54 protein-coding genes and 1 pseudogene are annotated in these 56,583 nt (G+C 32.7%); 27 read left to right on the top strand and 28 right to left on the bottom strand.

Going from position 1 to position 56,583, the window contains the following annotated elements; genetic code table 11:
* On the top strand, positions 1 to 3,796 hold a 3,796-nt coding region (locus tag LAV82_RS27275), incomplete at its 5' end, for an Ig-like domain-containing protein (protein ID WP_499717346.1).
* Between the two features lie 446 nt (positions 3,797 to 4,242).
* Here the strand turns inward: LAV82_RS27275 and LAV82_RS27270 are convergent.
* Complete coding sequence (locus LAV82_RS27270) at positions 4,243 to 4,767, bottom strand: AAA family ATPase (protein WP_098196963.1); 525 nt, start codon at positions 4,765 to 4,767, stop codon at positions 4,243 to 4,245.
* 916 nt (positions 4,768 to 5,683) lie between these two features.
* Between LAV82_RS27270 and LAV82_RS27265 the strand changes: the two genes are divergently transcribed.
* From LAV82_RS27265 to LAV82_RS27240, 6 genes are all read left to right on the top strand, one after another.
* Complete coding sequence (locus LAV82_RS27265; RefSeq protein ID WP_029319888.1) at positions 5,684 to 5,899, top strand: hypothetical protein; 216 nt, start codon at positions 5,684 to 5,686, stop codon at positions 5,897 to 5,899.
* 118 nt (positions 5,900 to 6,017) lie between these two features.
* Positions 6,018 to 6,323: a hypothetical protein gene (locus LAV82_RS27260; RefSeq protein ID WP_047933833.1), complete on the top strand. Its 306-nt coding sequence runs from the start codon at positions 6,018 to 6,020 to the stop codon at positions 6,321 to 6,323.
* A 617-nt stretch (positions 6,324 to 6,940) separates the two neighbouring features.
* Entirely contained in the window at positions 6,941 to 7,315 is a 375-nt protein-coding gene (locus LAV82_RS27255) for a spore coat protein (protein WP_116299326.1), read from the top strand.
* 514 nt (positions 7,316 to 7,829) lie between these two features.
* Positions 7,830 to 8,042: a hypothetical protein gene (locus tag LAV82_RS27250; protein WP_074684415.1), complete on the top strand. Its 213-nt coding sequence runs from the start codon at positions 7,830 to 7,832 to the stop codon at positions 8,040 to 8,042.
* A 304-nt stretch (positions 8,043 to 8,346) separates the two neighbouring features.
* Positions 8,347 to 8,553: a hypothetical protein gene (locus LAV82_RS27245; RefSeq protein WP_499717345.1), complete on the top strand. Its 207-nt coding sequence runs from the start codon at positions 8,347 to 8,349 to the stop codon at positions 8,551 to 8,553.
* 416 nt (positions 8,554 to 8,969) lie between these two features.
* Positions 8,970 to 9,443 (top strand): hypothetical protein, encoded by a 474-nt coding sequence (locus LAV82_RS27240; RefSeq protein ID WP_499717344.1) that lies wholly within the window; start codon positions 8,970 to 8,972, stop codon positions 9,441 to 9,443.
* A gap of 327 nt (positions 9,444 to 9,770) precedes the next feature.
* On the opposite strand, the gene LAV82_RS27235 is transcribed toward LAV82_RS27240, so the two are convergent.
* The 3 genes from LAV82_RS27235 to LAV82_RS27225 form a co-directional block, all read right to left on the bottom strand.
* Positions 9,771 to 11,267, bottom strand: a complete 1,497-nt coding sequence (locus tag LAV82_RS27235) for a multicopper oxidase family protein (RefSeq protein ID WP_029319876.1) — start codon at positions 11,265 to 11,267, stop codon at positions 9,771 to 9,773.
* A gap of 133 nt (positions 11,268 to 11,400) precedes the next feature.
* Positions 11,401 to 11,859: a hypothetical protein gene (locus LAV82_RS27230; protein ID WP_029319874.1), complete on the bottom strand. Its 459-nt coding sequence runs from the start codon at positions 11,857 to 11,859 to the stop codon at positions 11,401 to 11,403.
* Between the two features lie 713 nt (positions 11,860 to 12,572).
* Complete coding sequence (locus LAV82_RS27225; RefSeq protein WP_499717343.1) at positions 12,573 to 13,448, bottom strand: DUF1259 domain-containing protein; 876 nt, start codon at positions 13,446 to 13,448, stop codon at positions 12,573 to 12,575.
* Positions 13,449 to 13,737: 289 nt separating this feature from the next.
* On the opposite strand from LAV82_RS27225, the gene LAV82_RS27220 reads away from it, so the two are divergent.
* Together LAV82_RS27220 and LAV82_RS27215 are read left to right on the top strand one after the other, a co-directional pair.
* A complete protein-coding gene (locus LAV82_RS27220; RefSeq protein WP_116299317.1) occupies positions 13,738 to 14,475 on the top strand; it encodes a hypothetical protein in 738 nt (245 codons plus the stop codon).
* 185 nt (positions 14,476 to 14,660) lie between these two features.
* Positions 14,661 to 14,834 (top strand): hypothetical protein, encoded by a 174-nt coding sequence (locus LAV82_RS27215; protein WP_211079778.1) that lies wholly within the window; start codon positions 14,661 to 14,663, stop codon positions 14,832 to 14,834.
* A 736-nt stretch (positions 14,835 to 15,570) separates the two neighbouring features.
* Here LAV82_RS27215 and LAV82_RS27210 read toward each other — a convergent pair.
* Both LAV82_RS27210 and LAV82_RS27205 read right to left on the bottom strand, forming a co-directional pair.
* Positions 15,571 to 16,500: a DUF3298 and DUF4163 domain-containing protein gene (locus tag LAV82_RS27210; RefSeq protein ID WP_029319868.1), complete on the bottom strand. Its 930-nt coding sequence runs from the start codon at positions 16,498 to 16,500 to the stop codon at positions 15,571 to 15,573.
* 272 nt (positions 16,501 to 16,772) lie between these two features.
* Positions 16,773 to 16,934, bottom strand: coding sequence for a YjcZ family sporulation protein (locus LAV82_RS27205; RefSeq protein ID WP_029319866.1), 162 nt, complete (start codon positions 16,932 to 16,934; stop codon positions 16,773 to 16,775).
* Positions 16,935 to 17,881: 947 nt separating this feature from the next.
* Here LAV82_RS27205 and LAV82_RS27200 point away from each other — a divergent pair.
* Positions 17,882 to 18,034 carry a ribbon-helix-helix domain-containing protein gene (locus LAV82_RS27200; protein ID WP_170960126.1) on the top strand — a complete coding sequence of 51 codons (153 nt, stop codon included), beginning with the start codon at positions 17,882 to 17,884 and terminating at the stop codon, positions 18,032 to 18,034.
* Positions 18,035 to 18,628: 594 nt separating this feature from the next.
* Positions 18,629 to 18,997, top strand: coding sequence for a transporter (locus tag LAV82_RS27195; protein ID WP_499717348.1), 369 nt, complete (start codon positions 18,629 to 18,631; stop codon positions 18,995 to 18,997).
* A 620-nt stretch (positions 18,998 to 19,617) separates the two neighbouring features.
* Here the strand turns inward: LAV82_RS27195 and LAV82_RS27190 are convergent.
* On the bottom strand, positions 19,618 to 20,046 hold the full coding sequence (locus tag LAV82_RS27190) for a cell wall hydrolase (RefSeq protein WP_097812776.1): 429 nt from the start codon (positions 20,044 to 20,046) through the stop codon (positions 19,618 to 19,620).
* A gap of 189 nt (positions 20,047 to 20,235) precedes the next feature.
* Here LAV82_RS27190 and LAV82_RS27185 point away from each other — a divergent pair, with 189 nt between their 5' ends.
* Entirely contained in the window at positions 20,236 to 20,499 is a 264-nt protein-coding gene (locus LAV82_RS27185) for a hypothetical protein (protein ID WP_176543553.1), read from the top strand.
* Between the two features lie 537 nt (positions 20,500 to 21,036).
* On the opposite strand, the gene LAV82_RS27180 is transcribed toward LAV82_RS27185, so the two are convergent.
* Together LAV82_RS27180 and yjcZ (LAV82_RS27175) are read right to left on the bottom strand one after the other, a co-directional pair.
* Positions 21,037 to 21,183 (bottom strand): YjcZ family sporulation protein, encoded by a 147-nt coding sequence (locus tag LAV82_RS27180; protein WP_074684460.1) that lies wholly within the window; start codon positions 21,181 to 21,183, stop codon positions 21,037 to 21,039.
* 744 nt (positions 21,184 to 21,927) lie between these two features.
* Positions 21,928 to 22,044, bottom strand: a complete 117-nt coding sequence (gene yjcZ, locus LAV82_RS27175) for a sporulation protein YjcZ (RefSeq protein WP_074684461.1) — start codon at positions 22,042 to 22,044, stop codon at positions 21,928 to 21,930.
* 378 nt (positions 22,045 to 22,422) lie between these two features.
* Between yjcZ (LAV82_RS27175) and LAV82_RS27170 the strand changes: the two genes are divergently transcribed.
* Positions 22,423 to 23,043 (top strand): polysaccharide deacetylase family protein, encoded by a 621-nt coding sequence (locus LAV82_RS27170; RefSeq protein WP_098278596.1) that lies wholly within the window; start codon positions 22,423 to 22,425, stop codon positions 23,041 to 23,043.
* 273 nt (positions 23,044 to 23,316) lie between these two features.
* Here the strand turns inward: LAV82_RS27170 and LAV82_RS27165 are convergent, their stop codons facing one another.
* On the bottom strand, positions 23,317 to 23,475 hold the full coding sequence (locus LAV82_RS27165) for a hypothetical protein (RefSeq protein WP_340429876.1): 159 nt from the start codon (positions 23,473 to 23,475) through the stop codon (positions 23,317 to 23,319).
* A gap of 171 nt (positions 23,476 to 23,646) precedes the next feature.
* On the opposite strand from LAV82_RS27165, the gene LAV82_RS27160 reads away from it, so the two are divergent.
* Complete coding sequence (locus LAV82_RS27160) at positions 23,647 to 24,189, top strand: hypothetical protein (RefSeq protein ID WP_499717342.1); 543 nt, start codon at positions 23,647 to 23,649, stop codon at positions 24,187 to 24,189.
* A gap of 489 nt (positions 24,190 to 24,678) precedes the next feature.
* On the opposite strand, the gene LAV82_RS27155 is transcribed toward LAV82_RS27160, so the two are convergent.
* The 6 genes from LAV82_RS27155 to LAV82_RS27130 form a co-directional block, all read right to left on the bottom strand.
* Positions 24,679 to 24,759, bottom strand: coding sequence for a YjcZ family sporulation protein (locus LAV82_RS27155; protein ID WP_098278595.1), 81 nt, complete (start codon positions 24,757 to 24,759; stop codon positions 24,679 to 24,681).
* Between the two features lie 38 nt (positions 24,760 to 24,797).
* Positions 24,798 to 24,941 carry a sporulation protein YjcZ gene (gene yjcZ, locus LAV82_RS27150; protein ID WP_098278594.1) on the bottom strand — a complete coding sequence of 48 codons (144 nt, stop codon included), beginning with the start codon at positions 24,939 to 24,941 and terminating at the stop codon, positions 24,798 to 24,800.
* Between the two features lie 2,366 nt (positions 24,942 to 27,307).
* On the bottom strand, positions 27,308 to 27,535 hold the full coding sequence (locus tag LAV82_RS27145; protein WP_029319826.1) for a spore germination protein: 228 nt from the start codon (positions 27,533 to 27,535) through the stop codon (positions 27,308 to 27,310).
* 21 nt (positions 27,536 to 27,556) lie between these two features.
* Positions 27,557 to 27,799: a spore germination protein gene (locus LAV82_RS27140; protein ID WP_029319824.1), complete on the bottom strand. Its 243-nt coding sequence runs from the start codon at positions 27,797 to 27,799 to the stop codon at positions 27,557 to 27,559.
* A gap of 1,408 nt (positions 27,800 to 29,207) precedes the next feature.
* Positions 29,208 to 29,465, bottom strand: coding sequence for a hypothetical protein (locus tag LAV82_RS27135; RefSeq protein ID WP_097812780.1), 258 nt, complete (start codon positions 29,463 to 29,465; stop codon positions 29,208 to 29,210).
* 72 nt (positions 29,466 to 29,537) lie between these two features.
* Complete coding sequence (locus tag LAV82_RS27130) at positions 29,538 to 30,254, bottom strand: class I SAM-dependent methyltransferase (RefSeq protein ID WP_211079298.1); 717 nt, start codon at positions 30,252 to 30,254, stop codon at positions 29,538 to 29,540.
* A 275-nt stretch (positions 30,255 to 30,529) separates the two neighbouring features.
* Here LAV82_RS27130 and LAV82_RS27125 point away from each other — a divergent pair, with 275 nt between their 5' ends.
* Together LAV82_RS27125 and LAV82_RS27120 are read left to right on the top strand one after the other, a co-directional pair.
* Positions 30,530 to 30,739 carry a YppG family protein gene (locus tag LAV82_RS27125; RefSeq protein ID WP_098526713.1) on the top strand — a complete coding sequence of 70 codons (210 nt, stop codon included), beginning with the start codon at positions 30,530 to 30,532 and terminating at the stop codon, positions 30,737 to 30,739.
* Positions 30,740 to 31,066: 327 nt separating this feature from the next.
* Positions 31,067 to 31,171, top strand: coding sequence for a YjcZ family sporulation protein (locus LAV82_RS27120; protein WP_081715117.1), 105 nt, complete (start codon positions 31,067 to 31,069; stop codon positions 31,169 to 31,171).
* Positions 31,172 to 31,612: 441 nt separating this feature from the next.
* Here the strand turns inward: LAV82_RS27120 and LAV82_RS27115 are convergent, their stop codons facing one another.
* Complete coding sequence (locus LAV82_RS27115) at positions 31,613 to 31,705, bottom strand: YjcZ family sporulation protein (RefSeq protein WP_074684410.1); 93 nt, start codon at positions 31,703 to 31,705, stop codon at positions 31,613 to 31,615.
* 631 nt (positions 31,706 to 32,336) lie between these two features.
* Positions 32,337 to 32,492, bottom strand: a complete 156-nt coding sequence (locus tag LAV82_RS27110; RefSeq protein ID WP_176524227.1) for a DUF3967 domain-containing protein — start codon at positions 32,490 to 32,492, stop codon at positions 32,337 to 32,339.
* Between the two features lie 1,541 nt (positions 32,493 to 34,033).
* On the opposite strand from LAV82_RS27110, the gene LAV82_RS27105 reads away from it, so the two are divergent.
* The 3 genes from LAV82_RS27105 to LAV82_RS27095 all read left to right on the top strand — a co-directional run bounded on the left by LAV82_RS27105 (position 34,034) and on the right by LAV82_RS27095 (position 36,057).
* Complete coding sequence (locus LAV82_RS27105) at positions 34,034 to 34,246, top strand: hypothetical protein (RefSeq protein WP_029319813.1); 213 nt, start codon at positions 34,034 to 34,036, stop codon at positions 34,244 to 34,246.
* 147 nt (positions 34,247 to 34,393) lie between these two features.
* Positions 34,394 to 35,143: a hypothetical protein gene (locus LAV82_RS27100; protein WP_098526712.1), complete on the top strand. Its 750-nt coding sequence runs from the start codon at positions 34,394 to 34,396 to the stop codon at positions 35,141 to 35,143.
* A gap of 560 nt (positions 35,144 to 35,703) precedes the next feature.
* Positions 35,704 to 36,057, top strand: a complete 354-nt coding sequence (locus LAV82_RS27095; RefSeq protein ID WP_499717341.1) for a hypothetical protein — start codon at positions 35,704 to 35,706, stop codon at positions 36,055 to 36,057.
* Between the two features lie 216 nt (positions 36,058 to 36,273).
* Here the strand turns inward: LAV82_RS27095 and LAV82_RS27090 are convergent, their stop codons facing one another.
* The gene (locus tag LAV82_RS27090) at positions 36,274 to 37,503 is read right to left on the bottom strand and encodes an ATP-grasp domain-containing protein (RefSeq protein WP_098526710.1); all 1,230 of its coding nucleotides are present in this window, start codon (positions 37,501 to 37,503) and stop codon (positions 36,274 to 36,276) included.
* Between the two features lie 145 nt (positions 37,504 to 37,648).
* Between LAV82_RS27090 and LAV82_RS27085 the strand changes: the two genes are divergently transcribed.
* Positions 37,649 to 38,680 carry a YheC/YheD family endospore coat-associated protein gene (locus LAV82_RS27085; RefSeq protein WP_116299306.1) on the top strand — a complete coding sequence of 344 codons (1,032 nt, stop codon included), beginning with the start codon at positions 37,649 to 37,651 and terminating at the stop codon, positions 38,678 to 38,680.
* Positions 38,681 to 39,667: 987 nt separating this feature from the next.
* Here LAV82_RS27085 and LAV82_RS27080 read toward each other — a convergent pair.
* Positions 39,668 to 39,934 carry a hypothetical protein gene (locus LAV82_RS27080; protein WP_223269039.1) on the bottom strand — a complete coding sequence of 89 codons (267 nt, stop codon included), beginning with the start codon at positions 39,932 to 39,934 and terminating at the stop codon, positions 39,668 to 39,670.
* 292 nt (positions 39,935 to 40,226) lie between these two features.
* On the opposite strand from LAV82_RS27080, the gene LAV82_RS27075 reads away from it, so the two are divergent.
* On the top strand, positions 40,227 to 40,919 hold the full coding sequence (locus tag LAV82_RS27075) for a DUF1796 family putative cysteine peptidase (protein WP_098526707.1): 693 nt from the start codon (positions 40,227 to 40,229) through the stop codon (positions 40,917 to 40,919).
* A gap of 628 nt (positions 40,920 to 41,547) precedes the next feature.
* Here the strand turns inward: LAV82_RS27075 and LAV82_RS27070 are convergent.
* Both LAV82_RS27070 and LAV82_RS27065 read right to left on the bottom strand, forming a co-directional pair.
* Positions 41,548 to 41,904 (bottom strand): YlbF/YmcA family competence regulator, encoded by a 357-nt coding sequence (locus LAV82_RS27070; RefSeq protein ID WP_098400054.1) that lies wholly within the window; start codon positions 41,902 to 41,904, stop codon positions 41,548 to 41,550.
* Positions 41,905 to 42,485: 581 nt separating this feature from the next.
* Positions 42,486 to 42,644 carry a YjcZ family sporulation protein gene (locus LAV82_RS27065; protein ID WP_098622537.1) on the bottom strand — a complete coding sequence of 53 codons (159 nt, stop codon included), beginning with the start codon at positions 42,642 to 42,644 and terminating at the stop codon, positions 42,486 to 42,488.
* 544 nt (positions 42,645 to 43,188) lie between these two features.
* Between LAV82_RS27065 and LAV82_RS27060 the strand changes: the two genes are divergently transcribed.
* On the top strand, positions 43,189 to 43,878 hold the full coding sequence (locus tag LAV82_RS27060; protein ID WP_255285997.1) for a DUF1796 family putative cysteine peptidase: 690 nt from the start codon (positions 43,189 to 43,191) through the stop codon (positions 43,876 to 43,878).
* Between the two features lie 109 nt (positions 43,879 to 43,987).
* Here the strand turns inward: LAV82_RS27060 and LAV82_RS27055 are convergent, their stop codons facing one another.
* Positions 43,988 to 44,317, bottom strand: a complete 330-nt coding sequence (locus tag LAV82_RS27055) for a DUF4183 domain-containing protein (RefSeq protein ID WP_255285998.1) — start codon at positions 44,315 to 44,317, stop codon at positions 43,988 to 43,990.
* 702 nt (positions 44,318 to 45,019) lie between these two features.
* On the opposite strand from LAV82_RS27055, the gene LAV82_RS27050 reads away from it, so the two are divergent.
* Positions 45,020 to 45,586 (top strand): DUF3967 domain-containing protein, encoded by a 567-nt coding sequence (locus LAV82_RS27050; protein ID WP_223272405.1) that lies wholly within the window; start codon positions 45,020 to 45,022, stop codon positions 45,584 to 45,586.
* A 275-nt stretch (positions 45,587 to 45,861) separates the two neighbouring features.
* Here the strand turns inward: LAV82_RS27050 and LAV82_RS27045 are convergent.
* Positions 45,862 to 46,185, bottom strand: a pseudogene (locus LAV82_RS27045) (MarR family transcriptional regulator); the annotation flags it as partial.
* Positions 46,186 to 47,010: 825 nt separating this feature from the next.
* On the opposite strand from LAV82_RS27045, the gene LAV82_RS27040 reads away from it, so the two are divergent.
* Positions 47,011 to 47,562, top strand: coding sequence for a hypothetical protein (locus LAV82_RS27040; RefSeq protein ID WP_098526702.1), 552 nt, complete (start codon positions 47,011 to 47,013; stop codon positions 47,560 to 47,562).
* A 306-nt stretch (positions 47,563 to 47,868) separates the two neighbouring features.
* Here LAV82_RS27040 and LAV82_RS27035 read toward each other — a convergent pair whose 3' ends face one another.
* The 3 genes from LAV82_RS27035 to LAV82_RS27025 form a co-directional block, all read right to left on the bottom strand.
* Positions 47,869 to 48,588 carry a hypothetical protein gene (locus LAV82_RS27035; RefSeq protein WP_472977762.1) on the bottom strand — a complete coding sequence of 240 codons (720 nt, stop codon included), beginning with the start codon at positions 48,586 to 48,588 and terminating at the stop codon, positions 47,869 to 47,871.
* 563 nt (positions 48,589 to 49,151) lie between these two features.
* On the bottom strand, positions 49,152 to 49,442 hold the full coding sequence (locus LAV82_RS27030; RefSeq protein WP_097813199.1) for a hypothetical protein: 291 nt from the start codon (positions 49,440 to 49,442) through the stop codon (positions 49,152 to 49,154).
* Positions 49,443 to 49,645: 203 nt separating this feature from the next.
* Complete coding sequence (locus LAV82_RS27025; RefSeq protein WP_499717340.1) at positions 49,646 to 50,542, bottom strand: transcriptional regulator; 897 nt, start codon at positions 50,540 to 50,542, stop codon at positions 49,646 to 49,648.
* 973 nt (positions 50,543 to 51,515) lie between these two features.
* Between LAV82_RS27025 and LAV82_RS27020 the strand changes: the two genes are divergently transcribed.
* From LAV82_RS27020 to LAV82_RS27010, 3 genes are all read left to right on the top strand, one after another.
* Positions 51,516 to 52,898, top strand: coding sequence for a replication initiation protein (locus LAV82_RS27020; RefSeq protein WP_116299300.1), 1,383 nt, complete (start codon positions 51,516 to 51,518; stop codon positions 52,896 to 52,898).
* A gap of 182 nt (positions 52,899 to 53,080) precedes the next feature.
* Positions 53,081 to 54,013, top strand: a complete 933-nt coding sequence (locus tag LAV82_RS27015) for a tyrosine-type recombinase/integrase (RefSeq protein WP_116299299.1) — start codon at positions 53,081 to 53,083, stop codon at positions 54,011 to 54,013.
* A gap of 1,068 nt (positions 54,014 to 55,081) precedes the next feature.
* Positions 55,082 to 55,657, top strand: coding sequence for a DUF3967 domain-containing protein (locus tag LAV82_RS27010; protein WP_029319782.1), 576 nt, complete (start codon positions 55,082 to 55,084; stop codon positions 55,655 to 55,657).
* A gap of 597 nt (positions 55,658 to 56,254) precedes the next feature.
* Here LAV82_RS27010 and LAV82_RS27005 read toward each other — a convergent pair.
* The gene (locus LAV82_RS27005; RefSeq protein WP_029319780.1) at positions 56,255 to 56,536 is read right to left on the bottom strand and encodes a hypothetical protein; all 282 of its coding nucleotides are present in this window, start codon (positions 56,534 to 56,536) and stop codon (positions 56,255 to 56,257) included.
* Between the last annotated feature and the right edge of the window lie 47 nt (positions 56,537 to 56,583).

The raw sequence follows: 56,583 nt of genomic DNA, 5'->3' as shown, positions 1-56,583 counted from the left end.
CGACGGCCAGGGAGGAACGGCAGTTTCTACCATCACGATTACGATTCTGCCAGTAAATGATCCACCAGTAGGGCCAGATGTTATTACAGTTACTACATTGGAAGAAATCCCGGTTACAGGCCAAATCGTAGCAACTGATCCAGATGGAGACCCTCTAATATACACCTTACAAGATCTACCGACTAATGGAACAGCGATAATTAATCAAGAAGGATTATTCACTTATATACCAAATGAAAATTTTGCTGGAAACGATACGTTCACTGTACGTATAGCTGATTCAACTGGACAATTTATTATTACTAATGTATTTGTTGTTGTTATACCAGTTGAACAGCCACCTACTGTACGGAATTATTCAATTACTACTCCTGAAAACCAATCCGTAACCAGCCAGGTAGTAGGAACCGATCCGAATGGGGACCCACTCACTTATCGTTTAGGAAGCTCTCCATTAAATGGGAACGTTATAGTAAATGCAGATGGAAGTTTTGTATATTTACCAAATTCTAATTATGTAGGTCCAGATTTATTTACAGTTATTGTAGAAGATTCAACAGGTCTTACAGCAGTGTCTATTGTAAATGTTACAGTTATTGATATGAATGATTCGCCAGTTACGAGTGATGTTATTCTTCAGACTATAGAAAACGTAGCAATCAATGGGCAAGTGTTCGCTACAGATCCAGATGATAATTTACTCACTTTCAGTTTATCTGGTACTCCTTTTAACGGCACAGCTGTGGTAAATGCAGATGGAACATTTTTATATACACCAAACTTTAATTTTATTGGCTTGGATTCTTTTACAGTAGAGGTAAGGGATAGTCGCGGAGCTAGTGCACAATCTCTTGTGACTATAAGTGTAATTCGAGTAAATCAACCACCTCTCGTTATAGATTTATCAATTTCGACTGTACAGGGACAGTTTGTAACAGGGCAAATTCCTGCCTTTGATCCTGAAGGTGATCCACTAGTATATGGGCTGAGTTTAGCGCCACTTAATGGTACCGCCATTATTAATGCAGATGGCACCTTTACCTATACGCCGAACCCAAGTTTTGTAGGAACAGATTCATTCTCTGTTTTTGCCAGAGATACTCTTGGAAACCAAGGTTTTGGAACTATTACCGTGGAAGTGCAGTCTCAAGATTTACCGATTAGTGCTGAAGGGCTCACTTTAACTACTTTAGCAAATCAACCTGTAAGTGGATCTATTGCCACTGTGAATCCAGCGGGCTTTCCGTTAAGTTATGCTGTAGCCATTTCCCCATCAAATGGAACCGTTGTGTTAAATCAAGATGGTGCTTTAGTTTACACACCAAATCCTGGATTCACCGGAGAAGATGTCTTTAGTATCGTTGTCAGAGATTCAGCTGGAAACCAAAGTATCGCTAACGCTGTTGTGACAGTAGTAGTAGGAGACAGAATTTCAGTTGTTAATAGTGAAATAACTACTTTATTCAATGCACCAGTTTCTGGGCAAGTAAGTGCTACAAATTTGAGTGGAAATCAGTTGTTTTATACACTTACGTCTAATCCTATTAATGGATCTGTCTTAGTTAACCCAGATGGCACATTTAGTTATACCCCAAATGCTGGATTCTTTGGAACAGATCAATTCCAAGTGCTTGTAAGTGATGTTCTCGGTAATACAGCTGTTGCAACTGTTTCCATTATTACGGAAGGACCGGTAGAAAGGGCACCCATTGTGTCTGATCAAACCTTGACTACAATTGAAGAACAGCCAGTGTCAGGGGCAGTGCAGGCAGTTGACCCTCAAGGTGAAGCATTAACCTATACGTTACTTGGCACACCACCAAATGGAATAGTCGTATTAAATCCGGATGGCACCTTTACGTATACACCAAATTCAGGATTTGTGGGAACTGAGTCATTTACAGTGGCTGTTCAGAACCAAACTGGTTTAAACGCCACAGCTACCATACAAGTGACTGTTAACCCACTAGTAAATCAAATTATAGTGACAAATACGACGGTTCGAACAGAGGAAAATCAGTCAGTAAACGATCAAGTATCAGCTCGCGATCAGTTAAACAGGCCGTTAACCTACACGCTTAACACTCCTCCATTATACGGAACAGCAATTGTGAACCAGGATGGAACTTTTATCTATACACCAACTCCAGGTGTAAGCGGTATTGATCAGTTTGATGTGCTTATTCAGAATGATCAGGGAGGCCAAGCAATTGCACCGGTTATTATAATAATAAATCCAGCCCAGAGCACTATTACACTAGAGGATGTAACAGTGCAAACCCAACAAAATGTGAGTGTCTCAGGGACAGTAATAGCTACCGATTCTCTTGGAAGACCTCTTCGCTTTTCATTGAACCTGCCACCTTTAAATGGAACAGTTAGAATAAATCCGGATGGCACATTCACATACACGCCGAACCCTCAGTTTTTTGGAATAGACTCTTTTACCGTACTTGTCCAAAACGATCGAGGAAATTCAGCCATTGGAATTGTTCGAGTAGTGGTTCAAGAAAATCAAGATATTATTACAGTTACTCCTCTTACAGTGAGAGGGCAAGCAAACCAACCGGTTACAGGGCAAGTTACAGCAACCGACACACTAGGAAGGCCGTTAACATATCAAGTAAATAATTTACCTTCAAATGGAACAATTGTTTTTAATGCGAATGGTACATTTATTTATACACCCAATATGGGTTTTACCGGTATTGACTCCTTTACCGTACTTGTTCAAAATGATTTGGGTCAGTTTGCAACGAGCAGTGTGAACGTTGTAGTTGAAGGAATAAATAATACGATTAGTACACAGGATCAGGAATTGACAATTCCAACAGGTCAAATTATTGAAAGTCAAATTATTGCGGTTGATGCATTAGGAAGACCCCTCACCTACACAGTGGTAACACCGCCTGCAAACGGTGTAGTGATTTTAAATACAGACGGCACATTCACCTATAATTCAAACTTAGGGTTTGTCGGTCAAGATCAGTTTGTTGTAGTTGTAAGGAATGACACTGGGCAAGAGGCATTCTCAGTTGTGACTGTTAATTCAACTCCAAGTAATAATATCATTACACCAGGCAGTAATACGTTTACTACTCTTCAGGGGATACAGGTGATTGACAGCGTGCAAGCAACGAATCTATTACAAAGACCATTAAATTACACACTGACTACTGAACCGGCTAATGGCAATGTAACCCTTGATGCTTCTGGGAGGTTTGTATATCAACCAAACTCCGGATTTATAGGAACAGATTCCTTTACAGTATTAGTAAGAGACGATTTAGGCACAGACTCTATTGTGCTAGTTACAATTATAGTAGGTAGGTTACCTCAGCCTCCTATCATAGCAGCCCAAATGTTTAGATTGTTGGTTAATACTATTGCAACAGGACGAATTATCGCCACAGATCCAAATTCTCTACAATTGTTTTATCAAGTGACTCAAAATCCACAAAACGGGCAGTTGCTGGTTGATCGAATAACAGGTGAATTTATTTATGTTCCTAACCCTAATTTTGTAGGAACGGACACAGCTGTCGTGCGTGTAACAAATACGGATGGGGTATCAAGTGAAGCTACGGTTACATTTACTGTAGAAAGGGCGCCTACACCTACACCCCAAATTAGCCGTCCAGTCAACAATCTAAGGAAAAGAAAACGTCTTAAAAAGAAAAAACGCAAACAAAAAAATGACTGCTCTAAAACGAAAAAAGAGAAATCACAGGATGATTGTTCTGAAACAAAAAAAGAGAAATCTCGGGATGATTGTTCTAAAAAGAGAAAAAAATAAGATATAGAAACTGATCCTTTGGTTGCCAATAAAGTAATTCACGGTTCTCTAATTTCACAAAATAAAAACACCTTCACATTTAATAACTAACATTGAATGTAAAGGTGTTTTTTAGTGAAAAAGAAGAAATGAAGGCTTAAAAATATTAGCAAAAATAAATACAAAAATACATTTAGAAAAAGAAATTAGTATGTAAACAATAATGTAGAACTCTAGAATGTAATGCATTATTAATCATTTGGAATATTTAAGCGTTCTTTTGTAACTTTGCTTTATATGAGTAAATATTAAATTGTAAGTTCGTACTTGCTAAAACTAAAAAGATTATAGTTCTTGCTAAATTTAGGTTTTAAACATTATAAAATACAAATTTCAGAAAAAGAAAACATTATTTGATATTTTGTGTATAAGAGGTAACAATAATTTTTATTTATAAAGAAAATTTGCTACGATACTATATTTTTAAGAGCAGTCATCAGCTGATCATAATTGAATTTTTTCACAATAGGAAATAAGGTTTTCTCATATGTCCCTTCATATTTCTGAAACAACTCTAATATAAGAAGACGGTTTGTTTGATGAAATTTATCAATTTTGTGTAAATGATTATTCAAGGTTCTCTTATCAACCGTTCCATCTTTTTTTCTATAATTCTCTCTATTCATTAAACGTTTCTTACACTCTTCCGGTGAAAGGTCTAAAAAAATAATTACATCAGCCTTCTCAAAACGTATATCGTAAGTTTCAAAATACCCCCATCCCTCAATAATCCATTCTTTTTGCTCTACTACCTTGTCTAATTGCCTTCTGAATTTGCGCCTTCGGCGACGAAGCTGTTTAATCCTTTGCATGTTTTTATCACGAAACCATAAGTCCAAATGATAAACAGGTATCATTAGGTCCTTTCCGAGAGAGGTAGCCAATGTTGTTTTACCCGCACAACTATTCCCAAAGATTACAATTCTACACATAGAGCTTCCATCACTCCATTTATAAAATTAAAGGCCGCTTATAGAATTTAGTATAGGCTATGAGATTATATTAATAAGCCGTAAAATGGGTCGGCTACTTTAAAATATAACTCTTTCTGCTTACATAATAAGAAGCTACTTTAAAAGATCGATAGCATTTTTTCTGTTATATAATTAAATTTTATGATCATGTTAACTGTATATATGTTTGCAGATACAATAAAGGAGACTTATTACTATATAGAATATATACATAATATTTTTCAATAGTAGGCAATTATCTTTTTAGCATCGTAAAACTCTGATAACCACAAAGGTGTGGATAAGTTTTCTTATTAATTCTATATTTCATGCTTGATCTAAATTGCTTCCATAAAGTGAGCGACTAATAGCCTGATTCACTTATTCTATGCCATAATAACTATATATAACCTTATATAACTTAGAGCACAGACTTAAACCTGCCCTTTTAGTAATCTATTCCTATCTGTAGAAACCGTTATATCGATATTGGTAAGGTAAATAATACAGAAAATATGAGCTTAGATGTAGATTTTAATACGATGTGGAATATTTGAGGGGTGAAAATTGAGCAACGATTTAAACAAGAGTTAGAAGATCTACAAGCTTTACTGTAATTGTAAACGAATAAAATTAAAAGGGTTGAGCCTCGTACGATAAAGAGTTTGATCTCATTAGGTACTTAGGCAATGTATCTAACTTTTAAGGTTTAGTTTCTAATCTCGATGGTCCTTTTTATCTAAACAAGCTTATCATGTACAAGTTTAGTGTTGATGTTAATATACAGCTAAAAATAGGTATTTTCCCTCCATACTTTGTCCATTCAATGTTTAATATTTTTCATATAATATATAGCAATGTGAATTTATTTTTCTTCTTTAAGGAGGGGTTTTGGATGGGCAGAGATCATAAATGTGTATGTGATCAGTTAGAAAGATTACAACCAGGGACACAAGTTGATATATTTCTAAACGGAAATGTACTGGAAGACCTTATTTTTACTAACTTTAATTTGGATACTTTCTGTGCAACTTTTGTTGATGTGGAAACGGAGACAGGAACTATTATTGTTTTAGATTGTAGAGATATACAAGCACTTCGAATTGAGTAGCATTATAAGATAATAGTGTAACAGTGTAATTGCAGAAGAGCTTGTAAAAGAGCTCTTCTGTTAATTTAAAAGAACGCTCTATTCAGATATTATCCAAACTAAGAAAGGGAAACCTAAAATGTCAATTTTCGTTAACCGTTTTACCAATCCCAAAATATTTAATTCTAATTCTATAGCCGAGAATCATAATCAGAAGGTATATCATATTGATCTGAATTCAAAATACAGTTCTAAAAGTGTGTGCAGCCTTTTAGAAACTTTTCACCAAGGAAAAAAGGTTAAAAACCTTTTAGTAAATGGTACACAAATAAAAGTTCAGAATTTTGTAGGATTTAACCCTAAGACTGGTCTCGCTACATTTTGGGGAAAGAATGATGGTATTCTTTTAGTTGATTGTGAGCGTATTGATGCTATTACACTTTGAAATAATTTTCACACTATAATGCCCTGTTCTGTGTCTTGTTAATCAGTGAAGATACCCCTTACTGTAATATTGTTTATAGAGAATTAATAACAGATATTTTTATACTTCCATATCATTTATACAAATATAAGGTTACTTTACAAACGTTTATAGAATTTACAATACTCTGATGCATATTTTTTCTGCAACAAAAAGGCTTCTTAAAAATAGAAGCCTTTTTAAAATTATTAACCATGGAATAGTAAAAACCAAAAAAGTTTAGTCCTATTAAAATTTTCAAAACAATTTAGTTTATAAGGTTCTATATAAATCACACCAAATTTTCTGTTCTAAGTAGAGAAAAGCTACTGTACAGAAGCAATGGTTTTTCTGTTTTTAGGTTGTATAAATTACTCACTTTTAGTTTATATAATGAGCTTTATCAGAATTAAAAAGCTATGTTTCTTAAACAAGAACATAACTATTAAGGAAAAACCATCTAATGGATGCACTATATAGATACTTTAGGAGTAGCTACCCCTATCTTTAAATTTCATTGCCTGAAAAGGACAAGCATACAAGCAAAACTTTTTCTTTTTCATATTAATATATTATATCTTAAAAAGGGAGGTGGAGTGTTGAACTTTAATAGCAATGCACTCATTGGAACGGAAACAATACAAAAAATCCTAAGCAAGCAAATTTCCAATTCAATAGTTGTTGTTAAAGATTCTTGTAATGTTAATATTTCTATCACAGATACACAAACAGCAATAATTTTACAATCATTATTGCAGGTTTTAACCTTTATTCTAACGTTAATAGGTTTGGATGCTAATTCAATAAGATTAATTACAATCGAAGTTTTACTCCTTGCAAAAGTTATACAATCTAGCAATCATAAAATTATTATCGAAAATTCTAAAGATGTTCATGCTACTACAACTAATATTGATACAGTTATTTTTATACAAAGTTTTATATTAGTTTTGACTATTTTACTAGTTATCTAGGGCAGTGTATAACTAAATAAAAGTCAACTTAAGAAAAGCTCATCATACAAAAATTCAAATGGTATCGGGCAAGCATTTAATTTCTTGTTAGCATAATGGATTTAAAATCCTCTTCAGTGATTAACTGAAGAGGATTTCAATGTGTAATGATTATATTATGAAAAGAATTAAGATAAAGATTATATTAACTACCAAATAAATCATATTCATTAGCTTAATTTAAGTAAATTGTCTATATGAAAAAAATAACAATAATTAGAGTGAACTGATGCAATGAAACATACATTCAAAAACCTTGCCGTAAACAGAACAACTACTGTACAAGAGCAGTAGTTGTTCTGTTTCTAATCTATATATACTATACATTTTTAGCAACATAATTATTATTCTCGATATTTGTTTTTATAATAAATAATTAAATAGTACAAGCTCTTATTTGAAATTTACATATAATAAATCAAATGTAAATTTATAATTTATATTTAATTTATTGCAATAAGGGGGGATACAAAGGATGATTACAGACTTATTAAGAATCTTAGATCCTGGAACACCAGTTCCAACCTTAGTCGTAGGCGGTGCTACGCTTACTAATCTTGTATTTTCAAGCTTTAATGCTACAACTAATTTAGCTTCTTTTGCAACTAGAACAGGTACTGGGACAAACGCTAGCACAAATATTGTCACAGTAAATGCTAATCAGATTCAAGCTATAACAACAGCTTAAATATATATCTTATTTAGAATTGGACATGCTTCATTTGACTATATATTTTATTAGATATATTTTAAAATCTCCATGTTTGACCAAACACTTACATCTAATTTAATGTGTAATAAATTCTAAAAATTAACTTAATACTCGTATAATTACAAAAAACTACTGATGGATCCAGTAGTTTTTTTTCTGCTTTTAGGCTGTATACGACATACAAAGACAATTTACATAATCTGTTTAATAAGAATGGCATAGTCTATTCTTAGACCATCCCATTCTTATAGAGTTACATTTAGTATTTAGAACAGTCACAATGATTGCAATCACAGTGACGATGGCATCTACAATTAGAACGGTGATCATGATGATTATTACATTCATGGTGGTGTTTACAGCTAGAACCATGGTGATGATCGCATTCACGGTGATGTTTACAGCTAGAACCATGGTGATGATTACATTCATGACGACGTCTACATCTACAACAAAATACAAGACGATTCCAACAATTCATATATAATACCCCCTATATATAGAATAGGATATTATATTCACAATAAAAAAAATGGCTTGTATTAGTGTCACCTAGTCTAAAAAATAGGCTCTACAATATAGAATGGTTATCCTTAAAGAAAAAATCTTGATGGTTACAAGTAAAAACCAATATTTTTCTTTTTTATACATAAATTGTTTACCAATTTGAACAAACTAATCAAGAGGATAAGAAAGATTTTATAAGAAGGGAAAACCTTTAGATATTGCTTAAATATAATGATTAAATATCCCTCGTAACTTCTCGTGAAAATAAGGAGTTGGTCCCTTATAATTGCTGCGGTTAATAATCTTAATATTTGTTCATATGAAATTTTTTTTAGTAACACAAACCAAGCAATTGGGTCATATGCTGATGAATGAAAAATGAAAGGTTGTGAATAAATGAACTATTATGTTTATGTTCCATATTATCCTCTGATGCATACCTATCACCCAACTGATCATAAATGCAAAAATTCATATCCTGTAGACATGTATTATACCCACCCTACTTATTTTGATTATCGTTTCTACGCTGTTCCGACTTATCATGAAACAGAATACCAAATGGGCAGAAGAAAAGTTAGAAAAGAAAAAGGTGGTCCAGATTTTGAGGCCCCATCTTATCGTAATTCCGACCTTGAGACTTCATCCTCTCATGATTCAGATTTTGAGGCTTCATCTTATCGTAATTCCGACCTTGAGACTTCATCCTCTCATGATTCAGATTTTGAGGCTTCATCTTATCGTAATTCCGATCTTGGGACTTCATCCCATCGTGATTCATTCCTAGACAATTTATACAAAGATGGTCCCTATGGTGATATAACTGTAGCCTATCCCTTCAAAAACGATATAACCAATGGAACTAAATAAAAAACGTAAACGAAAAAGCAATTGCTGAAAAGAGGGATAAGTTATATAAAAGGACCGCATCCTTTTTTATGTAATTAGTTTAGACAAAACTTATGATAATAACAAAAAACTAATTTTTTATTTATCATAGGTTTTAAATCACATATTATCATTATTAGATAAAGCTTTTAGCAACGAAGCATCAGCAAAAGATTACAATAAAAAAACAGAAAAAAACTATCTCCATACGCCAAGATAGTTTTTTCTGTTTTTAGGATGTATATGATATACAAAATATCTTACATAATCAGTTTAATGGGAAGTTCGTTTCCCAATGAAATTTATCTATCAGTTTGATTTGTATTTATTACGATTGGAAGGTATAATTTTTAACGGTCTCATCATGTCATGGTCTTCATGTTCTAAACGATGACAGTGCCATACGTAGTCTCCAGAAAATGGATGAAATTTCATGATGATTCGTACGGTTTCTCCTGAACCTACTAGAACAGTATCTTTTAAACCAAAATCAGCTGGGAGAGGAGCTACCAAGTTTCCATTTTGATCATAACGATCAAGGACACGAAAATTAACCAGATGTATATGAATAGGGTGAATTCCGGGGGTCAAATTCACTAACTCCCATATTTCAACAGAATTAAGTAAGGGTGTTTCTGTTGCTGGGTCCATCCACTCCTTATCGTCAAATAAAAGCATAAGACGTCCAAATTCGTCTTGCGAGTCATTTAATGTCAATCGTCTTATCTTTTTCACTTTATTTAATGGAATACGGTCAATATGGCTCAAGAGAGATGGAAGTCTGCTCTGATCAGGACAGGATAAAAATTTAGTTACTTGGAATTCCATTATCTCGCCAGTTGGATTTTCTGATTCAAAACCATCTTGTAATATTACATTTTGCCCTTCCAACCCTGAAAAATCAATAACAATATCGATCCGTTCAGCTGGTGAAACATCCAAACTTTTCACTTTAATTGGACGGGAAAGAAGGCCACCATCAGTTCCAATTAAAGCAAAAGGGCGCAGGTTGCTTAATTGGAACTGATATGTTCGAGTATTGGAAGCGTTTAATAAACGGAATCTATATTTGCGAGGCTCTACTTTTAAAAATGGCCAGACTTTCCCGTTAACCGTAATGGTATCCCCTAAAAATGAAGGAACAATTGAAGGGTATGGTAAATTAGGAGATGGATTGTCTGGTTGTGCAGGATAAAAGAGCGAACCGTCTGGATTAAATGTTTTATCTTGGATAATTAGAGGTACCTCGTATTTACCCTTAGGAAGTGACAGTGATCTTTCTTGCTCATCTCGAATGAAGTAAAGTCCCGCAAGACCCGCATACACATTCAGACGAGTAACCCCAAGTGCATGGTCATGATACCAGAGAGCAGTTGCTCTTTCCTCATTCGTATAATGATAAATTTCTTTCATAAAGTGAGGACCTGTTTGTCTAAATCCTCTTGTAAACCATGCTTCGGGATGACCATCACTAGCTGGTTCCGAGGGGCTTCCATGCAGGTGTACAACAGTTCTTACTTCTGGATTATGACTAGCTCCGTGAATGGTTTTATCCACTGGTAAAAAATGTTTTTCAGGTAAGTTGTTTGCCCATCTCACATATATGGGTTGATTTTTTTCTACATTAAAAGTTGGACCTGGTACTAACCCATTATAGCCCCATACCTTGGTTTTAGGTAAATCCCTATGAAACTTGTGTAGTGTTTCAATCATGCATACATCATAAAACGGCCTGCCTTTATACATTCCCTTTGGTCTGATTATTGAAGGAATTGGAAGGGTATCAACAAATTTTTTTAACTCCAAACATTTTTATCTCCTTTTATCTAACAGAATATATTAATTGACTATATTCTATTAAATAAATATTTTTTTGCTTGTATACTTGTCCATATTTATTATAGAACTTGATATATAAGGGTTTATAATATTTTTTTAATTAATTAAGCTTCACTACTGTTAATGATGCAGCATTAACTTCTTGTTCACCTATAATTGGTAACAAAGTATCCGTAGATGGACCGATGTTTCTAAGTTCCAATGTTGAGTTTTTTGGGATATGAATAATAGCTTGTCCAATGAGCATTAGACTCGCTCCATTCACTTGTCTTTGTATACCATACTGGGTAAGCTTATCCTTTACTAAGAAATTGTTTAAAATCAAACCATACGTTGAAGAAGAAGAAGGACCATCGATTAATAATACATATTCAATCTTATAGTCACCGGATTTACTAATTATTAAGGTATCACTAGGTAAGGCAAACTTTATATGATTTAATGGACCGTTTTGATTAAACGTTATACTTTCACCTGAGTTGACCATGATGGGTTTGGAACCTATGAGTGTAACGTAGCCATAGGCAGGTGAATATCTTTTCCAGTTTCGATCTGACACTATTAGTCACCTACTCACTTATTATTTCTATTATGGTATGTGAGTAGATTAAAATTGATTGTACTATTGTATTATGAGTTATATTATTAATCCTAATAGATAGAAATGAATACTCAATACAATGTTAGTTAACATAATAAAAATTATAAGTAATCATAAAACCAAACCAAAACCTTTCTTTTTCTGTTTTTAGATGCATATTGTATATAACACTAGTTTACATATGAGTTTTTCCAGTATTAAAAGCCTCTTCAGTTCATTAAAGGGGCTTTTAATGCGTGATAAGTAGATTTAGAAAAAAGGTAAGGTGAAGGTTAAATTAACTACCAAATAAATTATATTCATTAGCCTATTTTAAGTGAATTGTCCAGTCAATAAAAATGAGTTAAAAACAGCCCATGAATTAATTCATGGGCTGTTTACCCTCCTAGCAAAGGATGAAAATAAAGATAGAGCAAGAGATCTGTCACGTGTAATATATGTTGCTGCCCATTACGAAGTAAATTGTCCGTAGGAATAAAACAAAAATAATTTGAGAAACTACCAAGATGGATGAATCATTGTTTTGAGCTCATCTCCTTAAGAACAGAAAAAATCCCTTCCAACCAACGGGGATTTTTCTGTTTTTAAGCTATATATGATATATATATGTTTAGTTAACATAATATAGATTCCATAAATAAGTAAATGCATTTTAGATAAAAAGTTGCATTTTACTCTTTAGGGTATACTTGCCTAGTGGTAAGTACACTCAGAGCATCCTTAACTTTTCTTGCAAAGGAGAGTGGCTGATCAATAGACTCGAAATGCATATACATTAGACGTGGTTCATCAAATAGCCAATGATTATGAACAGCTGTTACGATGATACCATGTTCTCGAAGCCTAGTGATAAATGGATTGATTTCAGTCTGCAAAATCACAGTTTCTCCACTGCAAAGAGCCTGACCATCTCCTGTCATAGACTCGAATGTAAACATTTGAGGGATTAGTAAAAATGATCTTCCTCTTCTCCCAAGAACCTCAGGGTGAATGTTTGTACGAGATTTCATTACTGTACAAATTCCATTCTCAAATGTATGCATGGATCCCCCCAGAATGTTATTAAATCTGTCACAGAGATTAGATGAGTTACTATAATCAGAAGTTATGGTTTTACAATCAGGATAAACATTACGTGTAGTCAATACACTCAATGCATCTCTAACTTTTCTCGCAAAAGAAATTGGTTGATCAATAGATTCAAAGTGCATATACATTAGACGTGGTTCATCAAATAACCAGTGGTTATGAACAGCAGTTACTATGATGCCATGCTCCCTAAGTTTACTCATGAATGGATTAATTTCATCTTGGAGAATTACTGTTTCCCCAAGACATAAAGCTCTCCCATTTCGATCAACGTCTTCAAAAGAAAAAGCTTGTGGTACAAACATGAAAGATTCTGCTCTTCTCCCTAATACTACAGGATGGAGATTGGTACGAGATCTAGTTGCAGTACATACGCTATTAATAACACTTGGCGTTGAGTCAAGTATTCTTGCAAACTCTCGACAGAGTTCAGATGGTTGATTGTCCATGTTCCTCATGAAAATGCCTCCTATAAATAACATATAATCTTGTTATAATATGTACTTACATAAATTAAGAAATGGGCAATCGTCTACTACTGTTCTCTTTAGATAACTTTTTCTGTTTTTAAAATGTATAAGGTATATAAATCTAGTTAACATAATGAGTGTCATCTGAGTTAAAAGCCATTGGAACTAATGATTCAAACGTTTTTTTTCCATATCAGAACATGCCCAAACTCTTTTCATTTAGTTGCATATTTTACTAGTACAAGCACTATATAACTTTATGAAAGGAGAAAAATTAATGCCCTTTAACTTTAGAAAAACTGTAATCGTTATGGAACTGCTATTCCAAGATGTGTTAAAAACAAACTTTGTAATCCCTTTATATCCAACTACATTTAGAGAAACCATTATACCTGTCCCTACGCCTTTAGGAGTTACAGATTTGCCACCTAACATTTATTTTGATCTTGATAATCGATTTAATGTAGAACAAGAACAAAGAATCAGAGATGCCATTAGTGAAACTATGTTGGTATGGGCTACTCATATGAATGAAAAATGGAATGGCGGAACAAACACTGGAATTTCACAAATGGCAGCTTGTATAAACATATATGCAACACAGAATTTACGCCCTGCTTGGTATAGTGAATCACCTATTCAAAATGGACTAACAGCTACTAATATAGCTATGGATCAGTTTACTCAACTTATACGTGATAATGGATTTAGGCGTTCCCCAAGAGCGAAAATCTTCGCTGCTCCACTTAACAATAATACTATTGTCTTTGCATTAACTGCTTTTACTCAGAATTTTGTACCCTTATCATTTATTGTTGACCCAACCTTAATTGATATTGCTACTCTAAACTTTATCACTGGTTCTATGATGCACTCTTGGCTACATTGCGCAGGATTCTTCGACCCTAATACAACTAGTTATTTCAACACGGAATGCTCAATGTGTGTCATGAGAGGATTTCGACCTAAAAACCCTGACATGCCTGATAACCTTTATTATCAGTTTTTCGATTAACTAAAAGTGTACGTATACCTTATACACTTTTAGTTAACATAATGAATTTTATTAGAAAGAAAACTTTTTTTACAAGTTACCCTAAAGGCTTTCTATATAGGATTCAGATTATATTAGACAAGCACACAAGCACTTTCTTGATTAAAGAATAGTATATTAAGAGAAATGAGAAAGGAGGGATTATAGTGGGTAACTGCCATGAAAAAAAACATGAACACAAACACAACTGTGAATCTATCCTTCAGAAAGCCTTTGAAAAACTTTTAAAAGAAATCTTCGAAGATCATCATAAAGATCACCATAAAGATCACCATAAAGATCACCATAAGGACAAACATGATTGTGGATGTCATAGCTAAGATTAACATTATTATAAAAGACCTTTTAGCGGGGACAAGCAATAAAGGATTGAATTCTTGTCTTAAATACTGACCCATAATTCAAACGATTTACTCAAAATGCTGAAAAGTATCCCCAATTTAGAACCCAAAAGGAAAAGCTTCTGTTGCAACAGAGGCTTTTTCTCTTTTAGACTGTATACGATATATAAAACTAGTTAATATAATGTGCCTCACTTATACAAAATGCTTGTCCTAAGATAGGACAAGCATACAAACATTTTATTAATCAATGAATAAGATATATAGAAACTAATAATGGAGGTGATAAACATGTGTAAATATTATTGCAAGTCAAAAGATAAGAAGTATAAAGAGGACAAGCATAAGGAATATAAATGTAAAAAAAATAAAGAATACAAGTCTAAATGTAAAGGCAAGAAAAACGATGGTTATTCTTATTAATTAATTTATTAATGTAAGGTCTCTATTTCTTATAGGAAGTATAACAGGTTTTTAAGAAAACCTGTTATACTCATTAAAAAAGCCTGCCTCTTTTGATTTAAAAAGGGCAGGCTGTTCTTTCTACAGCATCTATAAGAAATAGACGCAAAAATAGAGATAGGTTTTCTGTTTTTTAAGCTGTATACGATATAAAATGTGAGTTACCATAATCAATATTCTAGGAATGAAAAGGAAGCTTAAGAGTTACGTTAATAGTTCTTAAGCTTCTTTTTTCCAATGTCCAGGAATTACCTTACTTAAAAACGGAATATGGAACTTTAAAGAAATTAATACCATTGGCATAAGGGCCGTATTCATATTCACCAAATATAATCACAATGCCACCACTCGTGTAATAAAATTGGTCTTGAGTTAAGTTCACAGATTTAAAATCTTTAACCTCGAATCCAGCTCCTTTTTTATTAAGCACAATCATTTGGTCACGAATATATTTATTCACCTTACCTAATTGAGTTTGATTTTTAATGACGTCTTTCAAACTAAGTTGCTTAGCTTTTAATAAATCATAATTGTAAGTATCAATCCAAGCATTACCGTGTGCACCACCAGAGTACTCATCATAGGTAATAGAGATACTTAAGATATTATCTTGATTGTAGGGTACAGAGTATTTCATATTTTGATAATAAGGGCCTGGTGACCAACCGTTTTCGCGGTCCTCTTTCTCCTGTTCTTTTAATTCTTTATTTGCTTGCTGAGTTTCTTTAGCAAGGTTTAAGAATTTTCTATTGAAACTAGCCTCAAATGGTTTATTAAAAAGACCAGATGCTTGTGGATAACTAATATTACTTGCTAATGATTTTTTTATAACGGTTATTCCAAAGGCTTGGATTTTGTCACTAGGTGCTCTCTCATACTTGATACTAGACGATTTTTGAGCATATAAATCTTTTGATAAACCGTAAATTCCACCGTATTTTCCAGAATAAGAATAAACACGATATGTTTGACCCTTTGATACTTTTTTAGCAGCTACCAATTTATTATTTTTAATGTTGTAAAGACTAGTATTCTTTAAAATTGTAACGCGCCCTATTTGTCCTTTAACGAGTTCTTGATTTCCCCACATTACTTTGGCTTCTGCCTGTGTATGTGGAACGAGTGGCGAGAATAATACAGCAAAAACTAAAATAAAGGCTATAACTTTTTTGAACCTTTTCATAAATGCCCCCCTGAAATATTTTGTAGGGTTTTAAAACTGATAATTTACAGTTTCTAAAAAAAACCAATTAGAAGTATAACACAAATTAACAGTGAATAATGATTATTTATATTGATTTAATGGAAATAATTGTAAATAGCATTTATGTATAATCCATTGATTTACAGTTAATATAATGTACTTTATCAACAATTGCTAAGTGTATACAGAAAAGGTAAATAAAAAAAGCTAGCATCTAGCTAGCCCTTTTTTAAACAAAATAGGTTTAATGATTAACATCCTCCAACGAAGCCGCCAAAACAAGAAGCACCGATAATGATTAACAGGATAAACAGTACAATAATTAAAGCAAAACCACTGCCAAAACCACAGCCGCCCCCACCGTAACCATATCCGCCATAGCAGCAACCGCCACCATAACCTCCAAAGCCCATATTTTCACCCCCCTATATGCTTAATACTCTTAAGATATGTATAAAAAATTAAAATGTTAGCCCATACTCTGAACCAGTGAAATAACAGGATTTTTGTAGATATATATAAACCCTTTAGATTAGTTTACATAGAATGAATGAACCATTCCATTTAAGCTCGGTGGATCATCTCCCCCTCCCTAACTGATTTACAGTTGTTAAAAAAACAGAAAAACTCCCTGCCGCCTGGGAGTTTTTTTATTTTTAAGTTGTATATTCTCACTATATCAATCAAAATTAATAAAATTTTTATAATATTGGCACTTGTCCAAGCACTTGTAATTACTTTACATATCATAAATTATGCGACGAAACATTTTGTCTCTTTCTATAAATGGGAGAAAAAACTACTGATGGCACACATCAGTAGTTTTTTTGACTTTAAAGATATATTTGGTATAGACTTTTAGTTCATATAATGTTTTTTATCAACATTAAAAGCCCCTCCGATCATTAAACAAAGAGGCTTTTGACGCCTGAGAGGTTTATTCGAAAAGAATAATGATAGAGTAAGAGATCTGTTATTTACAATACATAATATATGTTACTATTCATTACTAAACAAATTGTCCATTATGAATAATTTTTTTTATCATTTGGACAAACTAGCTAAGATGGATAAATCATCACTTTACGACTACCTTTCAACAAACAAAAAAAGCTACTGTTGAAGCCAGTAGCTTTTTTTGTTTTTAACCTATATATAGTATACACATGTAGCTAGCATATTTGATTTTATAGGCACTATATCTACAGTAAAAGGATTGCCAAAAACACTTTTCCATTTTATTACCATAAATGTAATTTTTTAATGATTGATATTCTTAAACTTATCTGATTATTATGGATTTAAATCGTCGTTCTTATCTAATTAAGCGTTTTCATTTTAAAAGTGGGGGACTATACTTGTGCATGAGAAACAGAAAAGACATGCTCAATTTGTAAGGCTTCCTGTTGATATTGTAAAAAGGATTGATGAGTATAAAGAATCTAAAACAATATCTTCTAGAAATGAAGCTATTTTAGAATTAATTAAAAAAGGGTTAGGTAAAGCTGATTGATCTCTAAAGAGTAAGACGCTGTTACGAATAAGATTTGCTTTTACGAACAAACTACTCAAGAAGCTTATTAGCTTTCTGCCCAAAATTTCCGCAACAGAAAAACTTCCTTAACGCATTCGGGGAGTTTTTCTGTTTTTAAGCTGTATATCATATACAAAGCTAATTAACATAATGAATTTTATAGGAAATAACTAATAGCATCTTATCTATAAAGATGCTATTACCACTGAACTAAAACACTCTTTAAGGCATTTTGTTTAACTAACCCGTTTGTATATTTCTCCTGGAACTTATTTAACATAGAGATTTTCGTTTGAACAAGAAGATTTTTGCTATATTCATAAGGGTCTGAACATTTTGGGCCTATTTCTCATACTGTATTAGGTATTAATAATATATTGAGGTGAAAAATATGGACGCAAATTATATAGATTCTTATTATTACCCAAGATTTTTAGACTCACAGTTCCCGTCCCCTAGTTTCCCTGGATCGCCTGGCGGTTTCCCTGGATCACCTGGTGGTTTCCCTGGATCACCTGGCGGTTTCCCTGGATCACCTGGCGGTTTCCCTGGATCACCTGGCGGTTTCCCTGGATCGGTTTCCCTGGATCACCTGGCGGTTTCCCTGGATCACCTGGCGGTTTCCCTGGATCACCTGGCGGTTTCCCTGGATCACCTGGCGGTTTCCCTGGATCACCTGGTGGTGGGCAACAAGCTCCAACTTCCCCACCACCAGCATTTATCCCACAACAGCAAACAGCAACACCATTTGCAGTCGATCCAGGAGCCATTTCTTTATGTTTATTCCGTAACACCTATATATGGCTTAGAAATGGGTCAAGTTTTTGGTATTACCCTATTTTTGTAGGACCGAGATCAGTTGCTGGTTTCAGATGGAACGGGCGATTCTGGACTATTTTTGGTATAGATACAAGACGAATTGTTTCATTTACATGTTTCTAAGTGTTCATAATTTATAGCCCTAGAAAAAGGGGGGGAACCAGCTTTGCAACCTACAGAGAATGTCAGGGCTAGTATGCCATTCCCATCACGATGGGGTATCCACGCTGAGATTGCAGGTAGACCTATGGTTTGGGGTGTGCTTATCATTAACTCTATTACAGAGAATAGAGTAATGGGTACAGTTAATTTTCGGGGCACCCTCATTCCTATTAACGGGTATTGGAATGAGGGGAGCAAACAAATCACCTTTAATTCACCTTATGCCACATATTCTGGTAACTTAAGTATGTTTGACGATTCCACTACTAGAATTCGACATCTTGTTTTAAGTGGGCGGGTTATTATGAAGTCACCTTCTTTGCTATCAGGTAGGAGTGGAACTTGGGTGGCTACCACAGATACAAGTCTCACAGGACCTGCCGTTAGCAATAGTGATTTACCTCCTGTTGGTGCCTTTTTAACATCAAATATACTTCATAGTGGACTTGGACGTTGAGGAAATCCTTTGAAAATATCCAATTTGGAAAGCAAAAAAACTAACTTTGAGTCAGAAAGAAGTTAGTTTTTTTGCTTTTAATGATATAGATTAATAAATCGTCTTATAAAATTATAGAGAATTCCTAATAAGTATTATAAATATTTTCGCATGTTTCAGCTTTTGGTTGATAAAAGCAATGAAGCTTATATCGAGCAACAAGAGGTTGATTGTACCATGTTGGAGGGCACTGTTGAGGAGGTCTGAAATACCATAGGCTAAATTTTGCAGGCCAACTACGTTCTCCTCTGACAGATCGACGTGCCAAACGTTTTTCACTTTCTCGTGCTCTTTGATAGAAATAGCCTTTTTGAGTAGCTTCAAATGCATGGGGTTGATAAATCATTTGTGGAATAGTTCTCAGTCCTTTAAAATCAGAGCAATTTGCTCTAATTCGATTAACCCCCACATTTCCTATAAGAAGCATTCCTTGTTCACCTTCACCTTCACCTTCTGCTCTAAGGAGCCTCGCTAAAAGAGCTATGTCTGAAGTTGTCGCTTTAACAACCGCCATAATTTCACCTCCAGAAATAAGATATTTCCCTATGGCCCGTATAATGTCTTTTCGTCATTTTTTTTAAAAATAGGCTTTTCTCTACCATTACTTCCTACCTATTTTCCCAAAAATATGGACATTCACCCAAGAAGGAAACTAGGTAAATGCATATTCTTGCTTTGATAAGAAAAAATGGAGGTTTTTGTCATGAATTCAGAAATGCATTTGTTACCTAATTTATATTTTCAAGAAAATCAGTTACCCTATGGAGATATGAGGTTTGGAAGACCAGGTTTTGGTGGTCCTGGCTTCGGCCGCCCTGGTTTTGGAAGACCTGGTTTCGGTTTTGGACGCCCCGGATTTGGTTGGGGACCTGGTTTCGGGTTCGGGTTCGGTTTTGGACGCCCTGGATTTGGTTGGGGACCTTGGTTTGGCCCTGGAATCGGTTGGGGAGGGCCCTGGTTTTGGTAGTCCCTTTTTATATTAAATGAACTATATCCAAAAAGCCTTAAGATCAATGATCTTAAGGCTTTTTTTGAAATAACTTACTAAATTTAGAAAATCAAAGCTTTATAAATTTATCAATTTCAGCATGTTCAGTTTCTTTACTTAAGTGACTTGCCTATAATGAATAAAACAAATGATGCAACAAACATAAAAAACATTGGCTAAGACTTAGCCAATGTTTTTTATGTTTAGATAGATACCCTGAGGAGGGCTTTTTCCAAAAAAAACGGATGATTCTTCAGAATTCAGATTACATTCTATTCATCGACCTGTTTTCAGGTGAATTATCTATATGAATAACATTTAACAATTTGAGCAAACTACCCAAGATGATTAGAGTCATCAATAAAACATAGTTTTTTCTTTTTTTAAACTGTATAGAATATACAAAGTTAGTTAATATAATGTGCATTATCAGCAATTGCTAAGTATATATAGAAAAAGTGAATAAAAAAAGCTAGCATCTAGCTAACTTTTTTTCAAACAAACTGGATTTAATGATTAGCATCCTCCAGCGAAGCCGCCAAAACAAGAAGCACCGATAATGATTAATAAGATAAACAGCACAATAATTAAAGCAAAACCACTACCAAAACCACAGCCGCCTCCGCCATAGCCGCAACCGCCACCATAACCTCCAAAGCCCATATTTTCACCCCCCTATATGTTTAATACTCTTAAGATATGTATAGAAAATTAAAATGCCAGCCCATACTCTGAACTGGTAAAAATAATAGGATTTTGTAGATATATATAAACCCTTTAGATTAGTTTACATAGAATGAATGAACCATCCGATTTAAGCCCGTAGATCAGTTACCTCCCTAACGGATTTGCAGTTGTTAAAAAAACAGAAAAACCCCCTGCCGCCTGGGAGTTTTTCTGTTTTTTAGATGTATATCATATATATGTTTAGTTAGCGTAATGGATTGTATTGGAATTTATTATCTGAAAAGGTTTTGAATATTATTAGAGAAGGCTCTAGGAATGCCACTTCGATAAAGCCATCTTTATTTTTTTAAAAAAAACAATCTGTCTTCCAATACAGATTGTTTTTTCTTTTTTTGATTTTGTGAATTATGAAGGTGAAAAATGAAGTTAAAAGGATTCTACGTGTGAGACGAAATTTATTCAAGTTACATTATATGCCTACATTTTTCTTTAGGTAACTTGCCTAAATTAATATTTTTCTATCATTTGAACAAACTACTCAAAATGTAATAAAGCATCAGCTAACATCTATATTTTACGACTAGAAAAACTCCCCATAAGGTAGTTTTTTCGTTTTTTAAGCTGCGTATTTTATACATCTTTAGTAAACATAATCGTTATTCCCAGAAATGATAAGAGCCCCTATTTTATTGAATAAGGGTTCTTCTTATTTAGTTATTACTATGAGTAGCTACCGAAGCCTCCGCCAAAACAACTACATCCAATAATGATAAGAAGAATAAATAATACAATTAATAAAGCAGCTCCAAATTCGCCGCAATTAGACGTATAAAGAATCCCTTCTCTATTAGATTTTTATCACTTTCACAGATAAAATAGTCCTCTTACTTTTAAGAAACTAGTCTATTATAAATAAATTTAAAATGACCAAACAGGCATATGTAAAAGCCTTTCAATTGATTTAAAAAGGCAGACTTTTCTTTCTACAGTATTTATCTTAAAAAGACTACTGCGTGGTGAACAGTGGTTCTTTCTTTTTTTGCTGTAGTGAATATACAGGTGTAGTTAAAATAATACAATTTATAGATAATAGTCACCTTAACCTTTGATTAATAATACTAAGATTTATCTTGTAATAAAAATCCCTTGAATTATACAAACTCAAGAGATTTCTACATATAATTAATATCTTTATTTATAAAAAGGAGTGAATATATGAATCAAAATATACCTCAGTATGTTGCTTTAACTTTTGATGATGGACCGTCAGCTTACACAATCTCCATTTTAGATATTCTAAAAAGATATAATATATCCGCAACATTCTTTGTTGTTGGTTCAGAAGTGAAAAAATTCCCAGATATAATACAAAGAATTTATAGGGAAAAGCATATCATTGGCAATCATACTTGGAACCACCCTGATATAACAACCCTTTCAAGGAATGAATTGTGGAAGGAAATTAATTCGACAAATATTCAAATCAAGAAAATAATAGGACATTCTCCAGATTTATTTCGTCCTCCCTATAGTTCAATAAATGATAAAAATGCTGATGCTATTAAGAAATTTGGGATGACTTCCGTATTATGGAATGTAGATAGTAAAGATTGGCAGGAGAAATCCCCCTTAAGTATACAAAAGAATGTCATTTCAGGAATCAAGAAAAAGAGTCTCATTGTAATGCATGACGGGGATCAATACGGTAGTGGACCTAGAGACCAAATCGTTACTTCATTGCCTGAAATCATTACATATTTATTAAAAAATAATTATCGTTTTTTAACAGTTCCAGAGTTCCACCAAGTTGCATACAAAATTGAAAAATGGTCCTAAAAGGATGGTTAACTTTTTTATATTCGGCTCAACAGTAAGATAGTTTTTTCTTTTTTAGCTGTATATGATATATATATTGTTAGTTAACATAATGAATTAAATCGGCAGCTACACTTAAATCATTTTCAATACCTATCAATAATTTTTAGTTCGATCCATGATAAGACCTTTCCATTTTTTGAGGGCACCCCATATTATAATAAAGGTCTTTATGAGTTCTACATGGAGTGCTTTCCTTGACGGGAAAGTGCCCTTTTATTTTGTTGTCTCCTTCTACTTTTTTGAATTCTTAAAGAATTCTTTCTCCAAAAGCTGAACAAGAGAATCTTTTTTGCTCATACCTTCTTCAATACATCTCTTAGCAAATTCTTTAAATAATTCTTCTGGTATATCAGCATTTAAACGCTTAAATCTAGGCAGTGTTTTAAGCATATTAAGCTTCCTCCTAAAATGAGTGCGCACTCAAATAAGTGATAATTAAAGGATATAATTACCATATACAATAACCAAAATTAAAATGGTTATTTAGTAATTAATTACCTATAACAGAAATCTTGAATATCATAGGGAGAATTAACAAATTAAAATCCGGGGGGATACAATGTGACCAAACTATTTGCTATCAGTGCAGGTATGTCCTTTTTTGCCGTTGCTAAAGCTGAGAATGAAAAAGAAGTACTTACTATTCTTGTTAACCGAGAATTAGAAGAACAAGAGGATTTTGGTATCAGAGCGCATATTGATGACTTTTCGATTGAAGGGCTGTGTGGTGATTTCTTCCATGATGAAAAGGGATCATTTATCGAAGGTCACATCTTAGACTACCCTCGCCATATAAGGAAAATGGGCACTAAAGAGCGTGATACCTATATCCAATCACATGTCGAAAAGAATGCTAGAATTTTTTGGAAAGACAATCCATTTTATGCGGAATTGTACTTGCGGGAATTCAAAAAGTATAAGGCAGCAGGGGAAGACCTAGGAAATACGTTCCGTCCTCATTTTTCGGATGAATTTTATTTCATTACGGCCAAATTAATTATTACTGAAACGGATTGGTACGGAGAAGATTTTCAAATCATTGAAATTGACTTAACTAACCGTAATTACCAGCTTATTTTCGAACTTACTTTAGAGGAAGATTAGTTAACATAATAAGCATTCTAAGAAATAAAAAAGCCATGTTCTTAAAAAGAGAACATGGCTAGGGAAGATGAAAAGGTTGTAATACATTATATATACTTTATAAATAAGTTGTATTAGACAATAATCTAATTTTAATAAATAAAATTAGATTTCTAGAGCAAACTATTCAAGAAGCTGTAAAGTTTCCATTCTTCAATCAAATAAATGTAACAGAAAAGCACCAGGAGTTTTTCTTTCTTTTAAGCTGCATATGATATACATGTTTAGTTAACAATTTCTTCTTAAGTATGCTTCCCGATTCCTCTATATTAAAATAAATCTATATGGAACAACCCGATAATAAGATCCATATAATAATATTATATTTCTTTGTCTTTTGTCATTTACTTACCATATCTTCATAAAGATATGGTTTTTTTAGATCAATCCATATAAAATAAAAAAGGACAGATAAACTTAATTCTGTCCTTTTTATTCTCAACAAATAAATTAATATCCACTAAATCCTGTACAAGAACAACCTACAATGACAAGTAAAATAAATAGAATAACAATTAATGAAAATGCCATTAACTATAACATCTCCTACTTTTACATCATAGGATTAATTAATAAGAAGACTTGAAACATGAGCAACCTACAATAATTAATAAGATAAATAAAACGAGAATTAAAGCCAAACTAAAACCAGATCCACCATAACTAGATCCACCGTAGCCACAGCCACCATAATTGTTTCCACCCCAACACATCAATAACTCACCTCCACTAAATACTAAGAAAAATTAATCTCTACTCTAAGGTATGTCCTTAAAGCTAAATTCGATTGGACAAACACATTAATAGGCATAAAAATAAATTTTATGCCTATCGTCATTATTATTGTGTATATAAAAATTATGATGAAAAAGCCTGTTATTATAAAGAAGTTGCTATCTTAGAAAGTATAATATAAAGAACATAATGATTATAAAATACATATAGTATTCATGTAATAGCTCACACAAACTTATCTATAAGCCATATTCTTTAACACTCGAGGATATGGCCTTCGTTGAAAAATATACGTATTTAACAATATTTATTTTAAATATCTGTTTCCAATAGATTTATTTAATTTAGGCTATATTGACGATCATTAAACAAAGACCTGTTACTTAGGCGGTGTTAGTAACAGATCCTGTAAAGGAAATATGAAATAGGATTTCCTTATACGCCGCTAAGATATCCTACGTAAAATTAGTGAAACAACTTATACTAATGTCTATAAAATCATTAAAAATATAAATTATTTATCCATAAAAAATAACGCCAGCACTTATCCAAACCCTTTTTATTACTTTACATACCATAATGTTGAGCAACCTCCTTGCTCTTCCAATAGATCCTGAGTTTCTATATTGCTACTATCTTAAAGAAAAAACTACTGCCTAGTGATAAACATTAGTTTTTTCTGTTTTAACGATTTCTAATTTTCATAGAAGGAGCAAAAATCGTCCAAGCTTTTTTCATTAAACTACATATCATAATTATATATCTTGTCTTACGAAGGGAAGTGACGATATGTCTTTGGAACATCATTTTCGTGGAAATGGCTATCGCCATTGCAATGTAATATTTGTGACATTCGATCAAACAACTGGCAGAGTGATCCTTATTAGTCCTTCCATAGGCACAATTCCTCCAGTTTGTGAAAATGACACATCCATCCAAGATCTTACCGTGTGCTTATTGAAAGACGGCTATACAATTCAAGCATTCTATCAGGAAACCTTTGTCTTCTCAAAATGTAAAAGCTACTATGATACAAAATAGGAAATGAATAAAACTCTATAGCCCGGGCAAACTACTCGAGAAGTCTTCTAAGACTTCATCCACAACTTATTTTCATCTATCAGTAGAAAAAACGACCTTCCGCCTGGGAGTTTTTTCATTTTCAAGTATATACTCTCACTATATCAATGAAAGTTAATAAAATTTTTATAATATCAGCACTTGTCCAACCACTTGTAATTACTTTATATATCATAAATTATGCATTGACACCTTCTATCTCTCCCTATAAATAAGAGAAAAAACTACTGATTCACACACCAGTAGTTTTTTTGATTTTAAAGATATATATAGTATAAACTTTTAGTTCATATAATATTTTTTATCAACCTTAAAATCCCCTTCAATAATTAACTGAAGAGGATCCTGATGTGTGATTAGTGTATTTCGAAGGAACTTAAAAGGATGATTATATTATCTACCAAATAAATTATATTCATTAGCTTACTTTTAGTGAATTGTCCACATGAATAAAACAAAAATAATTAGAGCAAACTACTCGAGACACCGTGAGGCATCTACAACCAATTTTCTTCCTTAGCAAAAAAGCTATTGGCGCCGGATGAGCCAGTAGTTTTTTTCTCTTTTCACCCTGTATATGGTATACATCTTTAGTTAACATAATGGATTTTATAGGCAGTCATAACACAAAATGAGAAACATAAAATACAATAAGGAACATCAGCCTGATCTTTCCTTACGAAAAAACAATCCAACTCCCACGGATTGTTTTTTCTCTTTTTATATAATGATTAATTTTTTTACATATTGAGCAAACTACTCAAGACGCCGTGAGGCATCTAACCAATCCTGTAAAATTCTTGTTGTTTAAAAGTAGAAAAAACCTACCTCTTTTGACTGGGAAGAGATAGGTTTTTCTGCTTTTAAAGCTGTATATCGTATACATCTTTAGTTTACATAATGTCTCTTTCCGGTACACACCATAAAAAAGAACCCTTGTGGGAGTTGGGTTCTAAGGAGGTTACGATTTCTGTAATATGCAGCTTTTTATACATCCTTGATAAATCAGCTTTTTCTCTTGAGGTGATTGAAGCCACGATGTATAAAAAGCGCACCTTTTATACATATGCAAAAAAAGAAAAATATATATTTATTGGTAAAATATGATACAATATTCAACAGCAAAAAAACTACTGGTTCCCTCCGTTCCAGTAGTTTTTTCTATTTTCAAACTGTATCCGATTTTATTAATGAGATTAATGACCTTTAGGATAATTTTTATAGCCTTCAGGTACATCTTTTATTTAGTATCGCTTATTGCAATCTAGGAATTAGAAGTATTATCAATTTGTCCTTGATCACTAATATCTGGATCACAATTATTATTTAACATATGCGCCACTGAAGGGGAAGCATTGCCAAATGAAAAACAAGCTCCTACTGATTTTGAATTAGCCGTATGACTGTTTTGAACATTATTACCTATATCTAGATTAGCGTTTTCTGTAACTCCATTAGCATTGAAATTTTGCACATTAATATTAGATGGCATAAAGAATATACTCCTTTATTCTTAAACTTGGCCTGATATTGGCATGGAAGGGTTAGCAATTTGATCTTGATCACTAAAATCGGGATCAAAATTACCATTAGCCATCCAAGCTGTAGAAGGAGAAAAGTTACCTAAAGAAATATTAGCTCCTACCCACTTTGAATTAGCTGTATGACTATTATGAACCGTGTGACCAAAATCCACATTTCCATTTTGAGTAATACCATTGGTCAGTACATTACCAATAATAATAGAATAAGGCATAAGATTACTCCTTTCTCATTTTCTCACTTTACAGAATATAAAATCATCCATTCTTTATAACAACTGTTTCATATATCCTGAATTTTAAGTGATAAAGAGATAATATAAGAGCTAAATTCACTTTAATTGTAGCTTATGTTCTCATTCTTTATTAGGTAACTTGCCCATCCTGAATATTTTTTTATAACCGAAGCAAACTATCCAAGAAGCCGTGAGGCATCTACCACTTTAAAATTCCTATTCTTTTAGCAGAAAAACTACCTTTGGCTGATAGGTAGTTTTTCTGTTTTCAGGCTGTATATGATATACAGGACTAGTTACCATAATGTCTCATTTCGGAACACATCACCAAAAAGAACCTTCTTGGGTTCTAGATGGGGCCTTGTTTCTTCTTTATGCAGCTTTTTATACATATGCAATATCCCAACAGAGATAGCTTTTTTTAGAAAAAGATGTTAATATATAATTCCATAATGATGATGTTCTAAAGGCAACCTCTACTGACGACTGGAGGTTGCTTTTTATTTTGTTAATAAGCTCGCTCACCTTTACAACGATTTTTTGCTCCTCTTGTTTAGCAACTGCTACTTTATCTAAGGCGATGCGATGGGCAGCAGTTCCTCCTTACTCTCTTTCTGATGTTCTCTACATGTTCTAAAAGTTTAAATTGAGCCCATGCCCATTTAATTTTTCGCTTATACTGTTATTATAATGCTCATTTTCAGTAGATATTTCTGTAGCGCATAGAGTTATAAAAACTTTATTATATGTTGGTATTAGGCCTTTCCTGGACGTTTCAAGAGTTATAACGTTTTTTTATCTGTAACTCTTCTGAACTTTGAAACGCTTGTATCGGTGTAAGATCTGTTACCTTTCTCATCTTTATGGAATATAAAACTCCCATTTTCAAAAGTTGTAGCGTACCATACTTAATTACTGTTTGTCTTTGAATACTTAATTGTAACGCCACCTCTTCAGGAGAATAAAAAGCTTAGAGATTTTCTTGTATTCCTTTTTTATAACGGCATTACAAGATGAGTTATAAAATTTTTTGTAACTGGAATTATAATATTCTTTAAACCCTAATGCTTTTCCTCATTCAAAAAGGGGTAGGTCCTAGCGGGAGCTTCGAGCACAAAGAATATGAAATAAAATGATTAATCAATTTACTAACCACAGGTAATTAAGAGCAATTAACAAGCATCACCTATTTTACTAGCCTGTCCTGTAAAACTAAATAGAAGAAGCTAACCTATCCAAAATCATTCGGTTAAGTTTATGGGTCAGTTTTTCTACACCACAACTGAAGGAGCTTGGACATAGTTAGATATAAAAACAGCCGTTGAAATGATTAATTCCAACGGCTGTTTCTTCTGATAAAACTCATTATGATGTCAATTTCATACTTCTACCAGAAAAACAATGAAGCTAATGCAAGACCTGTAATTGCTCCCAGTGCTACAGCATAAGGTGCTCCAAACCCATAAAAACCCCCACCATAAAAACCATAGCCAATACCATTTCTACGTCTCATAGGCTGGATATAAACATGACTTGGAGTTACCCTTGTAATACGTCCAAGATGCGTTCGACCATAACGATCATTAATTCTTACGGTACGTCCACGGTGTCGATGACAAAGTTGATAATAGTTTCCGCCGCTCATTATTAGAACCCCCTTTTTATCTGATATGATATGAAAAGGAAGTCCTAAATGTTTGGACGAGTGTCTTGAAAATTAGGAAATACAACGAAATATACGAAATCCTAATAAATTTTGATACTTTTTAGTTAATCTTTCATGATCATCAAGTAAATCATAAACATTTGAAGGGATTTCATCAGATAAATCAAACTCTGTTCCAAAATCAATATTTTGCTCTTTATCTTCCCCTTCCACTTTATATTCACGCCTACTTACCACTGTGGAAAAGCCTGCCTTTTTCCAATATTCGACCCATTCCAATTCATTAGGGATGGATTGAAAATGATAGAATTCCGAAACTAAACGTTCATCCTGTTCTGTCATTTGTGGCTCTTTTACCGTTTCAATAGCTAAGATAATTCCTCCCTTTTTTAGCACCCGTTTACATTCCTTTAACGAAAAGGAAATATTTGTAAAAGCAGCAACAGATTCTAACAGAATGATATCAAATGACTCGTTATCAAATGAGAGATCCTCCATATCTTCAATTGTAGCCTTGCAGGGTAATTTTAACTGTTCAAATCTTTTATTTGCCTTTTGTACCATAGTTGCATTTATATCACATGCTGTTATTTCACACCCATACCTGCAATATAGGTATGCGGATGTTTGTCCTGTACCACAACCTATATCTAATATGGAGGTATCTCCATTTATTTCCTCTTTTTCTAACAACTGTTTTGTTAAATGTAAACCGCCAGGATGGGCCCCACCAACCCCTAGTAAGGCAAGCATATCCATATACTTCATATGAATCACCTCTTATTTTTGTATGTAACAAGGTATGAGAAAAAAAGTAAAAGGTAATAACTTAATAAAATATTTTTTAGATGTATAGAAATTTAGATTTGCCTTACTTGTATAAATCCGCAATGAATTAGTAAGCATAATTCCCAAGTATCTTAATAAAGCTAGCCTTTTTAATTCAGTGGTTATCTTTATTTAAAACTATTATTTTAGGCGATCATTCTTACTCCTTGTACATATTATAAAATTAACATAACTAAAAGGAGATCTTTAAATTAATGTATAGAAGAACACGTCGACCTATAAACCCTTTTTTTCCACATCAATTTCAGCGTCCGAATACAAAACAAAATAACCCAAGTCTATTGTCCTTTTTTCGTACATCAGATGGAAATTTAGATTTTGACAAGATTGCTGGTACTGCGCAGCAAGCGAAGGGATTGTTTAATCAGTTCAGCCCCTTCATTACAAAATTTCTTAAAAAATAACGTTATAATTCCTTAAGAAATGTTGCGAGGTCCTTATATTCTATTTCCCCCCTCTATAAACCCCTGATATTACCCAATTTATAGTGGGGGATCATTATGTCGGATATAGCTTTAAAAGAGGAACTGCCCTGTCTCAAGTTATATTTCCCTTAATAGATAACGATCATATGAGCTTAGAAACTTATAAAAGCTTAATATGTGGGACAAAGGCCTATTTTACAAGAGCGATAAACCATATAACCACTCAGACAGATACTAAAAATGTGCTGTACCCTATCCACTAATTATTTTTATCTAATATAAAAAATACAAAGGGGTGTTTATTATATGTCTGAATGTGGCGGATATGGATTTGGCGGGGGCTTTGCCTTCCTAGTTGTGCTATTTATCCTTCTTATCATTGTCGGATGTAGTTGTTTTGGCGGATGGTAATCATTGCAAAACAGAGCCCAAGTGAGTCCAAAAGGCTCTGTTTTTTGCCCTTATGACGATTGAATATGTAAGCAGACTGAGAGCGAAAAACAGTCTGCAATACTGAAGGGGTACATATAATGGGTCTTAGGATAATTCAGTGTATGTTAAATTACAGAAAATGTTTATATAAGTTTTATTTGTTTGTACCAACCTTTTACTTTCTTTGTAGCATCACTTTTATCACGACATTGGGCAACTTAATTAAAAAGTTTTAAAAGCCATACCAAGATAAGTATGACCCCCTAGATAAAGATGATTAATATGTAATGACGTGGACGCCGGTATCCACTACTTATATATGTAAATCTTACAAAAGGGTTAACGATTTAAGGCGGAAAACAAAGTTCGTAAGCCCTATAGTAAAATAAGGCCCACGAACTTTACAGGTCATTTATATTCTTAGTACCCCCCACCAAAACAAGAACAACCTACAATAACTAATAAAATAAAAAGTACCACTAATAAAGCGAAGCTGCCTCCAAAGTTACCCATACTTTCACCACCTATAATATTCTTTCTTTATTATATGTACAAGTTGCAAAATTGCTCGCCTAATGTTTTATAGGAATAAAATGCAAAATAAGCAACACATTAATTCATAATATTAATAAGATAGTATATAAGTTTTTATCCCACAAAACTTTATGTAAACTTTCTAAAATTAGCTTGTTTACATCCTTCACTTTTTACGAAAAAACACCCTTTTCATCAGCCATGAAAGGGTGTTTTTTTAATAGCAACTATGATTTTAGTGCTCTTGGTTTAATTAAGCTATCCATCTCCAAAAATAAGTATAATAAAGTAAAAGAGCCACTACATAATATATTGACTCTTTTGTTTTTGAGAAGTGTGATTTAAGATAGTTATGTATAATTTTGTGCATCTTGACTTGCTACGATCATTGAGTTTGCAATCTTTATACACTCATTAAAGTTTCTTATCTTTCGAACATGTATCATTTATTAAAAATGCTCTTTGAACTTATGCTTAGTACTAGCACTTTTTTTAAATCTTTTTTACAGGAATTAGTGAACAAGTATAGAATAACTCAATTATCCTTCTCTATTTCATAAAATGATGGTACTGTAATGAAATAGATTGCACCAGCGCTTCTTTATTCGTCTTAGTTCCCAAAAAGACGAGCAAAGAAGCCTTTTTTATTTTCTCTCCCTTTTTCCTGGGCCGCTGCTGTTTCAAGTAAATGTTGTTGCTGTTGTTTTTGTGATGAGCGAATGTATTCCATCATTTCTTTATCACGGCTCTCTATGTGTTTTTTCATTTGCTCGGCTTGCTTATCAAAGCTGGCTTGCAACTGTTCGAGTTGCCTTTTTGTTTGCTCGCTATCTACTCGTCCTTGGTCCTCTAACTCCCTTAAATCATTTTTAGAATCACTTAAGGCATTCCTATACTCTTCAATTTAATCATTTCTTTTTGTCAAATTTTAAAATTTCCAGTATGAATAAGGAAGAGCATAAGGGGTTTTTGATATCACATGACTGTGATATGCTGGGCAGAGCCCAGCAAAACAATGTTTTCATCTCAAAAAAGGTGATATCACGAAAACTTCCAGTCTGTGGACATGCTGTTTACCTAAAAAGAAGAAAAACGCCTAATATTGATCTAGTACTGACATCAATTTTGGTGCTTTTTTTGCACATGTTGACCTGCTGTGCACTCAACGTCCCCTCAACTTTTATGAAGTTTTAACGAGTTTTTGAAAGGTTTCTTGATGATAATTCGTGAAGTTTTGAGAAGAAGTCTGGGTAGCTTTTTTATAAAACCGATCGTTTCCTCCATCGAAAAAATGTTTAATTTTTGTAAAATGCTGCGTCTCTGATTCTTAACTGTGTTCACTTCTTTGAACAAAATATCTTGCATTTCTGTAATGGAATGGCCATCAATTGCAAGAGCAAAAAGCCGGTGTATATTTAAGCCTTTGGACTATTTCACTTCTTCCTAACGTTCCTACATTAGATTAAAGAGCACAGGTAGGAATTTAAATAAATGGAAACCCTGCTATCGCTATCAATAGTGATTTCTTCGTTGAGGAGTAATTTTCGCTAATGCAGTAAATGTTTCTACTATTCTTAAGTTAGAAGCTGGAGATAGAGTTGATATCTTTGCTCAAAGTAATTTAGATGTATGATCTTAACGGATACCAATAATGTAATTAGTACACATTTTGAAGTTGCTAAATTCCCTTCTCCAACAAGATAAATAAGGGAATTTAATTACTAATAGGGACAATTTATATAAAAATACTTTAGATTGTTTTTATTTTTCTAAAGTATTTTTTATTTAAAAATGAGTACTGTATACATTTTAAGTTAACATAATAAATTTTATAGAAAAAGGATACAAAGAAGATAGTAAAAGTTTTATATAAAACCAGCGCTTGTCCAAACCTTTTTTATTATTTTGCATATTATAAATTGAGCATTGCATTAACCTCCTCCTCTTCCATTAGAGGGCGTTCCATTGCTATGGAGTTGAAGAAAAAACTATTTTTGGGGAAGAAGTAGTTTTTTCTTCTTTCTATACATAAATTCCTGATAACGAAGAAAGCTACTCAAGATACCTTAGGGCATCAATAATCTTTAAGTAGATTATGTATCAAAAAAAATTATCTACTCCCATGATAGTTTTTTCTATTTTACATTATATACGTTGTTCATTCCCAGTAAACTAACTTCTAAAAAATAAAAATACTATTAAAATAATGAAATAGTACAAGCCCTTACTTGAAATTTACATATAATAAATCAAATGTAAATTCATAATTTATATTTAATTTATTGCAATAAGGGGGGGATACAAAGGATGATTAGGGACTTATTAAGAATCTTAGATCCTGGAACACCAGTTCCAACCTTAGTCGTAGGCGGTGCTACACTTACTAATCTTGTATTTTCAAGCTTTAATGCTACAACTAATTTAGCTTCTTTTGCAACTAGAACAGGTACTGGGACAAATGCTAGCACAAATATTGTCACAGTAAATGCTAATGAGATTCAGGCTATAACAACGGCTTAACTAAATGCCCTATTTTAATTTGGAAACAAAAGCCGTTGTAATCAATAATTACAATGGCTTTTTCTGTATTTAACCATGTCCAAACCTTTTTCATTTGGTTACATACCCCACTAGTACAAGTATCTTCTATGAAAGGATAAAATAAAAATGTTTCATAGTGTAAAACGAACTCTAATTATAATGAAATTGATTCTGCAAGATGTATTACAAATAAACTCCTTAGTACCTCCCTATTCCAGCACATTCACAAAGATAGCCTTTCCTGTACCTGAACCACCTGGCATATCCGACTTACCACTCTTCATTTATTTTGATATTGATAACCGTTTTACCTTAGCCCAACAACAATGGATTCGTGATGCTATTAACGGTGTGCTATTTCAATGGTTTCAACATCTAACTGAAAAATGGAATGGAGGCTCTAATAATGGGATCTCCCAATTGGCAAATTGCACTAATTTATACGCCATCAGAAATTTACGACCAACTTGGTATCTAGGGTTACCCATTAATGATGGATTAGCCGCTACTAATATCGCCATGGATCAATTTACTCGACTCATACGTGACAATGGATTTGGACTGGCTCCCCAGGCAAAAATTTTTTCAAATATTTCATTCCCTGCAAATTCTTCCACCATCTTTGCTTTAACAACTTTAGCACAAAGTCAAGTTCCCCTATCCCTTATCGTTAACCCGGCGCAGCTTGATAGTTCAGATTTGAATATTAAGTTTCTCACTGGATCTATGTTTCATGCCTGGCTCCACCGTGCCGGTTTCTATCATCCTAAAAAAAGCGGTCATTTTATTATCGAATGTCCAATGTGTATTATGAGAGGATTTCAAATTAAAGAAACTATCACTCCTGATAGTTTCTATATTCAATTCCTTGATTAAATTTAAGCTGTGTATGATATACAATCTTAGTTAACATAATAAACATATCTAAAGTAAATTATTTTGAGATTTTCTTCATATAGAATTCATATGCTAATGGACAAGTACACAAGCACTTTCTTGATTAAGGAATAGTATATTATGAGAAAAAAAGGAGTGACTAAAGTGAGTGAATACCATGAAAAAAACATGAACACAAAAACAACTGTCAGTCCATCCTACAAAAAGCCTTTGAAAAACTGTTAAAAGACATTTTCGAAGATGATCAAAAAAACACATCGTTGTGGATGTCATAACAAAGATTGAAATTATTATGAAGAACCTTCTAGATTGGACAAGTGATAAATAATTGATTTACGGACTCGCTTTTAAATTAATTTTTCACCCTAAATGTTAACCCATAATTTGAGCAAACTATCCAAAAGCTCGTTAAATATCAAGTCATATAACCCAGTATAAGAAGAGGAAAAGCTACTGTTTAGGCCAGTAGCTTTTTTTCTTCTAAACTCTTTCTGTATTCTACCACCAGTATCTGTTATGAAAGGAGAATAAACACAAGAATGAACGATGAAAAATTTAACTTTAACATAAGAACTCAGTTTAAATTTACAACAAATGATCGTACTTTAGGCTATATTTTAAATAGTATTGCTCAAAAAGGAATCAATATTAATGACTACTCTCAAACAAAAATTAATGTAAATGAAAATCTTATTAGACTTGTAGTTGGAGGTACTAGAGCAGAAACAATTGATGTTCTTCGTTGTGTAAGAAGTATATTCAGAATGCTTGACATTAAGTTTAGTGAGAAAGACATTATTCAAATTGAAAGTATTGCATCTAATGATACTCGTCAAATTAATACTTTGTTTGGTCCTTGTAACATAAGTCAAATGTATTATATGAAACTATAGATGATGCCGTGAGGCATCTACGAAAATCCTTGCAGCAATAGAGCAGAAAAAACCGCTGATTAGCCCTAGCGGTTTTTCTTGTTTTCATACTCTATACCATATACAATGATTTATTTTAATATAAATACAGCTACAGGAAGCCCTAAGGCCAATGTTAAACTTAGTGTTGTTTAAAGGGAACACTTCCATAATACTGCATCTACTACAGCATCTTATCTATGTTAAATCTGTTGTTGCAATTTTAAAGGAGATTTCCTCTGCTGCCTCTAAAGCTCTTCTTTTAGCAGTTTCTTTATAATATGATGATGCTAAAATGTAACCATAACGATGCCCCATTGATGTAGGTGGCTGTAAAATTGCTCCTTTTTTAGGCTTTATATAAACCTCTTCTATGCCTAGGTAGTTAGAACTGCGTTCTTTTCCCGTAACTTGAATTAGTTTTCCTTTGGACTCAACTGTTAAATAATGGGCGTATACATATTTATAATCCTTTTTAGTCAAGGAAGGTTCCTGCCCCATCATTAATTGCATAGTCTCTTGTACTAAGTTAATTCCATGTCCAATTTCAATCATACGATTCATAGCTCCACCCGATATTCTTGGATTTATCTCAATTAATTTCCAACCTTCAGTTGCTTTACGAAGCTCCAAATGACACGCTCCATTTTTCATACCAAAGGCCTGTATAATGGAACTAACAGCATTAAAAAGACTATGAGATAAGCTACTATTCAATTTCCCTAACAAAGAATAACCAGTGACGATAAAACGCTCAAAAAGGGTAATTTCTTGTTCAATTATCGCAATAATATGAACCCTTTCATTATGAACTAACACCTCAACTAAGTACTGAGGACCATCTACGTATTCCTCGAGTAAGATTTCCTCGTTAGGTAGCTTTTTTAAAAGGGTATGCATAGATGATATTAACTCACTCTCATCCTTCGCTAACAATACATCCTTTGATCCTGTTGATTTAGGGGACTTAACGATAAGGGGAAAATTTATCTCTTTAGTTTTAAGAAATGAAGATAATGATTCTGTTGGTTTATAAATTAAATAATTAAGTGAAATGGGTAATTCCTTTAGCACATTACGAGTCAATATCTTATCTTCCATATGATAGATTGCATCAGTGGATATATCACTCTGACAGAATTCCTCTGACAGACGTGCAGCCACATAAACAAAAGGGTCAATGAAACTAAAAATTCCTTTTATATTTTTTCTTGTTTTTTTTAATTTTTCGATTATCGTGACTAAATTATCATAATCATTTATATCAGTAAAGATCATCTCATGCACATCTGGAAATTCACTTCGATCTTTAAGAAATTTTTTTCTACAAGTTAACAAAACCGTAAAGAAATTAAGATTATTTGCTGCCTTAATTGCTTCCCGACTCGATCCTGATTTATTTGTTTCAATAAAGACAATAGTATCCATAAATATCCCTCATCCTATCCGATCAAAAATGTTCTCTCACTCTATGATATAAAAAAAAGACAACCAAGGTTCGTCCAAATGTAAATAATATACGAATTTGATGAATATACCTAAACAAGTAAGAGTAGAAGAAAGGATGATTGCTATGGCTTCAATCGGCATGCTTCATCATCGTAAAGACCCAATAAATGTTAGAAAAGCTTATGCTTTCGCTGCAGTAGCAAAAGTCGAAGGTATAGATTTTTTTTATTTCACTCCAGGGAAAGTTAATTTAGAAAAACGTACCATTTTAGGAAAAACATACGAAAAAGGAAAATGGATAGAGAAAAGATATCCTTATCCTGATGTTATTTATAATGCCAGCCCCCCTATAAGTGATAAAGCAGCAGATATAGTAGATGAATTAAGGAAGATAATCCCATTTACCAGTCACTCCGTTGGGGATAAATTAACTGTTTATAACAAAGTGAATAAGGCTAAAAAATTTAATCAGTACCTTATTCCTACTTCAGAATTAACTAATTATAGAGTATTGCTAAATATGGTGGAAAGCTACACAAAAATAATTGTAAAACCCTTATCCGGGCATAAAGGGGCTGGTATTTTCTATATAGAGAAGATAGGTGACAGTTATAAAGTTAGTAAAGACGAACAAGACTCCATATTTAGTGAAAATCAATTAGCAGAGTTTATCGATAGTCATATAAAACAGGATACTTACTTAGTACAAAAATTTATAACATGTAAGACAAAATTAGGAAATGTATATGATTTTAGATTACATGTACAAAAAGGTGGAAATGGCAATTGGTTAATTACGTCTATATATCCCAGAATAGGTAAAATGGGTAGTATAGCTTCAAACCTAGGCAACGGTGGCTATACTTGTATTCCGGATATCTTTTTAAAACAGGAATTTGGAGATAACTACTATAATGTCCAAAAGTATCTTGAACAATTTGCTTTAAGTTTTTCTAACCATTTTGAATCTCTATATCAAGATATACTATTTGACGAGTTAGGAATTGATGTAGGACTTGACAAAAAAGGAAGACTTTGGATTTTTGAGGTAAATTGGAGACCAGGCCCTCCTGTCATTATGAATGTTGAATTGGATGTAGTAAGGAATACTCTTCAATATGCCCAATATCTAGCTGATAAAAATAAAAAATATTAGCTGAAATTTATTTATATAGAAATATAAGCATTATTAATTAATATAGGACTTCAATTCAATAAATAATTTTTAATGATGTGAAAACACATGCCTCTGCATGGAGATATTTTTTTATTTTACTCTATAGATTTTATCTAGCCATACCAAGTCGAGTAAGTTAGGGGCAACATTGTCCCTGCCTCCCATAGCAAGTTTTTTTATCGTCTCCTCATCTACCGTATTAGTAGATAAAACGTACGCCCATACTCCAAGTAGAGGTACACATAACAGCATCTTTCTTTCATCAGAGGATAGCCACAACCTTATGTACCTATAAGGGACCAGCAAGAGGTCAACTTCATTTCAGATCTATCATGAGTTTGTCCATAAGGAAAATAGTATTCATCCAGTTATGCAGTTTTATGCTTTTCTGTTCACTTTCCATATACCGGTGTTCACTTTCTCTTGTATTCTTTATACCCTGTCACGTCATTTGATTGTACAGTCTCCCTACTTATATAATAAGGGGTTTACTGAGCTCATCATCCTATAGATACAATCAGCTTAAGTAGATTCTTTACCCCAGGTAAGATACATGACGTATCACAGGAGTATTATGTATCTACTTTTTCTCTTGCCAATACGTAAACAAATCTGTATCCTGTCCTGATCTCACATTTACGAAGCTTACAAACCTTCACTCTCATTCATCTTACTTATCTTCCCCAACAGTGTTCCAGACCGTGTATTGATTTTCTATTTCGGCGCTTTCTCATGTAACCCTCAAATCCGTTACCAAGCCAACGTTTTTTGACATGAATATTTTTTACGTCTAAACTAGTGGCTTTTGCCCTAATATATAGTAGCAACTGCTTGTCATACCCTAATTTTTGTTGCCTAAAATTATAAAAGAAGGAACATTCGCATATAGAATGCTCCTTCTTTCTTAAATTTATTATAAAGTTCTTTAAAGAGCTTTATCCAATACATTTTTGAAACTCTTCTAAATTAAGTTGTTCCAGTTACCCTGCTGATACTAATAGCATCTAAACTGGTTGTATTAATATTATCCGAGCTATCTGTCCAAATTAGAAATCCATCTTGTACATGAATAAAAGTACCATTTCCATCAATTTGGTTTCCAAAAGAAAAAATTTGAATCCGATCTCCTCTTCTTAAACCATTAAAATCGAAATCATTTGAAGATGCTCCTTCTAAAGGCGTAATGTTATCACTTGAGTTAACATTGCTTTCAAAGGTATGGCCATTAGACATGAAATCACCTCCTAAAAAAGATAAGTAATAATATATACTATGAAAAAAATTAAGTTTAGTACAAGCCAAAAGCTTATTTATAGTTATGAAAATCACCCATTTAATCCTGTTCGCTTTTCTTGGATACCATAAAATATACAGTACAAACGTCCCTCCAATCTTAGAGTATGGAATTTAAATTTCAATCTATGAAAAACCATTTAAATCTGAAAATATTATAAATATATTCTGTCTTGTCCAATCAATTTAGAATGCTCCCTATATAATATAAGAAAGCATAGGAGTGAATAGTATGAATTTACAAACTCTGCGAGGCTCTTATAATTTAGTAGCAGGCTTAGGGAGTTGGTGTGGTCCAGCACTTTATTCTGAACGTCATAATTTAAGAAGGCATTCATTCCCACTTGATTGGGTTCAAACCCCTTTTCTTTCTGATGTAAATAAATTACTAAAAAATAAATTTCAAGGTTTTATGGAATTAGAAAATATGATTGAAAAAGATATATTAGCCAATTATATAGACGACAATGGATATCCTATTTTTAAATTTGGAACTCATGAATCAGTAAGAGCTCATTATATTACAGATACCCAATATAACATCGACTCTGTTCATGACTTCCCAATAATCCCGAACCAAGAATGGTTTCTACAATATCCTTCCTATAAAGTAAGACTAAATCATCGCATCCAAACATTCCTTAATCAAATTACACAAAGTCAACGAACCTTGTTTATACGACACGAATGGCTGCCAACAAATTATCAAGATATAGTCATACTAAAATCTATATTAGCTGAAATGACTAATGGTAACTTTAATATTCTTTTAATAGAAACCGTTGATGATGACTTACAGGGCGTGAAGGATATGAATTTTGGAACAGCTGAAGATGGTATTTGTTGGGTTCAGGTTTCTCGCGAAAATGGTACTAATCCTTCCATTTGGAATACTCTATTAGAAGGAATAACTTTAATAGATTAAATTTTTAAAGACATCAATTAAGAGGAATGAGAAGTACAAATATAAATAGACCAAAAAATCCAGGACCAGACCTTAGTCGTTAAATAGTTAAACAAAAATTTGCCTTAAGGCAATTAGAAACAACTTAAAGTTGTTATTGCTCCTAGGAACTACATTTTATATATTAAAATTCGGTGTTATTCTATGTTTTAGGTTAACTGATTAAAGAAGCCATCTATTAGATGTAATAGATGGCTTTTCTATTTGAAATTTATAAGCTTTATATATTACCAAAAAATAGTTATCTTACCTTAGGGCACATTTATACTAAATGGACAAACATGCATATTGGATAATATAGGTATTGTATTCATTATCCTTATGGAGGATATGGTGGTTACGGGTATGGCTACCCATATGGTTACAGTGGTTGTTGTTAATCATTCATAGTTTAAATAAGAAAAATATAGTTTTATCAATACTGCTCTTATTTTATGTAAAATAGTCATCGGAAGTCTGGATATATGTCCTAATTCTTTTCGTGAAAAATTTCAGCAAAGTAAAACTCCTTAGATTTAAAAACCGTGAGGAGTTTTACTTTGCTGAATAAAGGATATGTTTCTCATATTTACATACTTTTGCTTTTGAATTATCTTTCTTCAAATTTACCATAAAGTTCTTGAAGAGGCTTTGTAATAATTTTATTTAATTCCATAATCAATATATTCATCCGTTGTTCAGCTTCTATCAATCGTACAATCATTTCATTTTTCTGAACAACTTCCCCTATTTTTTGGACTTCCTCAATTTCATCCCGCATAATTTTCTGACCTGTCATTTGCTTATTTTGTAATTCGATTTGTAAATTGTGGAACTTATTAAAAAGTTTTTTTGTCTCTGGGTCAGCATTAACTTCCCTATATATACTTTTTAAGCTTTTAAATTCGTTGCTTCTACGTAATACCCTTTCAAAGTCATGAGTCATATTATATAGGTTTACATCCAAAGGAAATATCCTCCTAATATCAAATTTATAGTAGATGAAGCTAATTAAATTATTAATCCCATCGGCTTTATCTATAAACATGAAAAATCATTATGATGGTGTATTTAGATCAGGTTTTCATTAAAAAAAGAACGTTTAAAGAAATTACAATATTAAGATACAATTCATTCTAATTTCATTATATTCACTAACCCATTTTTACGTAAATTGTCTATACGAATAACATTTAACAATTTGAGCAAACTACCCAAGACGCCGTGAGGCATCAACATTAAGTTCCCTATTCTTTTAACAGAAAAAACTACTGAACATAGTCAGTAGTTTTTTCTGTTTTTAAATTTGCAAACTCAGGAGGTTGAAAAAGGCAGTCTAAAAGTATACTCAGTACGAGACTAAAGCTACTTGAATACATCTTATGTCTTTATTTCCCTTTAGGTAACTTGCCTATTAGAAATAAAAATTTATTTTTTGAGCAAACTATTCAAGATGTTACAAGGCATCAAGAATCCCTGTTCTTTTAACAAGAAAACCTACTGGTTCCCTCCGTTCCAGTAGGTTTTCTATTTTCAAGCTGTACTTATTTAGTAACTACTACCACTAAAACAAGAACAACCAATGATAACTAATAAAATAAAGAGTACAACAATTAAAGCAAAACCACTACCAAAACCGTATCCTCCACTTGAACCGCAGCCAGGTCCTACACCGTATCCTCCACTAAAACCTCCGAAACAACACATATTCCTCACCCCCATACGTTTCTACTTTAAAATATGTACAAGAAGGAAAATGTTCGTCCCAAACTGGTAAAAGTAGAATTATCCACGCCTGACCAATTTCTATGTCCTTATTAATAGCTTAAGAATCCTATATAAAAAGACCTGTTACTTTGGCGGTTTTAGTAACAGGTCCCGATGAGGAAATATGGAATAGGATGTCTTTATGTGATATAAGGATATCCTATGTAAAACTGGTAAGATAGCTTAGACTAATGTCTATAAAATGATCAAAAATATAAATTATTTATCCATGAAAAAATAATACCAGCACTTGTCCAAACCCTTTTCATTACTTTGCATACCATAATATTGAGCAACCTCCTTGCTCTTCCAATAGATTTCGGCTTATACATTGCTATTAGGCGAGAGAAAAAACTACTTTTGGGGCAGACAGTAGTTTTTTTCTGTTTTTAGGATATATATGATTTACATAAAAATAATTGTCCAAGCAAATTTACTCAACTAAGCATCTTATATAGGAGAGTCTCAAAAGAAAAGTAGGAGAATGATTAATTTGAACTTACATGATATCAAAGGATCCTATGATGCTGTGTTTAGTTTAGGAAGCGCCTGTAATCCAGCGCTTCAATTTCAACGTCTTAATTTAAAAAGATTCACCTCAAGTCCACTTGATTGGAATTACTCTCCATTCCTTTCCGACGTAAATAGATTGTTGAAAAATAAATTCAATGGATTCATGGAACTTAAAAACATGCGTGTGATAAATGATAAGGGAGTTTCTATGTATGCTGATGAAGGGGTTTTTATTTTTCCTGATAAAGGGCTTCATAAACCAATAAAATCCTATCTAGTACTAGATACTGTTTATAAAATTTTTTCTGCTCATGATTTTCCTATTATTCCGAATCAACCTTGGTTTTTAGCCTATCCACCTTTTAAAAAAACACTCAACTTTCGGATAGATAGATTTTTAGATAAAGTTAAAAATAGTCAATCCATTTTATTTGTTAGATGGGTGGCTAATTATCAAGAAGCAGTTGAATTAGAATCTATTTTATCTGAACTAACGAAGGGAAGCTTTAAAGTCCTTATCCTTAACCCAATAGAAGGTCTACAGGGGATTAGTGAAGTAGATTGGGGATTGGGTAGAACTTGTGTAGTTAACGTTCCAAACGATCCAAATAGTAATGTAACATGGGATTATGTCTTAAACGGGATAACGTTAATTAATTAAGGGATTGTTTTAGATCACAAAATCATTAAATGGTGTAAATCGTTACCCCGTATAACAAAAAGAAACGTAACAAAGCCTAGGCTTTGTTACGTTTCTTTTTTAAACCCTATTAAGTGGTAATTATAGTAGTAACACCTAATGTGCTAGTTGGTGTTGAAGTAGAGGTTGCAGTATGAGTTACAAATTCTACAATTACAGGTGCTCCAACTGTTACCTCATCATCAATATTCAAAGCAGTTGTTGACAGAGTGTATACACTAGTAGGCTGTATGACCCCATTAATATATACATTAGCGTAAGAATTAGCTGTTACAGCAGGCAAGGTTGTGATTGCTGCTCCTGTATCATCAATAAAACTCCCTGCAGGTATGGACGTGATTCCTCCAGCAACCATTGGTGCTGTTACGAATACTGTAAATCTTGCAGGTGCAGGAGTCACACTTGTTTGGTGTCACAAGGTTTCTTCATTATTGACTTAGAAGAAGAATGTATAAAAAGTGCACCTTTTATACATATGATATTCCCCCCGTAAATAATCATGTGTATGCGAAAGATATAGTAAAGCCAGCTCAGCTCATATTAAATTTCCCTAAAAAACAACCTCAGTTGAACACTTGAGGTTGTTTTTTATTTTGTTAATGAGATTAATCACCTTTATTTTTAAGCCTTTAGGCATATATTTTTCTAAACGAATAAGGCATAAAAATATTAATAAACCGTAGTAAATGCACTTTCCATTATGTACAAGCTTCATACACTGTAATAAGACAAATATAGAAAGAAGTGTATGATATTATGTTAGGTAATTCTAAAACATTAAAAACTTATGTTTTAACAACCAGCTTTGACAAATATGAAGAACAATTGAATGACTTTCTTCAAAATAATAATTTTGAGATTATAGATATTAAAATTTTTAATGCTGGGCTGAATGTTTCAATTTTAATTATTTATAGAGATCTACTACACCATCCCCTTAAGCATCCCTTTAGATTAAAGAAAAGTCTTTGACATAAAAAGACCCTTTATTATTAAGAGTTCGATACTTGCTTCGTAATTATCCAATTTGATAATTACGAAATTAAATTAAGATGGTGTTATACTAGTTATAATCTTAAATAAATTGGAGGTTATAACTGGTATGTACATGGAATTCTATGAAAAAGTAGAAGGATTAGCAAGAGCTATTGGAGTTACTACTTCAACTGTCAAAAAATATTATTTACTTTTTGAAGAACATGGTTATAACTTTAAACGTAATCAACAAGGACAACTCTTGTTTTCACAAGATGATATAAATTTATTTAAAGAATTAATGCTTTTAAAAAATGAAAAAGGCATGACTGTTCCGAAGGCTGTAAAAGAAATTATAAAAGATAAAGTTATGACGGACACAACTGATATAACGGATATAACTGCTACAACAGAAGACATAACGGTTATATCGAAACACGTCACAACCGTTATGTCTGAATTAGATGAGTTAAAACAGTTAGTAAAAAATCAAAATGAGATTATAGAAAAACAGCAAGAGGACTTTAAAAAACAATTTTTAAAACAAGAAGCATACATAAAAGATAGTTTAGAACAACGAGATAAGACATTAATTACAACATTGAGGGAAGTCCAAGAATCCCAAAAAGAAATAGCTACTAGCTTGTCAAAAGATCAAGCTAAAAAGAAATGGTGGCAAATATGGCTAGATTAAACTACTTTAAACTACTCAAATTGATTGAGTAGTTTTTTAATTAAAAGATGACGTCTTGAGACGGTTTTTTTAGCCTTTAGGCTATAATTTTTTTTAACGAAAAAAATTATAAAAAGACTCTTGCAATTCTATCAGCGAATTGCTATTTATATAGAGTGAGAAGGGACAAATACAAGAATACTGTTATATCAAGGTTTGTAAGATATGAGGTGTTAGAAAAAACTAACACCTAAAAAATGTAAAAAAGATAAAAAAAAAGAAATGCAAGAGCATTTCTAAAATAAATAAATTGGTAGTTTGTGTTTTTTCTTAGTATCTCCCCCAGTAAAATTCTTCAAAGATCTTCGAAATATTTGTCGAGTAGCTCTATCAATTTTATCTTTAGGACCACAACATAGAATATTCGGATTAACAAACCAAGTTCGAGAAGTACAATTACGTCCTTCTTCTGTGGTAATACCAGCTTCTGCTACTCCTAAAATACCTTTTTTCAAAAGATCATTCATAATGACTGATAATGGTGCTCTAGATTTACCTAAAGCTTTCGCTAAATATGTGGGCGTTGCAGCGTTAACTGTTATCTCTTCATGTTCTCCTTCTGCTTTTTCAATATAAAGTATAATAATTTAGACAGGAATTCGTCCCACAAATCATAGTGAGCTTAATTTCATTTTTAAGTACCTAATGTGTATCATAAGAGGATTTCAACTCAAGTTACCATAATGGTCTTTCTAGGTAGTCATAAAAACCATATATGATTAGTAAAGTAACCCCTACGTAAGACTCACCGCCCTATAGATTCTTAAATCTAAGGGGTTTCACCTTATAACCACATGTTCTTTTTAATTTCTTTGAAAATAAAAGAGTACAACTAAAGAATAAGCCAGTAGACCTAGTATAGAAGGAAAAGGTGTATTTCACTATGTATTGTGTCTAAGAGGATTTGAAGGTAAACAAAAATTAAAACCAGCTCCTCCCTATATTCATAGCACTCCACCTTAGGACTTGGGAGGAAATCATGCATTGACAAGTACAACAGCTGCCTAAATGAAGTACCTAACTTTTTGGTTTCAGTTCATTTTGATATACCGATGTATTTTTTTGCAGCTCTTTTATAATCTTTAACAAAAAAAGAACCCTTGTTCACCAAGACAAGGATTCTCAGGAAGAATAGATTTTTTGACTAAACAATTTTTTATACATCCCTGATATAACGGATTTTTCCCCAGGATCCAGGTGGAAGGAAGATGTGTAAAAAGTCTGTCCTTTATATATATGCTGCGTTTTAGCTAAAGCAATCTCCTTTACAAAAACTTATTAATGTTTACATTATGTAAATATTCCCATTCGTTAAAAGACAAGCATACATGCAAAAAAAAATAATCAACATTAAATATAGTATATTGAGAAAAGGAGGTTATGATATGTCTTCATCTAAAAAAAGAAAGCATGACTCTTGTTGTACTCAGCCTTGTTCTTGTTCATCCTCATATCCAAATTCCCCACCTAAGTCTTGCCCTGCTTACGGTAACTTTTTCAATAATACTAGTCTTGTAACAGTACTAACTGGAACTGCATTTCCTTTTAATATGCAAGGACCGATTGCTGGAGGAGTCTCCCTGTTAAATCCCACCACTATCTTTATTGAGAATGGAGGAGATTATAGAGTGAATTTTGTAATAACCGATAACACAGTTGTTTTTGGTCCAAACCCAGTTGCATTTCCTCACCTTCCTACTGTTTCATTATTTTTAAATAATGTCCAAGTTCCACTCGAACAAGCTAACTTTGGACTTGAAATTACTCAAGCAGAAGACCGAGGTTGCAAACCAATTGTTGGAGACACTATTCTATCTATTCCAGATAACTCAATACTTGAATTAAGAAATATAACTACACAGGGGCCTATTACAACTATAATTACTTGTGACAGTGTGGGAAACAACGTTCAGTTAAGCCTTTTTAAACTAAGTTAAGCAGAAAGCACTCTCTAATTCCCTCTCTTGGAAAGCAATCTCGCCTAGCCGAGGTTGCTTTTTTACATACTTAAATCAAGCTAAGTAAAAAGAGATAAGATGGGTATCTCCCGGAATTATTGAAGTAAAATTGTGTCTTAGGGAGATACAAGATGCACACATTAGGAACGCCTAAAAGTTGATCCGCCTTCGGGCGGCCATGTAATCTCAGGATTTAATGTTCTCTAATAAAAAAACTAACATACTTTCCATAGAAAAAAGATCTTAGCTACAATTAAGCTCTTTTTTATTTCCTCACTCTACAAGCTACTGGACTCTTATTGGCGTAGTCTGTAGAGTGGCTATATTATTTTGAATAGTTAAGTTTAAATCATAATAACCTCTATCAACAGACTTACATGCATAATCGCCTGAACATCCTGTCACATAAAATGGCGTATTAGGAAAGCTAGGATTAATAGGAACTGAGTTTGAAAAAAGTTTATGTGCATGATGAGTGAAGATAGCCAAAATTCTATTTCTCACATTGGCAGGTATTGCATTGAAAAACATATCTGTTTCTCCTTGTGTCATAAGGTGGTCGTCATGTATTTCATTAGTTATCCCAGGAACTCTCAAAGGCCAATGAAAATCGATAATATAATAATAATTAGGATCCAAACTTCTTAATAGGTTTAAACTATCCTGGCTCCATCTTCGATTAGCGTTATCTAGCCAGAGATGCCGTACCAATCCCTGCGTTCCTGGAATACCCACATATCCAGTTAGATAACGGTTGACATACCTTCTAAATAAATTTGTAGTAGAATCTTCCCAGTTTCCTATAGATGATCTATAGGGGATATTTGTCCCTAAAACATTATTTATAATACTTGCGAATTGTTGGTAACGCCTTGTAGCTTCTGCTGTTGAAACTCCGCCAGCGTGTACATCATCTCCCCCGAAAATAACATACCTTTTGTTACCACTATTCACCACATTCTGTAAAAGATTATTAAACATACTTTGGCTATTTCCAAACCCCACATGGCTATCACCCACAACAGCCAAATTGACAGTAATAGCCGATGGAAGTCCCGGTTGGTTTGGGGGATTAAAGCAATAATTGTCCACATTACTTTTATTTTTCTTAACTATTTTTATCACCCTTTCTTTATAACTTACTTCATATCTTATTCAATAAATGAAAGGCTGCTTGTACCCTTAAAAAAATGTTCTTTTATCATTTTCTTTCCCCTTTATTTTTGAACAAACGTATCTTAAAAGGGATCCGCACAGTTACGCAGGGTAAGGTAGGGGCATTACTGCCCCGGCCCTACCCTGCGTAACTAAGAATGTATACAACTAAATAACAGAAAAACCCCTTGTACAGTCGGGATTTTTTCTGCGCTAAATCCAACTAAGAAAAGGGATAGATACCTGAGGGTACCTTGTCCAGTTTGCTCAAGATCAAAAGTTTATTTTCTTCTTTTAGTATCCATTTGTAATAACCTAATAAGACTAAAAATAATATTAACTCTGTAATTGATGCTTATTGTAATTTCAGCACCCCTAAGCAAAGTATCTCCTCAGCTTAGGAAGCCCTATAATTATTTCATATTATCTTCGAAATTAATTTTTTTCACTTTATTATCTTTGTTTTTTTTGCCACATTTTCTAATAACCACACCATCTTGATTGGCATTTTGTCCACCTGTTTGGGCAATCTGACCACCTTGATTAGCGTTTTGTCCTCCATTACCACTAATTTGTCCTCCAGTTTCGGCATGGTTGTAAATGTTGATATTAATACAAATTTTCCCTTTTTTACATTTTTTGTTTTTTTGTTGATTATTTAACTGTTTACTATATTCACCATCGTATTTTTTTATTGTAATCACCTTCTTTTTTATTTATCTTTATAATTTATTCATTGATAGCAAAGGTGATTGTATGCTTGTCTTATTGAATTAGACTATTTTTTAACAGTACTTAAAGAAAATTAATTTTAAAATATTGATATCTAGAATAATAATTATGTTAACTCTTTACCTACTTACAAACTCCTAGGATTCTATACTAAGCAAGAAGATAAGAAGCAAAATTATGCTTCTAAAAAATTAAAAAATAAAGGATTAACGAAATTTTGCCGAACCTCTCGTCTACGTTCAGCACTAAATAAACCTCTTAATGTCCCAAAAAAGTAGGCTTCAAAGACAGTTTTTATTCGTTTTCTTTTGTAAGCGAAAAGAGTTTCCCTAAAACCTTGCACAGCAATAGAAACTAAGTCTTCTATAGGCTTTTCTAAGCCACTAATTTTATAAGCTAGCAGGACTTTTCCCCATAAGCTATAAATATCATCTGCATTCCTAAAGAATGGAGCTACTGCTTGTTTGAACGGTTTCGGAATAAAAGATGGTACATAATCCTGTGAAAGTTTAATACTTGTATCTTCTTTACGTATGTATTTATTTAAATCTTTTAAAGATAAATTATAGGTAGAAGAATTTTTAGAGAGTTCTTTCTTACTCTCACAAGGGATTACGTCTTTTTCTGCTTTAACATCTGTTTCAACATTCTTAGCCAAATTGAGTTGTAAATAGTTCACCCAATATTTGAAATAAGGATGATTTACAAACAGATGTACAGGACTGCCTTTTCCATTATTACGAGGACAACGCCGATAAACTGTAACAATTTGTCCTTGCTTTCGAAGCTCACTTAGATGGCGATCAATTGTTCCTTTTGACTTTTCATATGTTTTACCTAAATATGTACTACCAGGAAAGCAAAATCCTCTTTCCGCAGCAAACCAACAAAGCCGGTCTAAAGCTTTTCTAGTTCCTTCGTGGAGACGATAAAATTTTTCCCCATAAAGGTTAATAATTTCCTTAAGTAATTTTCGTTTCAATGATTGATGTTGAGAACGGTTTTCTATGAAACTCTGATAACTTTTCATATAATCAAATTCTTCTGTCGTAAGCATACGCGTAGTAGACATCAGTCTATCCTCTCCTTTTTAGGAACAAAAAAAGACATCGCATCCCATAAAATAGGAAAACGATGTCGGATTTTTTGACAGACTATGCCCTTGAAATAAATCTAATTATCCTATAAAATAAAGGCGTAATTAAATTTATGTATTAGGACTTCGACAGGTGTTTTCCCTAGTCTCTTTAGGGTTAACGGTGTAAGGGTGTTGGCGCACCACTTGCACACGTTGGAGTCTTTTTATATTCCGGACTGTTTTGTTGACTCTATTATAACGTCTATTAATCTTGTAATTCAATAAAAATTCACCAAGTCCTCAGTAAAATAATATAACCTCCCTTCACTTATGATTAAAATCACTTCAATTGGATACGCTGTTAAAGTAAATACTCTGGGATTAGGATTTTCTCTCTAAACAAATAATAATATTAAAATATAATGTATACTACTGTTGTTTTCCTGTTTTACATATTGTTTTATATATTGTTTTTCTGTTTTATTGTTTTAGACCCTCCGCAGACCCTTATATTACAGCATTTATAAGCATAAACTATCACTAATTTTGCGCGAACTATCACTAATTTTGCGTAAACTATCACTAATTTTGCGCGAAACTATCACTAATTTTGCGCGAAACTATCACTAATTTTGCGCGAACTATCACTAATTTTGCGTATTTATCCCTATACGTTTATAAGTATCACTAATTTTGCGTGGAAAATGCAGATTCGGCTTAAGTATCACCAATTTTGCGTGATAAATGTAGACATGCTTTAAGTATCACCAATTTTGCGCACGAAAATTAAGATATAAGGTAACAAATTAAGGTTGAGTTATGCTTTTAGGGTTAAAATCCCTCCTTAAGTATCACTAATTTTGCGTGATATTTAAATTGCAAGGACAGGCTGCTCTTAAACATGCAATTTACACAGTATCACTTTTATGATATTTTAGTGATAGTTTAGAAAAATATGGGGGATTTTATGAAGAAATCAAATGTAGTTCAACCATATGATCTGGAAAGCATAAACATAAAAAACTGGGTAACTAAGTCAAACATTTTAATTGAGAGTACATATAAATTATCCTTGCAGGAACAAAGGATTTTGTTGATTATGGCGTCTAAAGTTCAACCTAATGACGAAACATTAAAGACATATAGATTCCGAGCTAAAGATTTTATAGAAATAGTGGGAAATAAGAAAGGAACAGGATTCTACTCATACTTAAAAGAAATTGTGAATGGTCTTCAAACAAAAATTCTTACCATAAAGGAAAAAGGCCGACAAAGAAACTATAACTGGGTTATTACCTCGATCTACGAAGAAAATGAAGGGTATATAACATTACAATTTCACCCTAGTCTAAAATATTTATTTTTAGAGCTTAAGGAAAAATTTACTTCGTACCAGTTAGAAAATGTTGTGAGGCTTAATTCGGTTTATTCAATTCGTATTTATGAACTTCTTAAGCAATACGAGCGTTTGAGAAAAAGAGAACTAACTCTTGAAGAATTACGTCATTTTTTAGCTATTGAGCCTACTAAATACAAACAGTATGGCCATTTTAAGAGCAAAGTATTAGCAGTAGCTCAAAAAGAAATAAATAATAAAACAGATATTTACTTTGAATTTGTAGAAATAAAAACAGGCAGAAAAGTAACCTCTATAGAGTTTATCATTACTAGCTCTTCTGCTTTGAATGGTACTAGTTCTTCCAAAGAGACGAAACTTAAATCAACCCAATCTTCATTAGATTTATTAGATAACGAAAAAGAAAATGGATTGTACCATGACTTAATGAGCTTAGGAGTTAAGCCTGAAAAAATCGAGTGGGTTTTATCAGAATTTACAAAAGAACAAGTTAAAAGAAATGTAAAATACACGCAAGGTCGTTTAGTTATTGGAGATATCACTCATCCGCATTCTTATGTAATAAAAGCCATTCAAAAAGACTACGCGAAAGTATCACAAGAATCAAAGGTTTCTACACCTAAAAAGTCTACTAGAAAAGAGTTAGTTCCAGATTTTATAATAGAAGCTGAAGATAAAGAAAAGGCTCTTGAAAACCTTACATTAAAGGAAAAACAAGAATTATTTTATAAAGAAAATGGAAATCAAATAGAATTTGAAAAAAGGCTTTTACAATTTCAAGAATTAAGAAAAATGTTAGTTTTAAATTCCGAGGAGCCCAACCAGGAAGAATTAAAAAAAGCCCAAGAAGCAGCAGTACAAGAAGTACTACGAAATATGAACGAGGACTTAAGAAAACGTGAAGAAATAGGCCTTAAGCCAAGGCAGATAAATGACTTTGAAAATAAAGAACTAAGGGAAATATATCGAACCTTCTTGCATAAACAAGTTTAATAAAAAAATAGTGTTATATTAGCACGCCTTTTATGGGCGTGTTTTAATGTTTTTAAACGGAATATTTTTGTGCGAAAGGTAAATTTAATATACAATATACATTACTTAATCTAGTTGGCGTTTTTTTGATTTTTATATTCATCAATAGTATATTAAATTTACCAATAATGGAGGTGTTTTATATGGATATTCCTCTTCTTGTTCAACATTTCCTTATTCATTTACATGAAACAGGGAAAAAACCTTCTACAGTTTCCATGTATAAACATGATTTGATGGCGTTCTTCAAATGGTTAAATCAACACTCCCCTGATATAACGCCAGGAATCTTGCCAGAAGAGAAAAGTTGTTATGAAGAATACCTTACCTATCTGAAAGAAAAAAACTTATCAGAGGCCAATTTAAGGCGTGTGGCTTCCCATCTGAACAGATTGTTAGAATATCATAATTTAACGGATCAATTTGGAGCGCTTAAAGCTACAACAAAAAAACAGAGGGATTTAGTTGACAGTGACTTTATAACTGAAAAGGATACCTTTTCGCTTTTAAACTCTGTTGTCAGTAAAAAAAATCTGACAGAAACTCAATTGCAAATACATAAATATATAGCTCCTCGTAATTATTCAATTTTGATTCTAATGCTTCATTACGGCCTTACACTTAATGAAGTGGTATCTTTAAATATAAAGAATATTAACTTTAGCCAAAATGAATTAACTATTATAACTAACAAAGGAAAACGTGTCTTAAACCTTTCTAAAGACGATAAAAAAATAATATACAATTACTTTTCAAACATACCTGCCTTATTTAAACCTAAAGATTATACAGATGATCCTTTGTTTCTTTCTTTTCATCCTCAGAAGATGGTTTATTGGTACGATTATAATTTAAACAAGCCTAAAAGAATTAGTCTAATTGGTGTAAAGCGGATGATTGAGAAAGAAGTCGAACGCTCAGGTATACAAGCTAAGGCAAGATCAACACAGTTTCGAAACAGTTGTATACTAAATAAAATCTGTGAAGGATATTCAAATGAATACCTTATCACCTACTTTGGTTTGTCTAGTCGCCATGCTTTGTATCGATATAAGAAATACCTAAAAACAAAATAAGGAAAGTTCCTATTTTGCTTCAAAATGCATTTTTTATTAAGTTGAACTTATTTTCTATTAAAATCGCTAAATTAAAGTACTTTTATATGATGAGTTCAACTTATATTCTCTTTTTATTGTGCCTAACTCTAAAAAAACCAAGAAGTTAAACTTAAGTTTAACTTCTTGGTTTAAAATAAACGCAGCCACTTTCATTAAATCGAAATTTGTTGGTTAGATAGATTAATAATAAAGCATTAATATAAGATATTTTAAAAATATCTTATATAAGCGTCTATATTTAAATGGTTATCATTCTGGAATTTAAATTGAATTTCTATTCTTGATTTAAAGCTAGATAAAGTACATTCTAGAATCATTATCACGCCTTAATTACCAAGGCTTTAATCAATTCAAGATTTAGTTATTTACAAACAAGAATACTTGAAAAATATCTAATAACATAAATAGAGCAATCTATGAAGAAGTTGAGCTTATCTATACATCTGGGGAATGGAGTCCATATAAAAAAACTAGTTGTTTCATTAATTTACAATAAGGAATAATATCACTTTATTCTCCACTAAAATATATGGTTTTGAAAGTAACTTTCAATCTGGAATAAAAACTAGTGTAAGTACATTCTAGAATCACCAAAAAGCCTTTTGTAGATTGGTTTGCAAATACTCTAGTTTTCTAGATATCAGAGATAATTTAAAAATAATTCTCATGTATATAAAGTATGTAAAGATCTCCAAGTAATTCTATCTCGTACATTTATAAGAATTATATATAAGAGATTTCGAGGAGAATAATAGGCATTTCATTAATATATAAAATAAATATTCCCCCCCTTGAAAATTTCCTGTATTTATCTAGAATTAAAAGAAAGAAGGTATAAACATTATTCCAGAGAATTAGAATATCAATAAATAAAAAAGATTTTTTTGCTTTTATCTAGAATTAAACCAGAAATATAAATCTTGATTAATATCTTGTACATCTAGGTTCTAGATTCACGAATAATCCTTTTGTAACAATGTTATATGCCATCTAGATTTTTTATTTAGAAAGGAGAAGTCTAGAAAAATGTCCAATAACTTAGATGAAGAAGTTGTTTACACTCTGAAAGATACGGTGAAATTAACTGGATTAAGTATTGATTTAGTTAGATTGTATGAAAAAGAATTTAATCTCCAGATTCAAAGAACAGAGGGAGGCCACCGAAGATATACTAAACAGAATATTGATTTGCTAATTGAAATCAAGAAAAGAATACAAGAGCAAAATTGGAGTTATAAAATGATTAACCAATGGCTTCAGGGAGAAATCATACCAGAATCTATCGAGGTTCAATCAAAGCTCGAAAAAAAGGTGGAATCTCTCGAAGATAAAGTTCAAGAATTACTTAATCGTTCTGAAAAAGATGAGCAGTTTCAATTTGCACTTATTCAACGTTTAGATGAACAAAGCAAGCTTATAGGACAGCTTACAGAAAAGTTATCCTCTCAAGATAAATATATTGAAAATAATCTAGAAAAAAGGGACGAGAAGTTAACTAATGCTATTCGAGAAATTAGTGATACAAAGAAACTAATTGCAGCTGCTCAGGAAAACCTAGAATCAAAACCTAAAAGCTTTTGGCATAGGATTTTCCGTGGTTGAAAACTCTATGGGTATAGTATCTAACCATGTTCCTCTAGACGGCCAAGTTGCACAAAAGAACGTAACACTGTGTAATGAAATACAAAAATGTTCTAGGATGTTAAATAATAGTATGTAAGTGAAGGTAACTGAAAAGACCCTTATCTCCTGAGAGGTGAGGGTCTCTTTTATGTTTACTCTGTTTACCTTTAGTTTATGTAAACTTGCGGAAACTAAAAAAAGCAAATAACTACTTTTTCTATAAAGAAGTGATCTTTTCAAATACAATTTGGTTATGTATTCTATAATATCCCTAAGCCTCCTTACAAAGGAGAGCTGTAAGAGATTCTTTGTAAGGAGGTTAATGCTCTTCGTACTTAGCAAAATTTTCTTGAATTAAAAGCTAAAATTTTGCACAGACCCCTTATTTAGTTGTGCATAAAATAGTGCAGACATACAAAATTCTAATTACACCAACCAGGCAGTAAACTGCTATATCCCAAGATCCTTTTCTTAGTAAAAGAAAAAAACTACTGGCTTAACACAGTAGTTTTTTTAGTTTTCTGATTTATTAAAACTTTGCAAATAGCCCGTCCAAATTACATTGTTCCAGATACTTTACGTTCCAGATACTCTACTGATACTAATAGTATCTAAGCTAGTTGAAGTAATATTACCATCTTCATTCACCCAGACTAAAAATCCATCGCGTATACGGATAAATGTACCAACTCCGTTAAGTTGATTTCCAGCAGAAAAAACTTCAATTCTATCACCTTGTCTTAAACCATCCAAACGAAAACCATTCGAAGATGTCCCACGGTTACTTGAAGAAGTACGGCGCTCGTCAGAAGTACGTCGTGAGCTACGACGCTCATCAGAAGTACGATGTTTTGGCATGCAATCACCCCCTAAAAGAGATACTACATGATATGAAAAAAATTGAA

It is taken from the genome of Bacillus sp. ILBB4, from assembly GCF_035064545.1.
In the GTDB taxonomy this organism is placed as follows: domain Bacteria; phylum Bacillota; class Bacilli; order Bacillales; family Bacillaceae_H; genus Priestia.
This window is presented reverse-complemented; position numbering and strand designations above follow the sequence as displayed.

Bases quoted from the DNA above. Each gene is read 5' to 3' on its own strand.
- LAV82_RS27090 (WP_098526710.1), bottom strand. From the start codon at position 37,503: ATGGATACTATTGTCTTTATTGAAACAAATAAATCAGGATCGAGTCGG.
- LAV82_RS27185 (WP_176543553.1), top strand. From the start codon at position 20,236: ATGAATTCAGAAATGCATTTGTTACCTAATTTATATTTTCAAGAAAAT.
- LAV82_RS27100 (WP_098526712.1), top strand. From the start codon at position 34,394: ATGTTTCATAGTGTAAAACGAACTCTAATTATAATGAAATTGATTCTG.
- LAV82_RS27095 (WP_499717341.1), top strand. From the start codon at position 35,704: ATGAACGATGAAAAATTTAACTTTAACATAAGAACTCAGTTTAAATTT.
- yjcZ (WP_098278594.1), bottom strand. From the start codon at position 24,941: ATGTGTTGGGGTGGAAACAATTATGGTGGCTGTGGCTACGGTGGATCT.
- LAV82_RS27140 (WP_029319824.1), bottom strand. From the start codon at position 27,799: ATGCCTTATTCTATTATTATTGGTAATGTACTGACCAATGGTATTACT.
- LAV82_RS27240 (WP_499717344.1), top strand. From the start codon at position 8,970: ATGAACTATTATGTTTATGTTCCATATTATCCTCTGATGCATACCTAT.
- LAV82_RS27205 (WP_029319866.1), bottom strand. From the start codon at position 16,934: ATGGGCTTTGGAGGTTATGGTGGCGGTTGCTGCTATGGCGGATATGGT.
- LAV82_RS27220 (WP_116299317.1), top strand. From the start codon at position 13,738: ATGCCCTTTAACTTTAGAAAAACTGTAATCGTTATGGAACTGCTATTC.
- LAV82_RS27005 (WP_029319780.1), bottom strand. From the start codon at position 56,536: ATGCCAAAACATCGTACTTCTGATGAGCGTCGTAGCTCACGACGTACT.
- LAV82_RS27120 (WP_081715117.1), top strand. From the start codon at position 31,067: ATGTCTGAATGTGGCGGATATGGATTTGGCGGGGGCTTTGCCTTCCTA.
- LAV82_RS27065 (WP_098622537.1), bottom strand. From the start codon at position 42,644: ATGTGTTGTTTCGGAGGTTTTAGTGGAGGATACGGTGTAGGACCTGGC.
- LAV82_RS27085 (WP_116299306.1), top strand. From the start codon at position 37,649: ATGGCTTCAATCGGCATGCTTCATCATCGTAAAGACCCAATAAATGTT.
- LAV82_RS27075 (WP_098526707.1), top strand. From the start codon at position 40,227: ATGAATTTACAAACTCTGCGAGGCTCTTATAATTTAGTAGCAGGCTTA.
- LAV82_RS27040 (WP_098526702.1), top strand. From the start codon at position 47,011: ATGTCTTCATCTAAAAAAAGAAAGCATGACTCTTGTTGTACTCAGCCT.
- LAV82_RS27225 (WP_499717343.1), bottom strand. From the start codon at position 13,448: ATGAGGAACATGGACAATCAACCATCTGAACTCTGTCGAGAGTTTGCA.
- LAV82_RS27210 (WP_029319868.1), bottom strand. From the start codon at position 16,500: ATGAAAAGGTTCAAAAAAGTTATAGCCTTTATTTTAGTTTTTGCTGTA.
- LAV82_RS27115 (WP_074684410.1), bottom strand. From the start codon at position 31,705: ATGGGTAACTTTGGAGGCAGCTTCGCTTTATTAGTGGTACTTTTTATT.
- LAV82_RS27180 (WP_074684460.1), bottom strand. From the start codon at position 21,183: ATGGGCTTTGGAGGTTATGGTGGCGGTTGCGGCTATGGCGGAGGCGGC.
- LAV82_RS27080 (WP_223269039.1), bottom strand. From the start codon at position 39,934: ATGTCTAATGGCCATACCTTTGAAAGCAATGTTAACTCAAGTGATAAC.
- LAV82_RS27135 (WP_097812780.1), bottom strand. From the start codon at position 29,465: ATGAGCGGCGGAAACTATTATCAACTTTGTCATCGACACCGTGGACGT.
- LAV82_RS27250 (WP_074684415.1), top strand. From the start codon at position 7,830: ATGATTACAGACTTATTAAGAATCTTAGATCCTGGAACACCAGTTCCA.
- LAV82_RS27265 (WP_029319888.1), top strand. From the start codon at position 5,684: ATGGGCAGAGATCATAAATGTGTATGTGATCAGTTAGAAAGATTACAA.
- LAV82_RS27105 (WP_029319813.1), top strand. From the start codon at position 34,034: ATGATTAGGGACTTATTAAGAATCTTAGATCCTGGAACACCAGTTCCA.
- LAV82_RS27155 (WP_098278595.1), bottom strand. From the start codon at position 24,759: ATGGCATTTTCATTAATTGTTATTCTATTTATTTTACTTGTCATTGTA.
- LAV82_RS27130 (WP_211079298.1), bottom strand. From the start codon at position 30,254: ATGAAGTATATGGATATGCTTGCCTTACTAGGGGTTGGTGGGGCCCAT.
- LAV82_RS27170 (WP_098278596.1), top strand. From the start codon at position 22,423: ATGAATCAAAATATACCTCAGTATGTTGCTTTAACTTTTGATGATGGA.
- LAV82_RS27015 (WP_116299299.1), top strand. From the start codon at position 53,081: ATGGATATTCCTCTTCTTGTTCAACATTTCCTTATTCATTTACATGAA.
- LAV82_RS27260 (WP_047933833.1), top strand. From the start codon at position 6,018: ATGTCAATTTTCGTTAACCGTTTTACCAATCCCAAAATATTTAATTCT.
- LAV82_RS27060 (WP_255285997.1), top strand. From the start codon at position 43,189: ATGATTAATTTGAACTTACATGATATCAAAGGATCCTATGATGCTGTG.
- LAV82_RS27270 (WP_098196963.1), bottom strand. From the start codon at position 4,767: ATGTGTAGAATTGTAATCTTTGGGAATAGTTGTGCGGGTAAAACAACA.
- LAV82_RS27050 (WP_223272405.1), top strand. From the start codon at position 45,020: ATGTACATGGAATTCTATGAAAAAGTAGAAGGATTAGCAAGAGCTATT.
- LAV82_RS27145 (WP_029319826.1), bottom strand. From the start codon at position 27,535: ATGCCATCTAATATTAATGTGCAAAATTTCAATGCTAATGGAGTTACA.
- LAV82_RS27245 (WP_499717345.1), top strand. From the start codon at position 8,347: ATGATTGCAATCACAGTGACGATGGCATCTACAATTAGAACGGTGATC.
- LAV82_RS27125 (WP_098526713.1), top strand. From the start codon at position 30,530: ATGTATAGAAGAACACGTCGACCTATAAACCCTTTTTTTCCACATCAA.
- LAV82_RS27165 (WP_340429876.1), bottom strand. From the start codon at position 23,475: ATGCTTAAAACACTGCCTAGATTTAAGCGTTTAAATGCTGATATACCA.
- LAV82_RS27025 (WP_499717340.1), bottom strand. From the start codon at position 50,542: ATGTCTACTACGCGTATGCTTACGACAGAAGAATTTGATTATATGAAA.
- LAV82_RS27020 (WP_116299300.1), top strand. From the start codon at position 51,516: ATGAAGAAATCAAATGTAGTTCAACCATATGATCTGGAAAGCATAAAC.
- LAV82_RS27010 (WP_029319782.1), top strand. From the start codon at position 55,082: ATGTCCAATAACTTAGATGAAGAAGTTGTTTACACTCTGAAAGATACG.
- LAV82_RS27110 (WP_176524227.1), bottom strand. From the start codon at position 32,492: ATGAAAAAACACATAGAGAGCCGTGATAAAGAAATGATGGAATACATT.
- LAV82_RS27190 (WP_097812776.1), bottom strand. From the start codon at position 20,046: ATGGCGGTTGTTAAAGCGACAACTTCAGACATAGCTCTTTTAGCGAGG.